Source organism: Spirosoma flavus (assembly GCF_054778555.1).
Genome location: NZ_BAAGZL010000002.1, coordinates 1787816 through 1845486 on the forward strand (window position 1 = coordinate 1787816; position 57671 = coordinate 1845486).

39 protein-coding genes (1 of these 39 cut by a window edge) are annotated in these 57671 nt (G+C 49.5%); 7 read left to right on the forward strand and 32 right to left on the reverse strand.

The features are described 5' to 3' along the window. The 6 genes from ACYVF1_RS16165 to ACYVF1_RS16190 all read right to left on the reverse strand — a co-directional run. Window positions 1-2207, reverse strand: the 5' portion of a protein-coding gene (locus ACYVF1_RS16165; protein ID WP_461080535.1) for an ATP-binding protein. It extends 1804 nt beyond the left edge of the window; the window shows 2207 of its 4011 coding nt (coding positions 1-2207); the start codon lies at window positions 2205-2207; its stop codon lies beyond the left edge, outside the window. 421 nt (window positions 2208-2628) lie between these two features. Continuing rightward, a complete protein-coding gene (locus tag ACYVF1_RS16170; protein WP_461080537.1) occupies window positions 2629-3738 on the reverse strand; it encodes a serine hydrolase domain-containing protein in 1110 nt (369 codons plus the stop codon). Between the two features lie 30 nt (window positions 3739-3768). Further along, a complete protein-coding gene (locus ACYVF1_RS16175; protein ID WP_461080539.1) occupies window positions 3769-4017 on the reverse strand; it encodes a helix-turn-helix domain-containing protein in 249 nt (82 codons plus the stop codon). Between the two features lie 3 nt (window positions 4018-4020). Beyond that, on the reverse strand, window positions 4021-4677 hold the full coding sequence (locus ACYVF1_RS16180; protein ID WP_461080541.1) for a DUF2975 domain-containing protein: 657 nt from the start codon (window positions 4675-4677) through the stop codon (window positions 4021-4023). 129 nt (window positions 4678-4806) lie between these two features. Next, a complete protein-coding gene (locus ACYVF1_RS16185; protein WP_461080543.1) occupies window positions 4807-9384 on the reverse strand; it encodes a beta strand repeat-containing protein in 4578 nt (1525 codons plus the stop codon). A 127-nt stretch (window positions 9385-9511) separates the two neighbouring features. Beyond that, the gene (locus tag ACYVF1_RS16190; RefSeq protein WP_461080545.1) at window positions 9512-11704 is read right to left on the reverse strand and encodes a right-handed parallel beta-helix repeat-containing protein; all 2193 of its coding nucleotides are present in this window, start codon (window positions 11702-11704) and stop codon (window positions 9512-9514) included. Window positions 11705-11850: 146 nt separating this feature from the next. Here ACYVF1_RS16190 and ACYVF1_RS16195 point away from each other — a divergent pair, with 146 nt between their 5' ends. Next, window positions 11851-15039, forward strand: a complete 3189-nt coding sequence (locus ACYVF1_RS16195) for an ATP-binding protein (RefSeq protein WP_461080547.1) — start codon at window positions 11851-11853, stop codon at window positions 15037-15039. A gap of 207 nt (window positions 15040-15246) precedes the next feature. Beyond that, window positions 15247-15807, forward strand: a complete 561-nt coding sequence (locus ACYVF1_RS16200) for a cupin domain-containing protein (protein ID WP_461080549.1) — start codon at window positions 15247-15249, stop codon at window positions 15805-15807. A gap of 160 nt (window positions 15808-15967) precedes the next feature. Here the strand turns inward: ACYVF1_RS16200 and ACYVF1_RS16205 are convergent, their stop codons facing one another. The 21 genes from ACYVF1_RS16205 to ACYVF1_RS16305 all read right to left on the reverse strand — a co-directional run bounded on the left by ACYVF1_RS16205 (window position 15968) and on the right by ACYVF1_RS16305 (window position 41637). Continuing rightward, entirely contained in the window at window positions 15968-17665 is a 1698-nt protein-coding gene (locus tag ACYVF1_RS16205) for an IPT/TIG domain-containing protein (RefSeq protein WP_461080551.1), read from the reverse strand. Between the two features lie 39 nt (window positions 17666-17704). Then, complete coding sequence (locus tag ACYVF1_RS16210) at window positions 17705-19273, reverse strand: hypothetical protein (RefSeq protein ID WP_461080553.1); 1569 nt, start codon at window positions 19271-19273, stop codon at window positions 17705-17707. An 11-nt stretch (window positions 19274-19284) separates the two neighbouring features. Then, window positions 19285-20517, reverse strand: a complete 1233-nt coding sequence (locus tag ACYVF1_RS16215; RefSeq protein ID WP_461080555.1) for a glycosyltransferase family 4 protein — start codon at window positions 20515-20517, stop codon at window positions 19285-19287. A 107-nt stretch (window positions 20518-20624) separates the two neighbouring features. Continuing rightward, window positions 20625-21893, reverse strand: a complete 1269-nt coding sequence (locus ACYVF1_RS16220) for a glycosyltransferase family 4 protein (RefSeq protein ID WP_461080557.1) — start codon at window positions 21891-21893, stop codon at window positions 20625-20627. Between the two features lie 99 nt (window positions 21894-21992). After that, a complete protein-coding gene (locus ACYVF1_RS16225) occupies window positions 21993-23129 on the reverse strand; it encodes a glycosyltransferase family 61 protein (protein ID WP_461080559.1) in 1137 nt (378 codons plus the stop codon). A 124-nt stretch (window positions 23130-23253) separates the two neighbouring features. Beyond that, window positions 23254-24534 (reverse strand): glycosyltransferase family 4 protein, encoded by a 1281-nt coding sequence (locus tag ACYVF1_RS16230; protein WP_461080560.1) that lies wholly within the window; start codon window positions 24532-24534, stop codon window positions 23254-23256. A gap of 3 nt (window positions 24535-24537) precedes the next feature. Then, window positions 24538-25422 (reverse strand): glycosyltransferase family 2 protein, encoded by an 885-nt coding sequence (locus ACYVF1_RS16235; RefSeq protein WP_461080562.1) that lies wholly within the window; start codon window positions 25420-25422, stop codon window positions 24538-24540. Beyond that, window positions 25419-26678: an O-antigen ligase family protein gene (locus ACYVF1_RS16240; RefSeq protein ID WP_461080565.1), complete on the reverse strand. Its 1260-nt coding sequence runs from the start codon at window positions 26676-26678 to the stop codon at window positions 25419-25421. Before ACYVF1_RS16240 ends, ACYVF1_RS16235 begins: the two co-directional genes overlap by 4 nt. 31 nt (window positions 26679-26709) lie before the next feature. Beyond that, window positions 26710-27867, reverse strand: a complete 1158-nt coding sequence (locus tag ACYVF1_RS16245; protein ID WP_461080567.1) for a glycosyltransferase family 4 protein — start codon at window positions 27865-27867, stop codon at window positions 26710-26712. A 54-nt stretch (window positions 27868-27921) separates the two neighbouring features. Next, window positions 27922-29115: a glycosyltransferase family 4 protein gene (locus ACYVF1_RS16250; protein WP_461080569.1), complete on the reverse strand. Its 1194-nt coding sequence runs from the start codon at window positions 29113-29115 to the stop codon at window positions 27922-27924. Between the two features lie 32 nt (window positions 29116-29147). Next, complete coding sequence (locus tag ACYVF1_RS16255; protein WP_461080570.1) at window positions 29148-30056, reverse strand: glycosyltransferase family 2 protein; 909 nt, start codon at window positions 30054-30056, stop codon at window positions 29148-29150. Between the two features lie 9 nt (window positions 30057-30065). Beyond that, window positions 30066-31505 carry a flippase gene (locus ACYVF1_RS16260; protein WP_461080572.1) on the reverse strand — a complete coding sequence of 480 codons (1440 nt, stop codon included), beginning with the start codon at window positions 31503-31505 and terminating at the stop codon, window positions 30066-30068. Between the two features lie 133 nt (window positions 31506-31638). Next, the gene (locus tag ACYVF1_RS16265) at window positions 31639-31983 is read right to left on the reverse strand and encodes a cupin domain-containing protein (RefSeq protein WP_461080574.1); all 345 of its coding nucleotides are present in this window, start codon (window positions 31981-31983) and stop codon (window positions 31639-31641) included. After that, a complete protein-coding gene (locus tag ACYVF1_RS16270; RefSeq protein ID WP_461080576.1) occupies window positions 31983-32966 on the reverse strand; it encodes an NAD-dependent epimerase/dehydratase family protein in 984 nt (327 codons plus the stop codon). Before ACYVF1_RS16270 ends, ACYVF1_RS16265 begins: the two co-directional genes overlap by 1 nt. Window positions 32967-32975: 9 nt before the next feature. Beyond that, window positions 32976-33728 (reverse strand): WecB/TagA/CpsF family glycosyltransferase, encoded by a 753-nt coding sequence (locus tag ACYVF1_RS16275; RefSeq protein ID WP_461080578.1) that lies wholly within the window; start codon window positions 33726-33728, stop codon window positions 32976-32978. 22 nt (window positions 33729-33750) lie between these two features. Beyond that, window positions 33751-34335, reverse strand: coding sequence for a sugar transferase (locus ACYVF1_RS16280; protein ID WP_461080580.1), 585 nt, complete (start codon window positions 34333-34335; stop codon window positions 33751-33753). A 173-nt stretch (window positions 34336-34508) separates the two neighbouring features. After that, window positions 34509-36809: a GumC family protein gene (locus ACYVF1_RS16285; protein ID WP_461080582.1), complete on the reverse strand. Its 2301-nt coding sequence runs from the start codon at window positions 36807-36809 to the stop codon at window positions 34509-34511. Between the two features lie 41 nt (window positions 36810-36850). Next, entirely contained in the window at window positions 36851-37663 is an 813-nt protein-coding gene (locus ACYVF1_RS16290; RefSeq protein WP_461080584.1) for a polysaccharide biosynthesis/export family protein, read from the reverse strand. Between the two features lie 623 nt (window positions 37664-38286). Next, window positions 38287-39744 carry a right-handed parallel beta-helix repeat-containing protein gene (locus ACYVF1_RS16295; RefSeq protein ID WP_461080586.1) on the reverse strand — a complete coding sequence of 486 codons (1458 nt, stop codon included), beginning with the start codon at window positions 39742-39744 and terminating at the stop codon, window positions 38287-38289. Between the two features lie 326 nt (window positions 39745-40070). Further along, a complete protein-coding gene (locus tag ACYVF1_RS16300; protein WP_461080588.1) occupies window positions 40071-40970 on the reverse strand; it encodes a glycosyltransferase in 900 nt (299 codons plus the stop codon). Window positions 40971-41292: 322 nt separating this feature from the next. After that, window positions 41293-41637, reverse strand: coding sequence for a LytR/AlgR family response regulator transcription factor (locus ACYVF1_RS16305; RefSeq protein ID WP_461080590.1), 345 nt, complete (start codon window positions 41635-41637; stop codon window positions 41293-41295). A gap of 202 nt (window positions 41638-41839) precedes the next feature. On the opposite strand from ACYVF1_RS16305, the gene ACYVF1_RS16310 reads away from it, so the two are divergent. The 4 genes from ACYVF1_RS16310 to ACYVF1_RS16325 all read left to right on the forward strand — a co-directional run bounded on the left by ACYVF1_RS16310 (window position 41840) and on the right by ACYVF1_RS16325 (window position 48688). Further along, entirely contained in the window at window positions 41840-42967 is a 1128-nt protein-coding gene (locus ACYVF1_RS16310) for a hypothetical protein (RefSeq protein WP_461080592.1), read from the forward strand. A 28-nt stretch (window positions 42968-42995) separates the two neighbouring features. Further along, a complete protein-coding gene (locus ACYVF1_RS16315) occupies window positions 42996-44462 on the forward strand; it encodes a tetratricopeptide repeat protein (protein ID WP_461080594.1) in 1467 nt (488 codons plus the stop codon). A gap of 126 nt (window positions 44463-44588) precedes the next feature. Then, window positions 44589-45056, forward strand: coding sequence for a response regulator (locus ACYVF1_RS16320; protein WP_461080596.1), 468 nt, complete (start codon window positions 44589-44591; stop codon window positions 45054-45056). Between the two features lie 275 nt (window positions 45057-45331). Next, on the forward strand, window positions 45332-48688 hold the full coding sequence (locus ACYVF1_RS16325; protein ID WP_461080598.1) for a right-handed parallel beta-helix repeat-containing protein: 3357 nt from the start codon (window positions 45332-45334) through the stop codon (window positions 48686-48688). Window positions 48689-49007: 319 nt separating this feature from the next. Here ACYVF1_RS16325 and ACYVF1_RS16330 read toward each other — a convergent pair whose 3' ends face one another. Beyond that, complete coding sequence (locus tag ACYVF1_RS16330) at window positions 49008-49673, reverse strand: outer membrane beta-barrel protein (protein WP_461080600.1); 666 nt, start codon at window positions 49671-49673, stop codon at window positions 49008-49010. Between the two features lie 360 nt (window positions 49674-50033). After that, entirely contained in the window at window positions 50034-53726 is a 3693-nt protein-coding gene (locus ACYVF1_RS16335; protein WP_461080602.1) for a right-handed parallel beta-helix repeat-containing protein, read from the reverse strand. Between the two features lie 416 nt (window positions 53727-54142). On the opposite strand from ACYVF1_RS16335, the gene ACYVF1_RS16340 reads away from it, so the two are divergent. After that, complete coding sequence (locus ACYVF1_RS16340) at window positions 54143-54325, forward strand: hypothetical protein (protein WP_461080604.1); 183 nt, start codon at window positions 54143-54145, stop codon at window positions 54323-54325. A gap of 259 nt (window positions 54326-54584) precedes the next feature. On the opposite strand, the gene ACYVF1_RS16345 is transcribed toward ACYVF1_RS16340, so the two are convergent. The 3 genes from ACYVF1_RS16345 to ACYVF1_RS16355 form a co-directional block, all read right to left on the reverse strand. Beyond that, a complete protein-coding gene (locus tag ACYVF1_RS16345; protein ID WP_461080606.1) occupies window positions 54585-55484 on the reverse strand; it encodes a cation diffusion facilitator family transporter in 900 nt (299 codons plus the stop codon). Window positions 55485-55971: 487 nt separating this feature from the next. Then, window positions 55972-56451 (reverse strand): hypothetical protein, encoded by a 480-nt coding sequence (locus tag ACYVF1_RS16350; protein WP_461080608.1) that lies wholly within the window; start codon window positions 56449-56451, stop codon window positions 55972-55974. A gap of 199 nt (window positions 56452-56650) precedes the next feature. Next, window positions 56651-57559, reverse strand: a complete 909-nt coding sequence (locus ACYVF1_RS16355) for an NAD(P)/FAD-dependent oxidoreductase (RefSeq protein WP_461080610.1) — start codon at window positions 57557-57559, stop codon at window positions 56651-56653. Window positions 57560-57671 lie beyond the last annotated feature (112 nt).

Below are 57671 nucleotides of genomic sequence, written 5' to 3' on the forward strand. Positions count from 1 at the left end.
TGAATCTGTAGTCGGTACGTTCCCGGCGGCAATGCTGTAAAGATAGCTTCCGGTCGTTGTGTGACTACCCAGCCCGGCGATAACCCACTTAACTGGTAGCGGTATAATGCCTGTCCCAGCCGGTTATATTGCATGGCCGCAAAACGTACCGTGATGAAGTTTTGATTATACGGCAGCGTAAGCGAACGTAGCGAATCTGGTGGATTTACGATCAATAAGGAATCCAGCAGCGATCGATTATTAACCAGAATATCTGACAACTGCACCACCGGCTGGAACGTATCAGGGCGGATGGTACGTGGGTTAAAACCAACCGGTCCCGTGATGCTTCCCAGTATGATACGTCCGTCGGGCATCGATACCGCGTGGAAGCGGTTAAATTCGTCGGCGCCCAGGCCATCTTCCTGCCTGTAGATTCGGATTTGTCCCGTACGTTGGTCGAGCTGACCTAACCCCTGATTGGTCGCTATCCAGACTGACCCCCAACGATCTGGAATGGCCGCATACACTACGTTGTTGGGCAATCCTTGGTGGGTAGTTATACGCCTGCTACGTCCGTTACGTTTGTCGAACTGACACAACCCGCTCCCGAAGGTTCCGATCCAAAGCTGGTTGGCATCAAGCGGATCGGCATTTAGCCAGTAAAGATTATCGCTACTGAGCGAGGTGGAATCCAGAGGTTGGCGCTGGTAATGTCGGATCTGACCGTTACGTCGGTCAATCCGGTAAAGCCCCGTGCTGGCGGTAGCGATCCAGAGGGCCTGTCGGTCAACGACCGCCTGAAGCATGGCCGAATGAATGGAGGATGAGAAAGCATGGGCAAAACGTACCCATCGCTTCAGACCGGTATCATAGTAGCCCGTCCAGTCGGGATGAACCAGCCACACTTTTCCGTCGGGATCGGTGGATAGTAAGGTGGGGCGTTCCAGTTGATAATCACGCAGAAGAACCGGTCCGGCAACGGAAGTAATTTTCCGGGCGACGGGGTCGAGTCGGTATAGTGGCGTGCCTCCGACAGCAAACCAAAGCTGCCCGCTGGCGTCAATTGTTGACCGAAAATTATAAGCCGATACGTTGGTAGGTAACGCGGCTACCTGGGCGGCAGGTACACCTGCGTAATCGGTCAGCCAGTCATGGATAAATGAGTGCTGGTAGGGATCATTTCGGAAGGAAGCTGCCCGTAGGTTTATCTTATGCACGCCCGCCAGATCGGTCCCCATCCACAGTACATCCGACTGGTCGACGAATAAAGACACATATTTCGTGGCTCGGTTGGGGATGGTTATCGCCTGTAAACCCTGCGCGTCTGTGTATCGAAACAACTGCTGCCCCAGATTAAGGTATTCAACGCCCTGGTGATCAGCGGCAATTTGATTAGGCCACGACGCCTGTTTGTTCAGCTGCGTGAGTGGGTACGTCCGGGTTTGGCCCGTCTGCGGATTCCAGCGTATCAGCCGCCAATCAGTGCATAACCACAGCTCACCATTGGGCCGCCTGTAGAGTCGACGAATAGGGTCAGTTATAGTCTCATTATCAGCTAATAAAGTTCTGAATTGAGCCGGATAGCCAACGTGACTAAACCCGTTCTTCACTGGATCGAAGAGGTCTAGTCCGTGCGCCGTCGCGATCCAAAGTTGGCCCCGACCATCTTCCTGAATAGCCGTTATGACGTTGCTGCCCGGCGATGCAGGCTGATCAATCTGGTGTGGGTGACGGACAAAACGCCGACTATCCATCTCATAATGAGCGAGGCCACCCCGGCGGAAAGTAAGCCAGAGCCGACGATGCGAATCCGGATAAATGCTTAGCAGGGTATCGCGTCCAAACGTTTGTCGATAGGCGGGCTGGCGAGAAAGATTAAGAAAGGTTTCATGAACCGGGTCGAATCCATCAAGGCCAAACTGATCGTTCTGAATCCAGATATAGCCATCAGGCGCCATAGTCAGGTTGGTCAGTCCAGGCGAGGAAAGGGCGGGTCGGCCATCAGCAGTCGGTTGAAAAACCCGAAACGAATAGCCATCGTAGCGGGCCAGTCCGTCGCGGGTAGCCATCCAGATAAAACCGCGTTTGTCCTGTACAATGGCGGGCACAAACGCCTGAGGCAATCCCTGCCGGGCAGAAATCAATTCCGGCTTGGGTAAGGGAATAGTCTGCGCTTTGGTCGGCTCGGTCTTTATGACTGCCAATATCAGGTGCAGGAGCCCCATAAATACAGCAAACCACTCATTACCAGTCCAATACCTCCCTTCCCTATGCATTCCCCCAACCTAATTCTTGTCCGTTGGTAAATATACGATTATGTTACAAAGAAGGATTGATAATTCATATGCTATACCTAATCTATGATTCCAAAAAGGAAGCGAGTTAAAACCAAAATGCTTCCCTTGGGCATCAGGAGTGAACCCTTCCAAACGCCCACTTGTGCCTCCTCGGGCCCGAACTGCGGCCAAATACGCAAACAAATTTGACCTGACCTTTGGTTTAAAGGCCATTGTTCAGCGTGAAAAGACCTTATTGAAACCTGCCTGGCCGCCAGGTGACCGGCGCTATCTAATTCCCAAACCATGATTGCGTCTTTTTCTCGGAATATCTCCAGCAGCCTTCTAGCTAGTAAATCCCAATATCATTCTACGGCTTAGCGTTGTACGGACGAACTCCAAAACAGGCAAATAATGGATCGGCACAATTCAGCCCTAAGGCCACCACGCGCTGGCCAATTCGTAAGCCCCGATTGGCGATATTAGCTAGATAGACAACCGCCTTCTTTTGGTCTGGGGAGCCGATCACATACCCACTCGCCGATGGGCTTTTGGCCCATTGACAGAAGAGATCTCCAAAGGCGGTGTGTTGAACGGCAATCCCCAGCCCCCAGGAGACTTGACCTGGCTGACAAATATCGGTCTGGACCTGTGACGTCAGTAAGCGGGCAGGCGAGTTTTCAGTTGACTCTACCGGCATCATGGCGGCAATCACAAAGCGAGCATAATCCGCAGCAGTCGTTCGTAACGTATGGGCCACATTGGCAGCTTCAACCTCATCGGACACTAATCTTCCGGCTCCATCATAGGAACGGACATAGGAAAGCGAGTCAGCGGGTTGATACACGTAGCTGGAATGGGTCATTCTCAAGGGTTTAAAGACCGTTTGCTGCATGAAGTGTTCAATAGGCTGCCCGACCAGGTATTCGACCACCGTTTGCAGCAGATAATAGCCTTCGCCTGAATAGCTGTAGCGGCTGCCGGGCGGAAACAGCGTGATTATGGGTTTCCCGTCGGCACGCCAATTAGGCAAACCGCTGGTATGATTTAACACCATACGGGCCGTAATCAAGGCGATCCGATCATCAGCCATAGGGCCTTTCAAGAACTGAGTTTGTAAGTAGTCCGTTGGTACGTACTTCACTAAGGGGGTATCCAACGCTATTTTGCCTTGAGCGCTCAATTGTAAGACGGCATAAGCGAAAACAGGCTTGCCTAAAGATGCGGCTCGAAAAATAGTGGCCGTTGAAACAGGTTGTTTGGTGAGGCTATCTTTTATGCCAAAGCTCTCCTGCCAACTAATCTGTCCATTTTCTATCAGGGCAATGGACAAGGCCGGAATAGCCGCGCTGTCCAGAATGGCCGGCAGAGCAGTCTGTAAAAGGTGGCGATGCGATTGAGCCAACAGCGGTAAGCCCATCAGTGTCAGCGCAGCGGCCAGTACACGTAACAGCCATCGGTTAATACGAGTATGAGCCATAAGGTATCTAGGAGAAAGAATTGGCAGGAATCAGTGCAAGGTGTGTTCTGCGAGCGACTTTGATGGGGTGGAACTGTCGGATTCAAAATCAAGAATATCGCCCGGTTTACAGTCCAGGGCCTGACAAATGGCTTCCAGCGTGCTAAAACGAATCGCCTTGGCTTTGCCTGTCTTCAAAATCGAGAGGTTGGCCAGCGTGAGGTCTACCTTTTGGGCCAGTTCCGAAAGCGACATCTTGCGTTTGGCCATCATCACATCCAGGTTAACAATAATGGGCATGAGTCAGACCGTTAGTTCGTTTTCAAGTTGGAGTTCGATGCCCCGTCGGTAGACCTGGGCTAAGGCTAATAAAATCAAACCCAGCAACCAGGGGCCATCCAACTGGATATCTACGCTCAGCGAAGCTTGACTGGCCAGTCGGATTTGCTTGAAATAGGGCTTTGTCTGCTGCCACAGCGCCAGTTTCAGCAGTGCTTCAATGATCGTTTGTCCTAAAAACAGGAACCCCATGATTGTAATGCGTTGGGCAATAGCCGCCTGAAAAGGGGATTGAATCTGAACCGAACGAAAAATTTGCCGAAGTAAAAAGAACATCCAGGCTGCGGTTACCAAGCCGACCAATCCGAGCAGACTCATCAATAGACCAGGTATGGACCGAATTGGCACCTGGAGTTGCCCTGTTTGTTTTTGAGGGGTCAATAACAACTGAGGCTGGCCAGTAGTGGCAATGGTTTTATCGCTGGCGGGCGCCCAGGCTACTGGAACAGATACATAGTTGGGCTGCTCCTGATTGAGTGGAAATGGACCGGTTTGTGCCTGTAAGAGCTTGAGACAGCTCATGGCTGCGAATACAATCAGAGCTGCTAATACCAAATAGTAGAACAGAGTAACCAGCCGCTCGACGGTGGGAAATACCCAATAAGATGATCTTGTCTCCATGTGCATCGAAATTATGTTGATGGCACAAAGGAAAGACTATTTATCGAAAAACAATAAATATTAACCGAATATCGGTTAATATTTATTGAATTAACAAAAGTACAGAACTATCGCCTTACGTAGTTTATCCTACGGCGTAAGAATCAGCCGTGCTCCAGTTGTCCAGTTTAGCCTTCCTCCTGTTCCGTACCTTAGCTTTTTTGCCTGCGCTACGTATCCAGTGGGCAAGTTCACTACGTGATTGATGGTTGCTTCTGTACCGGCGGTTGGTACGTTGCCGCACACCCATACCGTTCCGTCGTTCCATTGCCCTGACTTTACGGTATAATAGTTCAACGGTCCACCGACCGTTAGGCTCGCCGTGCTGGTAATCGTCTGCCCGTTCCGGCTAAGAGTGAGCGTGAAGCTCTGGATACCTGAACCGCTGGCAGTTAAGGACTGGCTGAAAGAAGACGTAGTGGCCGTGCCGTTTACGGAGTTACTGCCGTTAGTTAAGGTGAAGCTGTAATCGCCTGCTACGTTGCCTAGGGTGGCGGTGAATGTTACCAGACTACCGGAACAGATCGGATTAGGCGCTGCCCCGAAGCCTGCGATAGTGAGCGGGACTTCGTTTACTGTTAACACATAGGCCGGGCTTTGTTGGATGCATCCTGAGTTATCAGCGGCCTGTACGGTAATACTGAAGCTGCCAGCCTGAACGAGTGTTCCGCTGAGTAAACCGCTCGTGCCCAGACTCAGTCCAGCCGGTAGGCTGCCGCTGGCCAGCGAGAAACTGTAAGGGGCAGTCCCGCCCGCCACGCCAAAGTTTTGGCTGAAGCCCTGTCCCACTGTAGCGGAGGTGACGGAGGGGTTGGTAATGGTAAAGGACGTAGGGGTACCCTGAAATTCGTAGGCTCCCATATCGAGTCGGCCGAAAAAGCGTGGGTTACCCGCCAGATCGGTGATACCGACGTTAGCCGTTGTTGTAGTGGGATAGGCCGCATTAATAGCCGGAGAACACGAATTCAGTGCTACGTTACTGGCCGACGCAAAGGGCGAAACGATTGAAATGAGGTTATTTTCCCCCTCGTAGCCTGTTGCGCCTACTTCAAACAAACAATAGTTGGCAGTTATGGAGCTATTTTCGTTACCAATAGCATTTCCTGCTCCATTGTCAAATAGCACACAGTTGAGCAGCGTAGACCAGCTGTCAACGGCGTAAAGCGCTGCCCCCTGATTAGCTACACTGCCCCGAATTGAACAGTTAATCAGTGTAGGTGCGCTATTGTTGAAGCTGAAGACAGCCCCTCCTCGCTGTGTAGCTGTGTTATTCAGGAAAGCACAGTTCGTTAGCGCAGGATTGCTGCTGCTGGAGTTGTAGACGGCTCCACCACTCTCACTGGCCGCATTATTCACAAAGGCACAGTTCATCAGAACAGGTCTGCTACTATAGTCGTTATCCATTCCACCCCCATAAACAGCTTTATTAAAGCTAAAGAGACAGTTAACGAACTTTGGGCTATTACTTGATACGTTAAACACTCCACCGCCAATGCCGTCGGCAAAGACACCATTGGCCCCGTCTGCGTTACCACCCGTAATGACCAAGCCATCCAGCATCGCTGTATTATTCAGGTTTAGCCCCGAAGCATTATAGATAACGTGGTAGCTGTTGTCACTACTATTACCTATCTGGCCAATGTCGCCACTGAGCGTGGTGCTTGATGGTTGTTGCAGGTTGCTTGCTGGCCGCTGATTCAGATTGGTTTCCGTACCCTGAAAGCCCCCATAGATAGTCACTCCGTTGCGCATTGAAAAGCTCAGACTGCGGTTGGTATTCGCATTACCCCCAGGCTTGTAGAGGCCCCTTGTAACCCAAACCTGCGCTCCACATCCAGCTGCCATATTGATGGCAGTTTGCAAAGCGGCTCCCTCCATGGCATTGTTCCAATTGCTACCATCCTTTGCTCCGGCTCCCGCTTCACTTACATACACGACACTCCGGCAATTAGCACTCAGTGAATAGGTCGTCTGAGCAATACAGCCTGTATTATCACGGGACTGGATGAGGGCCGTGAAGCTCCCCTGGCTGCTCGGCGTACCGCTCAGTACACCAGTAGTGGCCAGGTTTAGGCCAGGAGGAAGATTGCCACTCAGAAGTGTGAACTCATACGGTGACACACCGCTTCCGGACACACTGAAGCTTTGACTAAACGGTTGCCCTACCAACGCTGTTGTAACGGTGGGATTTGACACCGTAAAGCCCGGACTTGGACTGCGTTGTAATTCGTAGGCTCCCATGTCGAGTCGCCCGTTGCTGAAGAAGCGGGGATTATCCGCCAGATCGGTGGTCCCTACTGTGGTCTGGGTTGTGGCTGGATTAGCGGCATTGATGGCCAGCGCGCAGGGATTGAGCATCGCACTGCCCTGAGAGATAAACGGCGAACCTGTCGTTGTTAGGTTATTAGTTCCTGAATAGCTTGTCACGCCCGTTTCAAACAGACAGTAGTTAGCCGATAAGGAGCTATTCTCGTTGGCAATTGCATTCGCCCCGCCATTGCCAAACAAGACACAGTTCGTTAGCGAAGGATTACTATTGCCAGTGTTATAAAATGCACCTGCACTGAACCGGCTGGTATTGCCCTGAAACGAGCAGTTTGTCAATATAGGCGAACTCCTAAAATTAGTTATAGCTGCCCCAGCCCGTGATGTATTGTTCAGAAAAACGCAGTTGATAAATTCGGAATTACATTCATAACTGTTAAACACCGCGGCTCCCTGATTACCTCTGTTTTGGGTAAAGATGCAGTTGCGCAGCCGTGGACTATTCCTGAATTCGTTATACAAGCCGGCGCCAAGAATATCGGTACCACTACCCCCGGCCCTACCCGCTTCTGAGTTGCCCCCAGTAATGACCACCCCATCCAGTATGGCCGTGTTATTTATGGCTGAACTACTGGAGTTGCTTACAACATGAAAGCTATTATCAGCGTCATTTCCTACCTGGCCAATATCGCCACTAAGCGTAGTGCTGGTGGGCTGGGTCAGGGTCACACCTGGTCGCTGGCTCAGGGCTGTTTCCGTACCCTGAAAGCCACCGTAGATAGTCACTCCATTGCGCATTGAGAAACTCAACTTCGGATCGGTATTGGTGTTACCGCCTGGTCTGTAGATACCCTTGGCCACCCACACCTGCGCTCCGCAGCCGGCCGCTATGTCAATGGCCTGCTGTAAGAATCGACCCTCTATGGCGTTACTCCAGTTGCTGCCATCTTTTGTACCTGCCCCCACTTCACTCACATACAGTACGGTCCGGCAATTGACGGTTATCGAATAGGTAGCCTGAGCCACACAGCCCGAATTGTCGGTTGCCTGAATAACCGCCGTAAAGCTCCCCTGATTACTCAATCTGCCACTCAGCACCCCATCCCCTACCGACAAGCTTATACCCGGTGGCAGACTCCCACTGACTACTGCAAACGTGAAAGGAGTCGTTCCGCCTGATATAGTGATTCCCTGATTCACAAGCTGTCCAACGGCCCCCGCACTGGAGCCTGGGATTGAGATTGCGAAATTGGGATTGCTCTGAAACTCATAAGCCCCCATGTCGAGTCGCCCGTTGTTAAAGAAGCGGGGATTGCCCGCCAGGTCGGTGGTGCCCACTGTAGTCTGGGTTGTGGCCGGATCAGCCGCATTGATGGCCAATGCGCAGGGGTTGAGCATTGCACTACTCTGGGCAATAAAGGGCGAATTAGAGGTCGTTATGTTATTGCTCCCTAAATACCCTGTTACCCCTGGCTCAAACAAACAGTAGTTAGCCGACACAGAGCTACTCTGGTTACTAAAGGTATTGCCTCCGCCATTGCCAAACAGTACACAATTTCTCAAACTGGGACTGCTACTATTGGTATTATAGAATACCCCCCCGTTGAAACGGGCTGTATTTCCTTGAAACGAACAGTTGAGTATAAGCGGTAAGCTTGTATAGTTAGCGATGGCTCCTCCATTTGTTGCGGCATTATTCAGAAAAACGCAGTTAATAAGTTCAGGGTTAGATTGTAAAGTGCTATAGACGGCTGCCCCCATGTTCGCCCTGTTCTGAGTAAATATGCAGTTTCTAACCCGTGGACTATTTTCTGACTGGTTATACATGCCAGCACCAAGAATGTCGGTACCGCTACCAGTATTACCATCTGCTTCCGCATTGCCCCCAGTAATGACTACCCCATCCAGCACGGCTGTCGTATTCAGTTTCGTCAGGCTTGAATTATCAATGATATGATAGCTGTTATCCGCATCGACGCCTACCTGGCCAATATCGCCACTAAGCGTAGTGCTGGTGGGCTGGGTCAGAGTTACACCCGGTCGCTGGCTCAGGGCTGTTTCCGTACCCTGAAAGCCACCGTAGATAGTCACTCCATTGCGCATTGAGAAACTCAATCCCCGATCAGTATTGGTGTTACCGCCTGGCCTGTAGATACCCTTGGCCACCCACACCTGCGCACCAGAAGAAGCAGCATTTATAGCTCCCTGTAAGTTGGAGGTAGCCGTGGCCCAGCTAGTAGCCGTTGCCGGATTGTTGTTCGTACCCGTCGCTGATACGTAAAGCCGGGTCTGGGCCTGTGCCAATTGACTCCAGAACAGTAAGCCCGCGCAAAGCAGCAGACCGTAGTTAATACGTAGTAATAAAATCGTCTTGTGTTGGAAAAGAGAAGGTAAAAAGATCATAGTGTACCCGAATTAGTTTTGGGCAAACGTAGTCAATGAGCTGGGGCAAAGTCTACCAGAATTATCCCAACACTGCCTACTTCGCTTGGTTTTAGTGATGTTTATGTAGTCTACTACGTAATGACTGTTATGGGGCGAAAATGAGACGTGCACCAGTAGCCAGGCTAAGTTTACCGCCAGTTCCGTAACGTAGTATTTTTGTCTGTGCTACGTAGCTAGTGGGTAAGGTCACTACGTGGTTGAGGGTGGCCTCCGCTCCGGCGGTTGGTACGTTGCCGCATCCCCACACTGTTACGTCATTCCAAGAACCCGCCTTCACGGTATAATACTGTAGCGGTCCGTTAACGGTTAACGTCGTGGTGGCCGTCGTGATTTGGCCGTTGCTGTTGAGGGTCAACGTAAAACTTTGCGTACCTGAACCGCTGGCTATCAGGGATTGACTGAAGGAGGACGTAGCGGCCGTGCCACTGATGGGGCTATTGCCGTTGGTAAGAGTGAACGCGTAACTGCCCGTTACGTTGCCGATCGTTGCCGAAAAGGTTGCCAGGCTACCGGAGCAGATGGGGTTAGGACTCCCAGCAAAGCCACTAATCGTAAGAGGAAAAACGGCTTCACTCACGGTTAATACGTAGGTTCCGCCCAGGCTGCTACAACCCGTGTTGTCTATAGCCCGTACGGTGATGCTGAAACTGCCAGCTTGGGTAGACGTACCGCTCAACAAGCCGGTTGTAGCCAGCGTCAGGCCAGTTGGCAGGCTACCGCTGGCAATGGAGAAGCTGTACGGAGACGTACCACCCGATGCGCCAAAACTTTGGCTAAAACTCTGCCCGACCGTAGCGGTGGCGATGGATGGATTGGTAACGACGATAGCACTGGGTGCACTCTGATACTCATAAGCGCCTATATCTATCGTTCCCAAAAAACGTGCATTTCCGGCCAGATCGGTGTTGCCAACTGTGGCATTTGTTGTGGCCGGATTACCGGCATTGATGGCTTGCGAACACGAATTAAGTGCTGCACTACTGGTCGACACAAAAGGCGAAACGCTGGTATTTAAGTTGTTGGAACCCGTATAGCCCGTCACACCCTGCTCAAACAAGCAATAAGTTGCCGTTAGTGTTGTGGCATCGTTAAAGATCGTATTGCTGCCTCCATTACCGTAAAAGGCACAGTTCTGCATAGAAAGAATAGCGGCAATATTATTGTGTATGGCTCCCCCAGCCGCTGACGAATTTCCTAAAAAGGAGCAATTAGTCATCGTAAAGCGGTTTCTGTTCGAGTTATAGACACCTCCCCCCCTGATAGTTGCCGTGTTCTGAATAAAAGCACAATTGGTCAGCGTCATAGTATTGCCACTATAGGCCTCAATTCCTCCTCCATAACCGGCTGAATTATTGCTAAATAAGCAATTGACCAATATAGTGTTGCTCCCTCCAGAGCTGTTCATTCCTCCACCATCCGCAGTAGCGGTATTATTCAGAAAGGAACAATTAGTCAGTGTGGGTCTGCTATTTTGTACATTAATCATTCCCCCTCCATCGCCAGCTGATGTATTGTTTAGAAATGAACAGTTGGTCAGCACAGGACTAGATAAGTCATAATTGTACATCCCCCCACCAGAGTTGGCCGTATTGCTCATAAAAACACAGTTGGTCAGGACAGGACTGCTGCTCTGGTCGTTTTCCATCCCACCACCGCCACTGGCTCTGTTTCTGACGAACAGGCAATTGATCAATCGGGGGCTGCAACTCCGTTCATTATACATTCCTCCTCCATCTGTACTAAGCGCATTAGGGGCATCAGCGTTTCCTCCCGTAATAACAACCCCATCCAGCACCGCTGTATTATTTACAGCTCTGATGAGTTGGTGGTAGAATACATGGTAGCTATTATCGGCCGTGTTGCCCACCTGCCCAATGTCGCCACTGAGCGTAGTGCTGGAGGGTTGACCAGTAAAAGGATTTACCGCTGGACGCTGGTTTAAGGCGGTTTCGGCTCCCTGAAAACCTCCATAAACCGTCACGCTGTTGCAAAGTGAAAAGCTGAGAGCCCGGTTTGTATTGGCGTTGCCACCTGGCCGGTACGTACCCCGCGCTACCCACACTTCACCTCCGCTGGTTCGTAAAGCATCAATAGCTCCCTGTAAGTTGGAGGTGGCGTTTGCCCAACTGGTAGCCGTAGACGGACTGCTGTTTCCACCGCCTGTGGTTACGTAGAGTCGGGTCTGCGCTTGTGTTGGTACGACAAATGTTAATTGAGAGAGCAGTAAAATCAGGCTGAGTAAGTCTATGCGCAGACGTAGCAGTAGTAATGTTTTCATACGCGATTGATAAGTGAGTAGAAAGGCAAACCTAAGCAGCGAACGTGGCCAGAGTCTACCAGAATTGTTCCATTTTGGCCAGAATCATACCAAAACAGTGGTCAATTCACTTTTTTTAGTACCTTCGGGATGGTCATGTCAGCCTCATGATACTTTTCCTTCGATTATTTCTTCTCAGCCTTCTGCTCGTTAGCAACCTGTTGACGGAGCCGCCCCTGATAGCCCAGCAATTGATGCTGCCCCCAGCAGAACGGACGCTTAAACAACCGCCCGGCGTCAATCTGTTCAGTGCGTTCCTGGCTCAGGATATGCGGGGTAATCTGTGGCTCAGCTCGCCTAATGGTCTTGTTCGCTACGATGGACGACAGTTGAGCGTATATCATACGAAGGATCACCCGCAGGATGACTATTTTAACCGGGTAGCCCCCGATAGCCGGGGTCGGGTTTGGTTACGCTACTCGTACGGAAACGATGAAAGTAAGCTGGCCTATTTCGATCCGAAAACTCAGCAGATACAGTTCGTTCCCGACACTACGCGGCTGGTGCGGGAGTTTCTGGCCAAAGATGGCATTCGAACGCTGTTTGTCGACCGGCAGGACCACCTTTGGATCGGCCGGACAAAGACAGGCCTGCTGCACGTCGACCCTCAAACGCTCTCCGTTGAGCCAGTTGCTCTCGACCAAACGGAAGTGAACAGCATTGATCAAAGTCCCGACGGCACACTTTGGGCGGGCACTTCCACAGGGCTGTACTCGATCGATCCGTCCAGTCACCAGGTTCGTCGCTATCTTGACAAAAATGACCTCCTTCGTATTCATGCAGATAATCCCATCACCGCCTTGGCCGTCCGATCAACCGGAGAGCTTCTGCTGGGATTGTACAATAAATTGGTTGTCTTTAACCCGACTTCGGGATTGATACGGCAAATTGACTTGCCATTGCCTATCCCAACCAGTCTGTTGTGGACCTATAAGATTATCTTCGACCGTGAGCAGAACGCCTATTTCTCCGTTGGTACTCTGGTCTTCCGACTAAACCGCCAAAACCAACTGCAACGGCTGGAATTTGCCTATCCAGCCGAAAAAGTTATTGGAATCTGGATCAGCCAGGGGCAGCCGCTGGGCAACAACCGGCTTTGGGTCAATGCGGGTCATCAGCTCTATGCGTATGATCTGAGCCGGTTGCGGCAAGTGCCTCCGCTAAATATTCTCGACGTATCGATAAACGGTATCCGCTTAGTAGAAAACCAGATACCCCGCGAAGAGCGTTATCAGCGTGATACGTTAGGACAGGCTTCTCTTTACTTGAAAGAGGGCGATTTCATGACGATACGTTTTTTACCTCAGGTCGAAGTCGCCACGTCAACCTACCGCTATAAACTCGATGGCCACGACGCGCAGTGGGCTGTTTACAACGATACATACGGCCAGGCTACGTACCGGCTTGGGGCCGGTACGTATTCATTTATGCTCAATCGGGCCAAACCTACGGGTGGCTGGGAGCCTCAGCTGGCCCGCGTCCAGATTCAGGTAGCTCCCCACTTCTGGCGAACCGGCTGGTTTCTAAGCCTGATGATTATAGTTCTGGGGAGTACGGGCTTTTGGACAATTCGAAGCTGGAACCGCCGACGTGTGCTCCGGCAGGAACTGGCTCGCCGGGAGTTCGAAGCCGAAACCCTCCGACAGATGGACGTAATGAAGAGTGATTTCTTCGCCAACATCACCCATGAGTTTCGGACGCCCTTAACCATCATCCTCAACGCAACCGAGCAGCTTGTTGATACGTCTCTGGATAAGAAGCAACAACAACAGACCAATACCATTCAGCGGCACGCCAACCAACTTCTCCGGCTCATCACCGAAGCCCTCGACATATCGCGTCTGGATGCGGGAAAATTGAACGGCCATCCTCAACTTGGGGATCCGGCAGGATTTATCCGACAGGTTGTTGCGCAGTTTGACGGATTAGCTGAGCAAAGGGGCATAACCCTGACCTGGGAGGGCGATACCAGCACGGAAGAACTGCTATATAGCTTTGACGATGATAAATGGGAAAAGATTGCTTATAACCTGCTGTCGAATGCGCTCAAATTTACCCCTGAAGGTGGCCAGGTAAACGTATCGGGACGGATCGAAGACCCCGACCGTTTCGTGCTGCGCGTGGCCGATACGGGCATTGGCATCCCGGCGCATCGGCTTGCTCATGTTTTTGATCGGTTTTATCAGGTCGATTCCGGGTCAACCCGTGCTCAGCCTGGAACGGGCATTGGGCTGGCTTTAGTGAAAGAATTGACGAACTGGCTGGGAGGTCGTGTACATGTCGAGAGTGAAGAGGGCAAAGGAAGCGTCTTCACCGTCGAGTTTCCCATAGCGGCCCCATACGCACGTCAACCGGACAAAGCTGATATAATATCTGATTTAGACGGCAACAATTCACCTATTCAGCCAGCGCCATCCGGCCAACCGGAGACAAAATCACCTCATAGTCAAAATATTAAACTAAAAACTGCAACCAGAAATCGTCAATCAGCAGCCAAGGGGGATACGGACACGAACAGTGAAAAACCATTGGTGCTACTGGTGGAAGATAATAACGACCTTCGTGTGCAGATGGAAACCTACCTGTCCAGTCATTACCGGATTGTCACGGCCCGTAGCGGTCGGGAAGGAGTAGATCTGGCGATAAAGGAGGTACCAGATCTGATTATCAGCGATGTCATGATGCCCGTCCAGACCGGGCCCGAAATGGATGGTTTTGAGCTTACCCGAACCCTTAAAGCCGACGATCGAACCAGTCATATCCCGATTGTGCTACTTACAGCCCGTGCCTCGTCCGAGAGTCGACTGGCGGGTTTACAGGCCGGGGCCGACAATTACCTGAGCAAGCCATTCAGCTTATCCGAACTGACCCTTCGACTCAACAATGCGCTCCGTACCCGTCAGCAATGGCAGCAGCGATTTACCAATCAGACGGCTCCCGCAACGGTGGATTATTCTACCCATGGAGAGGCTGACCGGGAGGAACGATTCCTAAATAGCCTGCGCCAGTACATCCTATCCAACCTGAACGAAACTGACCAGATGGATGTCGACGGGCTGGCTGAACGAGCCCGAATGAGCCGCACCCAACTACACCGCAAACTGACCGCACTTACATCGCTCAGCCCTAATCGGTTTATTCACCGCGTCCGACTCGAACGGGCCGCTGAGCTTTTACGGTCTGGCGAGTTTAATGTAGCGCAGGTAGCCTATGAAGTTGGGTACAGTTCGCAATCGTATTTTGCCAAGTTATTTCAGGAGCATTTTGGCTATGCTCCCTCAAAAATCAAGTCGTAGCCTGCACGCTTTTAAGTTAACCGCTGATCTATATCGAGGACCATTTACCCCTCTCCAACCCCAATTTTAATCGGAGACAGGGCCTTATGACCGTTCAATAAAAGCTTCGTTTGCTGATTGATTCCGGCCTGTAACTTTAGTTTTAAGGCCACTTAAAAAATGATTGGCGCTTAATAGATAAAGAATAAGCCATTAACTGAATCAAGGATGAAACGAAGAGATTTTATTCAAACGACTTTAGCCGGGGCTCCTCTTGTAACTATTAACCACGAGCAAACCTTTGCTGACCGGGCCTCGAAAGGCTTTAAAATTCAGAAGGGAGAAGGCCGGTATCATGGCCATATTCAACTCAAAGGCGTGAATGTCAACATCCTCGACGTGAAAGTATCGGGTAAAGATACAAACGGGGATTTAGCGGTCTTTGAACAAACTTCTCTGTCGCCTAAGCGAGGCACACCTCTGCATATCCATCCTAATCAGGATGAGATTTTTCACGTACAGGAAGGTCAATACGCTTTCATGGTCGGAAAAGATCGGTTTGAACTGCAGGCAGGCGACAGCATTTTTTTACCTCGAAAAGTGCCGCACGCCTGGACTCAGGTCTCCGAAAAAGGACGCATGACGGTCATTCTTCAGCCAGCGGGTAAGCTGGAAGAGTTTTTTGTGACCATGGCTGGCTTGAAGCAGGATCCTTCTCCGGAAGAAATAACTAAAATTTTTGCCGATCATGACATGCAGGTAGTTGGCCCTCCTCTGAAAGTAGACTGACCTGGAACAACCCGCTTGAAACTGAATAAGCTATATGGTCACCTCTAGCTTATGATTCCCTAAATTAAGCCCCCCCTACCATTCTGATCATTGCTACGTTGATACTGGCACTTCGAGGCCAGCATCAACGTAGCAAATACAAAGCAGCATAGCTCCTGCATCAGCGATCATAATCCACGCTCTGCGGATTCGTATTTGTCCAGCCGGAGAGCCAGTTATCGGTCCCAAAAGCGCCCCGGTACGTAACCGTGGTAAAGAACGTATCGGTTAATCGCCCGCCCGTAGCGGCTCCTGTCAACACGGGCGAACCGGTTTGTGGTAAGAAATTCGGAGCGATAAGGGTAAACGTCGAGGCATTTAACAACAGCGATGCCAGATCCGACGTAGCGATAACCTGATTGCTACGTTGGGCACCCGTGAAATAGGTAGTTGCCTGATCCGTCGGAATCACACCGGCGCCCACTACCGGCGTCAGTACGTTCGCCAGCACGATACCTCGCAAATCGATAGTTCCGCTTGTCAGTCCGGCAGCCGTTCCCGCCGATTCCAGCCGAACACCTTCTGGATACCCATAAATCAGCGAGTTATAAATGGCGATGGCGCTGTTCCGGCGCAGGTACATGCCCGATTGATACGCTCCTGTTCCATTGGCCGTCTTTGTCGTGTTAGGCGTCGTATTGAACGCAAAATTGCTCATGTTGGCAAAGACGGGCGTGTTTTTAGGAAGACCATTAACTATCGTAACAGCCGGTACGTCGGCCGTTTCGGTGGGCGTGTAGTTTTCTACTTCAAACCCATTGGAACCCGATTGATCTGCTACGTTCGGATCGCGCAGGGCCACACCAAACTGAACATTACCGACGTATCCCCAATCCACCGACCAGTCGTCGTCGGCAGCCTGAAGCGCAAACAGATTTTTCAGGTTCGCCGAACCGCCAAACCACGAAAAGGCATCACTGCCGCTGTACGAAACCTGGATATGGTCGAGCGTTGTACCCGCCCCTACGCCATAGAGCGACAAACCACTGAGCCGGGTTGCCGGAGTGGTTGGCTGAATGGCACCCGCAAATTCAATACGTACGTATTTGAGAATACCCGAGTTGTCGACCGGTTCACCGTAGGTTTCTACCGTACCCCGCACCCCATTCGGATTTGGCGTCGTACCGGGCCGATTAACAGGTGCTTTCCCGATTAAAACAATACCGCCCCAGTCGCCATAACTACGTTGACCGATTGGTTTTGCCGATGTAAATATGATGGGCTGCGTAGCGGTTCCCTGCGCATTTATTTTGCCGCGCCGTTCCACAATTAAGGCCCCCGCGTGGCCCGTACCGGTGGGGTCTCTCTCCGGCCCTGCCCCTTTTATGATGGTGCCCGGCTCAATAGTCAGCGTGAAATCGGTTGGAATATAAACCATTCCCCGCAACAGATAGATGGTATCTTTTTTCCAGGTCAGATTGGCAAACGTAGTACCAGAAACCTCCTTCACGGGTTTGGCAGATGGAATGGCAACCGTAAACGACGACGGACTTTGCGCCGTCTGTCCACCAGCCGTTACGGAGATTGGCCCATTGGCAACACCAGCAGGCACCACAACGACGATCCGGTTTTCCGAAGCCGAAACCACGGTTGCCACAACCCCGCCAATAGTGATGGTGTTACTGCCCGGAGTTGTACTAAAATTAGTCCCGTTGATGGCGATGGTACTACCAACCGGGGCCGTAGCCGGGTCGATGCTGGTGATACTGGTCATCGGTTGAGGATCGGGCTCTTCAGTGCTTTTTTTACAGGCGAAAATCAGCACAAACACCCCCGTCAACAACGCTACCTGAATAAGCAACTTTCTGATCGTTTCCATACGTAGTACTTTGTTAAACTGTTTATTATCAATCAATAATTATTGAAAAGCGCACTCCAGTATCCGGTGCCCCTTAATGGCTATCGGCAGTTGCCGGATGATACGTACCTGCCCCTGTTCAATAAAATGCTCGATTTGATAGCTGTTATCCTCGTCGATCATGTAGAAGTGCGGCACTACGTTCCGGTTGAAGTGTGGTGTAGTCAGAATCTGCGGTACGTTGTATTTTTCATGCACCGATTTCAGGATTTTGTGTTCTACCGTCGCGGTCAGGTTGTTACCTTCCTGGGCAGCGGTTTCCCAATCGAGCAGGTAATGCACGTTCGCTTTTTTATCGTGAAACCAGATCGGCAGAAAGTAATCGGCGGTTTCGACAAACACGGGATAGCGTTTATCCAGCCGGGATAAGTAATCCGTAACCCCACTCGGGAAAATGACAACTTTCCGGTTTTGGTAAAAAAGAAATCCACCCAGTAGCCCTACGTACACCGGCAGTAGACGAGGCAAAAAAGCGGGCAGACGTACCGAAATTCGCCAGCGTTTCGGCAGAATATAAATCGCATAAACAAGCTGGTAAATCAGCAGCAAATGACTCGGCCACAGATATCGGCTGATGAAAACCGACGTATGCACCAGCGAAACAATCAGCGAGATTCCTAACGTAGCGAGGTAAATAAAACCGGCCAATACGTAGAAGGTGAAGGCTTTATCGGCTTTAAAATCCTCAAATTTATCCCGCAAACGGGGTCGTACTACGTATACAAACAGCCCCACAACAAGCGCAAAACGAAGAATGGGCAACAAGGAGAATTTACGCTCAAGACTTGATGATATAGCCGGAGCCAGTTCGCCAACCGTGTAAAAGAACGTAGCGAACGTCGGCAGCGGAATCCACGAGTGGGGTTTACCAGCGTCGGTCTGAATCACAAAACTCGGATACCAGACCAGCAGCCAGATCAACCCAATTAGCCCATGCGCCCCAATCAGCAACAGGTAGTTCCGCTGCCGCGACAATAGGAAAATAAGCAGACTGAACGCGCCGGATGCTGCTACGTAAAACAGACCAAAATTATGCGTGAACACCAGCAGAATTCCGGTAATCACGAACGTAGCAAGCCATTGGACCTTCCTGGGGGAGGTTATCAGCTGGTGTAAACTGATAAAATACCCGACGCTAATCAGCAGAAAAAGTGCATAAGCCCGTATCTGAGTCGACAGCATCAGGTTCAGATACGTTAAACCAATCATCGCCGAAAACAGGTAGAAGTTAAGTACAGGCTTGCCCAACAGGCTGGTTACGTACCGATAAAACAGGGCGACGGCCATTGCGAACAGGCAGATAGAAACAGCTCGGAGAAACTGAGGATTCAGGCTGATGAAATGTCCAACGTACCAGTACACATTGACGAACAAAGGCGGATTTGCATCCATACCGCTCACTACCGCATCGTTTGCATGCGTAAGGGACGGATCAGAAACGAGCAGATAACTGAGTACTTCATCCATCCACAGCCAATGTTCCTTAAAAAACAATGACGCAATGAGGCTGACCGCCAGCATCAACGCCAACGTAGCACTCAGTAGCATTATCGTTTTCGATTGTTTCATGGGCACTATTTTTAGCCGAGTAGCAGCGAGTATTTAGCTGTAAATCCTTTTTGCGAAGTCGTTCGCCGGCTCGCCCAACAGCGTTGATATAATTCGAGGTACTGATCGGCAACCTGCCCAATCGGAAAGCGCGTTTCTACATTTCGGGTGGCGTTGGCCGATAAGCGTTCGTACAACATCGGGTCGGTCAGCAACGTATTGAGGGCGTCCGTCATGGCGTCAACCTGACTCACGTCGACCAATAAACCTCCATCGCCAACCAGCCAGGGAACCGCGCCACTATCTTTCCCGGCCACAACCGGAATCCCAAAACTCATGGCTTCGGCCAGCACCATGCCAAACGATTCTTCGAGCGATGGGTGAAGAAACAGGGTGCTTTGGGCTACTTTTTTCAATACTTCAACATGATCAGTTGGCCCAAAAAGCACGACGTTGGTAATCTGGTTCGCGCGACAAAACGCATCGGCATCATGTCTGAACGCCGTTCCGAAGGCCCATAATACAGCGGCCGGATGCTGCTTTTGTAAAGCTTTAAAGGCCAGCAACGCATTCTGGCAATTTTTACGCTCATCCCAACCATTGGCTACCATGCTGATAATGGGCACTTTAGGGATAGATGAACCATACTGCTGGATCGATTTCAAGACGGGATTTGGAACAACCTCCACGGACTGCGCCACCCACTTCTGAACCGAGTCGGCCATGTAGGGCGATACGGCCGTAAACCAGCGTCCCCGGTTGAATACGTAGCGGGCCATGAGCAGCATGAAAAGTCGCTCCAGCGTTCGGACATAGCGAAAAATGATCTGTGCATTATCGTGAACCGTAATCAGCGATTCGGGCTTGTAGGCCAGTGCCGCCAGGGCAAATTCGTACGTCCAGTGCGCGTGTACTACGTCCGGCTGGTAATGACGTAGTACGTCTACGATCTGTTTCCGTTCGAATTGATAGAAGTCCAGCATGCGCCCTAAGCGTTTGCCATTCGGACGAAACGTACGCGCCCGGCTAGGAACCACTACGTAGGTAAGTTTCCCTCTTTCGTAAACAAATGGTTTATCATCATCGCCCATTTGCGGGTCAGTTGTAACGGCCAGTACGTTATAGCCACGTGCTACGTATTCACGAACCAGATTGCTGATCAAAGGCGCTCCAGGCCGTCCGCGTGGATACGTACCAACCAGCTTCCTGGCGGCTTCGGGCAGCAAATCCTGCGTAGCAATAGAACCTAAAACAGCAATGAACATAACGGAGTAATGAATAATGAGAAATGCTTACCAAGAAATGTATGAAGTAGGGTATATGATGTCGCCGGCAAACGGGACCTCATTCAGCCTACGTTACAGCTCATACATCACTCCGTAATCTGACTGAGCGCCACGGCCAGACTGACGCTTTTTTCGACAACTGGGCTGTAGTATTTCCGAATGATATGACCCACCTTCGACGGCCAATTTTGCTGGCGGGCAAACTGAAACGCGTTAAGTCCCATTTCCAGACGTTGTTCCTCGTTCTGGTACATCCATTCGATGGCTCGGGCTAGTCCAGCCGCTACCGTTTCCGGCTCCGAAACCGGAACGCGAATGCCCGTTTGTAAGCTAACCATATCGGCCTGACCATGTAAATCGAGCGTGATAACGGGCAGCGAATACGCCATAGCTTCCAGAAGCTGAGCAGGTTGCGTGTCGCGGAGGCTGGTAAACAGAAACACGTCTGCGTTTCGGTAGTAGTTCGTTACCTGATCGAAACTCACTTTTCCGGCCCAGGTAACCCGATTCTCCAATTTATACGTAGCGATATACTCGGGTACGTATTTGCCCATCTTGCCGTCGCCCACAATGGTCAGATGAACAGGCAACTGAGCGTCTACTTTACTTAAGCCATGCAGCGATAACTCCAGCGCTTTGCGGGGCATAAGCCGGCCCACCCACACCAGTTCCATCGTGTTTCGTGGCGACCGACTGATTGGCGAGCTAGGCATAAAATGCTGCCCTACCCCACCCGATTCTTTTTCAACGTTGTTTACCCGACCCAGTCGATTCACCATTTGGCGGGTGTCTTCATTACGTACCAGTACGTATTTTGCCCGGCGTACCGACTCATAACAGCCGGGGTTGAAACGTAGCATCAACTCACTGATCGCCGACCGTAGTTGTTCTTTCCACCAGTACTGTTTGAAATAGCGACGCATGCTCGACGGAGCCTCCTGCCCCCCGCCTACCGGGCCATAAATGAACGGGCGATTGAGTTTATACAGGAAACTGCCGAGCTGCAGGCTGGTATAACTGACATGGTGTACTAGGTCGAAGGTATGATTCTCAGCTAATTGCCGGGCTTGCTGCCAGGCCGCCCACTGCCAGTAGATGTAATGAAAATACATGCCGATCATGCCCCAATTGTAAGCCCGGTCGACCCAGCGCGGCACGGTGACGAACACAAATTTCAGATTCGGGAGAGGTGTTGACCGTAGTTTTTGCTCGATACTACTCTTTCCCAGCTCACGCGTCAGGCACCAGACCTGATACCCCTGCTGACTAACCAACGACGAGTAATACCAGCCGTTTCCTTCTTCCGAACCTCGATCCGGAATGCACGCGTAGGCAGAAATCAAGACTTTTTTCATAAGTGAGTATGTTATTAGGGATGTTATTGGGCGTTGCTGCCTGCCGGGTCAATTGTACGCTGGAACTATCCATAAATACTTGGCAGACAGTAGGTATAATCAGGTAATACTGGTTTCGAGACGTTGCGCTACTTGCTTTTCCAGAAGATCGACATCGACGCGTATGTCGTCATTGACGTGACGATGATTGCTTCCCCTGACCGCACCTGAACAATGGGCAGTATAGCGAAGACCGAGGATGTGCGCTACGTGTCGGAAATAATCCGGTACGTAGTCGGGCGCGAAAAATTCGAGTAGTTGAGTGCCGGGCTGGCACCACAGTACGTTGGCAAACGAAGCCCCGTGCGGACCAATAATGAACGACGCCTGCCGATACAGCGCATATTGCTCCTCAATGCTACGTGATTTATCCTCAATGAAGACAAAGCCGTACTGCTCCAGCATACGTACCAGCGCATCTTCGTTCAGCACGCGCCGACGACCCGAACGGCTGATATAGATACGTTCCGACGTAGCAAACCCAGCCATTATCGAATGAGATGAAACGTGTTTCTGAATGGCTGCTACGTCGGCGATATTCGGGTAGAACCAGCTGTCGTTATTGCCAAGAATACACGTCTTGAAATGGACGTTAGTAGTTCGACTATCGATTATCTGGCTCTCTTTCAACCCGATACGTATCAGCAGTTCCCGCTCGAACGGGGTATGCATTAAAGGATAAGAGACTATTGCGTTCGCAAAGGTTTCAGCAGGAAGCGTTTCTTTCATCCGGCACAGTTTTGCTGCAACGAAAAACAGGTAGTCATAATAGCCACCCCAGTAGTGCGACCAGGGAGCCAGTAACGTATCGGTTTCGAGAACTGCCCGTTTATCCGATTTGAGCAAATCCTTGAACAAGGCTGAGCCGCCAAAATCAGTATCGAGCACACGATTATTTGCCACCACACTTCCGTTACGTAGCTGGCGCATGTTACGTTGATTTGCACATTGCCAGACAAGCGTATTAGCTGATGTTACGTCTGTTTTTCCGAAAATCGGTCTGGAAGCATCGGTGAAATCATTGACTTCCGGCAACGTAACGAGTTCGCCTTTCTTGAAAGCAATCTCCGACGGACGCAGATACGTTTCTGTCTGATCTTTCGTCAGCAGTTCGAGCCCGAACGGTCTGGCCAGCAACGTAGCCTGACTTTTTAAAGCACTCCGAAGCGTGTTGGTCAGCTGATGTATGATTGCCATAGTTGATTGCTTTTCGGTAAACAAATTGTGTCTAGTCAAGGCCCCGACAGGCTCCGGCTGTCGGATTCGCGACAACCGTAATTAAGTAGTTACGACCGACAGCCGGAGCCTGTCGGGGCCTTGATTACGTGCTCGGCTCCTTCACCAAATCGGGTTCAGTCACTGGCTCTGCCGGAAGAATGTCGGCGTAAACTTCATTGATTAACCGATTGATTTTCAAATTCCAGGACTGCATACGTGCCGACCGATACGCTGCTTGCCCCATAACGAGCCGTTCGGTTGGATGCGCGTACAGCCATTCGATGGTTCTGGCCAGATCGGCCTTTACCTGATCCGGCGTTTGAACGGCAACCTTAAAGCCGGTACGTTCCTGAACCAGCTCAGCCTGGCCGTGCAAATCCAACGTAACGACGGGCAGCGAATACGCCATAGCTTCCAGCACCTGCATAGGGCAGGAATCGCGTAGGCTCGTGAAAAAGAACACGTCCGATTGAGCGTAGTACGTCTTCATTTCCTGATAGGACACATGCCCGACCCAATTCACCCGATTCTTAACACCGTATTGTTCCAGATATCGTGGCACTTCGCTCGCCATTTCACCCTTTCCACCCACAATGGTCAGGGTGATGGGCAAGTCTGGATTGACCTGACTGAAGGCTTCAATGGTCAGTTCCAGTGCCTTACGAGGCATCAGGCGCCCTACCCAAAGCAGCTTTAGCGACGATTTATCGGGCGTACGAACAATGGAACGGGGAGGGATAAAAGACGGACTAAGTCCCGCATCGAGCATTCGGTCAATCGGACGTTTGGGCCGTAACTGGCGAGCTAGCCGATACGTATCTTCGTTGGTGACGATGATTCGCGTAGCCTTTTGAACCGACTGATGATAACCCGGATTGAGGTATTGCAAGGCCACGCCCACCCAGTCGCGCATCCATTCGCGGGTCCAGTACGTACCAAAGTATTTTTTAAACGCTTTCGGTGCGCGCTGCCCCCCGCCGACGGGCCCAAAAATGAACGGTTTCCGCAGTTTATATAAAAAACTGCCGAGCTGAATACTGCCATACGTAACGTGATGCACCAGATCAAACGCCTGCAACTGATCGAGCCGCCCGCCTAATCGATACGCCTGCCACTGCCAGTAGAGGTAGTGGAAGTACATACCAAACAGTCCTTTATGGTAAAATTTTTCAACCCAGTCGGGCAGAACAACGTAGTGCATGGTCAGATTAGGGTAAGCCCCTCCTGCCAGAATAGGCTCAATGACCCCCTGCCCCTGCTGCCGCGTCAGGCAATGGATGCGGTATCCATTTTCGCTGAGTAACGTAGCGTAGTTCCAGCCATTACCCTCTTCAGAGCCATGATTCGGCAGGCAGGCGTAGGCCGAAAGCAATACTTTTTTCATAGGTCACGAGGTTTTAATGACACCTATTTTCCGCAGCAGAAAACCCGCGCAGATACGCGATACGTCGAAGAAGAAATAGATCAGCTTCGTTTTGGAATGATCGATGGCGAACTGATACCGGATTTTAAGATTGGTCGGCGATTTGAACGACGTAAATCCCCGCCAGAACTCCTTCCAGCCCGCGTTGTGCGTAATCAGTGAGTTGGTCGACTGTACATATTCGTAAACCACACTTGGTACGTTGACAATCAGTCGGTAACCAGCTTTCCGGGCACGTACTGAAAACTCGATATCGGCCATGTAGTGGATGTAATTCTTGGCGTCATACAGGCCAATCGCCTGAAACACCGACATTGGAACCAGCGTACCCCGACCGGGCAATGATTTGGATTCTACGTACGAGGTTTTCCTGGCCAGTTGCGTATAGTTGTACCCATAATCGGCAGCCAGTTGGCGACCACCCGCTGTATACAGTTCGAAAGCTGTACCGGCATATTCCAGTTTGTCGGGGTTGTTGCTGTCGACACTTGGCGAACCGATCAGGCAGGGTCGGTACATTCGATACGCATCCACCATCGTTTGCAGGTAATTCGGATTTACACGCGTATCGTCGTTGAGCGTCAACACGAAATTCTCGTGGCGTTTGTCCTGATGTTCCAGGGCGTAGCGAACTCCCCAGTTGGTCGCTTCGGTCCACCACAAATTGCCGTCGCCACGTAGCACAACAGTGTCGGGAAATTCGTCCCGAATCATCGCGTCGGTACCATCCGAAGAGCCATCGTCAACAACAATTGCCCGGAAATTGCGATACGTCTGGGCGGCTAAACAAGCCAGGCACTGACGGGTAAATTCCCGCCGATTGTGAACGGGGATCACTACGTAAATCATACTGTTTGTGGATTAGGTGAAGGCATTTGACGTGATGAAAACCGATTGACAACCCGCGCCGAATGGTAGCGAATGAGTCGTTTCGTGTCGGGGAAGTGGAGACCGTAGCACATGCCTAATCCCACAAAACCCCAGAAACCAACGGGAAGCTGGTAGGAAATGGCGTAAACCAGTCCGCTGGCGATAAATCCGAACAAAACCAGCTGTTCGTTGGTGAACGTTCGGTTCCGGCGGTAGATGATGTATAAGGTTCCGATGATTAAAAAAAGGTTGATAGCCAGCCCGAAAAAGCCGTAGTTGTAAAGCATGTCGATGTATTGTGAGTGGATGATGGTTCCCTTTTCGGGGAAATCTTCGTTTTCCATAATTTCGCCCCGGTCGTAGCCATCGTAGCGCCAGCCAAACATCGGTCGATCAGGGATTTGCGTTAGGTAATACGCTGATTGCTCCACCCGCCAGCTGCCCGTGTTATCTTCTTTGGGCGATAGGATCCCGCTAATACTGGCCATAAACGAGTCGATCTTGCTTTCGGGCAACAGACTTATTGACGGCACAACCAGCAGCAAAATCACACTGAACGCCAGCATCGTGCGCCCGGCCGGCAGCCCTTTGTCCGACGAGAGTTTTCCCATGCCAATCAGACCAAACACGATGCCCGCAGCAATTACCGCCGTTGAAATGACGGAACGGTGCAGCAAAAAAACGATGAAAGCAAACACAAATAGACACGCACCCAGATGCACCAGCCGATGCTCGCGGAGGTAGAGCACCAGAAAATACAGAAACGGAACTACCAGATATAGGGCTTCTGGAGCCGTGGTCGAGCGGCTGTCGGACGTCAGGCTGTAGCTGAAAATCTGACCGAGGAGAATCTGATTGATAAAGAAAAAACCCAGAATCAGATAAACCACATGGGCTAATTTAAGCTCCCCCGCCCGACTGGCAACGTAGTAAGCAACCAAGGTTAACCCACAGAAAAAGAAGCGTTTAATAACAAAATACGAATAGATGTATTGATTATATTCATACTTCGATTCCAGCACCAGCAGAACAACGCCCAGCAGCAACGGCCAGACCATCATTCTGTAGAAACGAGGAAGCGCCGGGTAGCCGATCACCAGCGCAGGCATACCCAGCAGCGCCGATACGTTGATAACCTTGTCCAGAATTGGATTCAGCGAATTGCCTCCGTACGTCAGCGCGCTAACACCGAACAGGAGTACAAATACCAGAAATCGAAACAGCCAGACTTTCATCGTTTTTCGTGTTACGTGGTTGGCACTTCCGCTACGGATTCGCCAGAACTTCCTTATAAATTTTCTCCGTGTTACCTGTAATTTCCTGCTGATCAAACCGCTGAAGCGAAACGGTACGTGCCTGTTCAGCCAGCGAATCACGTAACAACTGGCTGTCCCAAAGGCGCTCAACGGCCTGGGTCATTTCGGGCACCTGCAACGAGGTCAGAATACCCGTTTTGTACGATTCAACTAAAGACGCCACTCCGCCGACATCGGAGGCAACAACCGGCAAACCAGCGAGCTGCGCTTCACAAACGCTGTTCGGGCTATTGTCGATATAGGACGGATGCAGCAGACAGAAGGCTTCGTGATACGTCTCCCAAAGCTGCGCTGCCGATAACATCCCCCGGTGTTCAATGTCCTCCGAACGTATCGTCCGCAACGACAGTGAAGACGCCAGTTGAAGCAATTCTTCCTTGCTGCCTGGCCCCGTAACAATCAGTCGCACAGGCCGTTTTTTCTGCAATGCATCCGTTACCCGAAGTGCTTCGCGAATACCTTTGATGTAATTATTTCCACCGACAAACAGCAGGGCGTTTGGGTCTGGATGCTTTGACGGAACGATGGGCTGGTAAAACTCCGGACGTATCATTTCCCAGTTATGATGCACCACGGCCTTCGGTTGCAGATGCTGCACAACCGACTTGTCCCAGTGCGTCCGGCAGATGAAATGCTTTACGTTCGACAGGTAGCGTTTCTCGTAATAGCCTGCCACCAGCCACGACAGATGCCGGTATTCAGGCCGTTTGGGCAGATGCCGGTAATATTCCGTCACAAACCCCTGCGCCGACAGCACTTTAGGTATTGAAACTGAATTACCCATGACGTGGTATTGCTGCTCCGACCCGTGGATATGCATCAGATCGTACTGACCCGCTACGTCGCGCAGGTAGTTTTGCACGCGCCTGATACGTCCCGAATACCCACGTAGCAAATCCAGTTTATCGTCTGGAACTTTCAGAAACGTATAGTTAATTCCATCCAGTATAGTCTCCTCATCCTGTTTAATAAAGGGGTTGTAACTAACTATTTTCAAGTTTACGTTGCCCGTCGCCAGCAGGTGTTTGGCTAAGGCGGTTACCCAGGGGACCGGGTGCCCGGCTTTCGACGAGTGCGACGTCGGAGCCAGCCAGAGAACATTCATCATTGTTGTGGTCTTATCGTTTAGTTAAGGGTTAGGGTTTAGTATATAGGTTGGTAATCAGAGGCTTTTCACTGGGCTGACCGCCAGAATTTCCGGCCCGGCAGCAACCTGATACGTCTCCTGCTGCGGAGCTACTATTTCCCGAAACAAAGCCAGGTGCCTATCAATGATGTGGTCGATCTGGAATCGTTTGCTGGCATATTTGTATTGCTGATTGGCCAGCCGCTGCCGGGCTTCGACCAACTGGTAGCGAAGAATGGCATTCGCTACGTCGGCGGCCGTGGCTTTCAGGGGTAAGAGGCCCGCTTTATTCCGGTCGAACTGTTCGGGAATGCCACCCGTCGACAGCGCCAGCACAGGAATTTTAGCGGCAATGGCTTCGGTAATGCTGTAGCCCCAGGATTCGTTGAGCGCCGTATGAACGTAGAGCGAAGCCCGTTCCAGAAACTCTGATACATTCGGTCGATAGCCCATGAACGATACGTATCCCTCCAGATTCTTTTTGTGAACGAGTTCTGTCCATTCACTACGTTTGGGGCCATCGCCCAGGAGCCAGAACTGAAAATGCGTAAATCCCCGGTTACGTAGTGCGTCGGCCGTTTCTATCAGTAATCGTTGATTTTTGCGTTCCTCCAACGTACCGATGTTCACAACGATGAACACGCCTTCAGTTGATCGGGGTGATTTCTCAGGGAACACAACCCCGTTATGTATTACGGTGCTGTGGGCCAATTTGGGGTAAATGGCGGAGGCCGTCTGACGGGTATAGTCCGAGACGGTAATGAACGCATCAGGTTGCTGGAATAGATACTGAAACCAGCGCGTCAGGCGCCGAATTGTCCACGCATTCAGCTTATAACGCTCCTGATATTCTTTAACCGGATCGTCGTTGAAATGGCACGTAACCACCACCCGAACTTTACGGGATAACGCCAGCGCAGCCGCCGTTCCCGACGTAACGTCCTGTGCGTGAATAACATCAACCTGTTGCCAGTCTTCCCGACGTACCGCAGCCCAGATACTTATAAAATTCTCCAGTTCCAGATAAAGCGCAACGCCATTCGGTCCCAGCAGAGCCGCTATCCGACGAAACAGGCCCAGCACTTTCTTCAATAAAGCGGGCGTATTGGCCGGAGTAATAAGCTGCACCGATTCGCCACGATCGGCAAACTGTGTCATCAGCCGATTGTAGTGGGACGTAACGCCCGTTTTAGACGTTTGCGAAACGACCGAAACAAGTAGGATTTTCATACGGTAAAGGCTGGTTAAAACCAATCATGACATTATTTATTCATGAATCGATAGAGTTTTACGGTTAAAATATTTCCAGGTTTTTTACGGAAGTTGTTGAGTAGACTATCAAAAGCAGCTTCACTATAGAGCAGGAAATTATAAAATCGATTGCCCGACCGATTGACGACCTGGCCCATGGTAGCCCGAGCGGACCAGCGCAGGAATACGAAAACCCCGTATTTGTCGCCGTGAATGTTCTGAAACACCCGGCGCTGGTTTCGAACGGCGTAGTATTGTTTCCAGGCACCTGGCCAGGGAATACCGTTTCGGTCGAAGGAAGGCGGGTGATAAAAAATCGAGCGAGGTACAGTAACCACAGGATAGCCCATTTTCTGAACGCGGGTCATGTATTCCACTTCATCGCCCCAGATAAACAGCTTTTTGTCGGGCAGCCCCACATTTTTGACGACTTCTGAGCTGACCAACGTACCGTTGAAAAAGAAAGCAACGCCATACACCAGATCCATCGAAGCCATGTCCGACACCAGCCGGTAGCTTCGGTTTGGGCGGTCGACGTAGAAGGCTAGCTCACTATGGTTTTTGTTGCTAACCGATACGCAGTTTTTAATACAAGGCCCGATGTTGGGCGACTTCAGCAAGGCTTCAAGGGCGTCGGGAGCAGCCAGGCAGTCGTCGTCCATACACCAGAGCCACTGATAACCAGCCTTATAAGCCATGTCGATACCCGTAGCAAATCCACCTGCCCCACCCAGATTTGATTGGGTAACCACCCAAAGTCCATCCTGCTCGGCCAGCCAATTGCTGGTACCATCATTGCTGCCATTATCGATGACGATGATGGCGTCAACCGGCCGGGTTTGCCCCTGGAGGCTGGCGATGCACTTTTTCAAATCAGCGAGCCGGTTGTAGGTGACAACCACCGCAGCTACAGTTTCCATAGTTTGATATTAGTTTAACAGGCTGGCTAATCGGGTTTTACCGAAATGAATAGCTTCCTGTAAATAGACTCGTTGAATGACCTGAATACCCTGATTTCGCAGGTAGAAGTACATGACCAGGGCGATAAAGACTTCGGTAGATAACCAGGCATAAGCGGCTCCAACGTAGCCAAGTCGCTGGATACATACTACGTTAAGCAGTACCCCCACAACAGAACCCACGGCCGTAATACGAAAGAAGGCTTTGTCCATGCGCAGGTTTAGCATGGTGTACAAGCCAAGGAGGTTACTCAGGCCAATCGCAATCGGTAGAAAGGCAACGATACGTAGCACGTGAACGGCGTCGTGAAATTTGTCGCCATAGAACAGGTGAATGAACATAGGCGCCACAATCCATAGGCACGCAGATATGGTCACCATGAGCGCAATCAGCGGAAAAACCGTTGTTCGCACCATACGTATTCCCGCGTCGGCACCCCGCCCGAACGCACTCGCGACAATCGGGAAAAACGCCTGATTGAGCCCCTGCGTAACGAATGAGCGGGCAATACTTTCGAGCCGCGTTCCCGCCGAGAAAATACCGACGCTGTACGCATTCGTCAGTAAGCCAACCAGAAAAACGGCTGAGCCAGCGTAGATTGTAATCGTCGCCGAGGAGAAAAATAACGTACTGTCTTCCCGGTACCGACGTAGCAGTTGCGCAACGGGTGGCCAGGAAAACGTCAGCTTAAACCGGCGTAGCGCAACCCACAGCGCCACCACGCTGATGAGCACCTGCGCTATGCTGATGGACAGATTCTGGTAGATGTAATCGTCGGGCTGGCGGATGAGCAGAAAAACCGACAGCGTAAACAGCCCCTTTACCAGCAGGTTGAAAAGAGCTACTCGGCCTAAATCTTCCATGGCCTGATACAGCCAGATCGGAAACAGTACGGTGCCCAAGCAACTGACAAACGTGCAGATATGCAACAGGGCATGATTTCTGAAATCGGGTGTAAACCAGGTGATTCCAGCGAAAATTAGGCACGCCAGTACCCAAAGCAACAGCTTACCCGCGATGATCTCGCTGAACACCTGATTCACGCGTTCCTTGTCATCCCGATTGGCAGCAATGGTACGTACCGCCGACAGATCGAAACCATAGTTGATCAGCAAAATGAAATACGCTACGTATGCCTGCGAAAAATTCAGCAGTCCCAGGCGTTCCGGACCAATGATACGTACTACATACGGCACTGTCAGCAGTGGCAGCAGCATATTCGCTACCTGCACGCTGAACAGCGACGCTACGTTGATCGCAAAACGCTTTAAAACAGACTTTTGCAAACCGCCTGCACCAGGTGTAACCCCAGGGGGCGAAACTACCAAACGCCCCCTGGTGCGGTTTTCGGGCTGCCCCGTCGTAGGACTACAGCTCGAATCCACGCTGGTCACTTTTTCAATTGACATAATTTCTTGTCTTGTTACGTTGTAGGCTCCGGCCGCTTCGGCGGTCCGATGTCGGATGTAATTACCGAGTTAGTCGCTAGCGCGACTTCGACATCGGACCGCCGAAGCGGCCGGAGCCAGTCGGAGCCTCCACTCAGTCCGTCGCGACGCCGAAATAGATATATTCCAATGGTTCAGCGCTGGTCGTTTGCAGCCGATGCGGTACGCCCGCCGGTATCCGGACAAATACGCCCGAACTGAGTTGTATGGGCTGATTGTCAACCGTATACAGCCCAGTACCTTTTAGGAAGAAGAAACATTCTTCCATGGTCGGATGGGCGTGCATTTCGCAATAGTCCGATTGCTGGAAGCTCCCGTAAGCGACCTGGGTTAGCTGCGTTGGCGTATCACCGTTACGTAGAAACACCTGTTTGGCACCCTGCGCGTGGGCGGTCACTTCCGGGATCAGATTGGCGAGGCTGGCGGTGATACGTTCCATCAGGCTTCTACGGGTACGAGTTCTTTTTTCTGTACCTGTTCTGTAATCCAGTAGTAGGTTTCTTCCACACCGTTACGTAGCGGTCGCGATGGCGCCCAACCCAGTTTTTCCTGAATCAGTCGGTTGTCCGAATTACGACCCCGTACGCCCAATGGCCCTGGTATATTGTTGATGGTCAAATCTTTGCCTGAAATACTGATGACCATTTTCGCGAAATCATTGAGCGAAATCATCTCCTCTGAACCAATGTTAACAGGTCCCGAAAAGTCGGATTGCATCAGCCGACGGATGCCATCTACGCACTCATCCACAATCAGGAAAGAACGGGTTTGCAGGCCATCGCCCCAGATTTCGATGGAACCACCATCTTCGGCCATTGCTACTTTCCGGCAAACGGCTGCGGGCGCTTTTTCACGGCCACCATCCCACGTACCCTGTGGTCCGAAAATGTTGTGAAAACGAGCAATGCGCGCTTCGATGCCGTGGTTTCTCTGATACGTCAGAAATAGCCGCTCCGAGAAGAGTTTTTCCCAACCGTATTCGCTGTCGGGAGCCGCCGGATAGGCCGATTCTTCCGAACATTTCGGATTGTTCGGGTCCATTTGGTTGTACTCTGGATACATGCAGGCAGACGACGAATAGAAAATGCGCCGAACGCCTTTGTTTTTAGCGGCTTCCAAAATGTTCAGGTTACAGAGCACCGAGTTGTGCATGATAGCCGCATCATTCGTTCCGGTAAAGACGAACCCTGCACCACCCATGTCGGCGGCTAGCTGATAGATTTCGTCAAGGTCCGACGTTACTACGTCGTTCGCCACGTCGGGGTCTCTTAAATCGCCAAGGATGAACTCGTCGGCGTTGTTGTTTTCATACTCATTTTCTTTAACATCGACTCCACGAACCCAGTAACCTTCGGATTTAAGCCGATTAATCAGGTGGCCACCAATAAAGCCACCGGCACCACAGACGAGCGCTTTTTTCATATTACGTTGTTATTTAACAGGTGAGAAAAATTCTTTCAGATTGAGAAAAATGAAGAGGGGCACTATTTCCAGATAGCGTTTGTAGAGTCGTTTCGGCTCGGCCATAAGCCGGAAAAACCACTCGAGCGAGAGCTGCTGCATCCAGGCCGGGGCCTGCGCTACGCGGTCGGTATGGAAATCGAAAGCGGCACCGACCGTAACGATAAACTGCACGTTTGTCCACTGGGCCAACCGCCGGGCGAACCGTTCCTGTTTGGGTGTACTAAGCCCAATCCAGACGATACTGGCACCGGACTGGTTGATGGTTTCAGCTAATGACTGGAACTCCTCATCGCTCATCTCCCGGAAAGGCGGGCAGTACGTTCCAACAACCCGTTGATTGCCAAACTTTTGCGCCACTGCCTTTTTCAACTCATTGGCCACGCCTTCCTGACCGCCACATAAAAAATGGTTGATATTCAACTGGGCGCTTTCCTCAAATACACTTTTGAAAAAGTCGGGACCGTAGCACCGCGTCATTTGCTGGGCACCTTTCAGTTTACCAATCCAGACGCCGGGCATACCGTCGGGCAGATTCCAGTAAAACGAATCAAGAACGGCCTTGAATTTAGGATCTTTGAAAGCCGTTACCAGACCGTGTGCACCCGTGGCGCTGACACATCTGTTTTCTGAAATCGAGCTCGTTTCGCATTGCCGAATCATGTTTCGTACGGCGCTTTGAAGGCCGACATCATAAAGGCTGACTTGTAATACTTTCGTCATCGCAGTTCGATTAATGAGTTGATTACCAAGCATTCTTATTTCCACGAATAGCGGCTAAAACGGTCCACCAGCAGATTTTTGCGTCCAGTCGCGTCGATTGCCGACGGATGTAAAAGTGGTCGTAGCGCACCCGAACTTTCATTTTGTGTTCCTGCTCCGTTTCACCCCTTGCCCCTCGCGCCTGCGCCAGTCCCGTAATACCGGGTTTCACTACGTAGCGCTCGCGATAGCCCGGCATTGTTTCCCAATGTTTAGCGTCGAGTGGAAGTGGATGCGGGCGGGGACCTACCACACTCATGTGGCCAGCCAATACATTCAGAAATTGAGGCATTTCGTCAAGATTCGTTTTACGTAGCACCTTGCCAATACGAGTCACGCGCATGTCATTTTGGGTCGCCTGACGGAACGTAGCGTTTGTGTCGTACGTCATCGTTCGGAATTTTAGGCAGGGAAAAACGCGTCCGTTACGTCCTGTGCGCAGTTGGATAAAAAGTGGTGGCCCCGACGATGTCGCTCTGATCAATAGAGCTAGTAGAGGTATGAGCCAAATAAGTATTGATGCCGTTACCAGACCCGCAATGAGCAGATCGAATAATCGTTTTTTCATACCGGCTGGTATCCACCTTCTGGCGTGGGCTTTCGACCGCACGTCATAGTCCAGGTAGAATTCAAAAGTTTTTCCGTTAGTCGATGCCTGCATACGTTTAAAATTTTGCACGCACAATGTTGAGTTAAACCAGCCGGTTAGGCTGGGAATCGGGAGGCAATAAATGGCAGACCTTATCGGTACGAGTAACTATTTTTAATCCGGTCGTTGTAGAGGTATGCTTCGCTGCCACCTACTCCGTTGAGAATAATCCGCAGGTTGCGAAAGCGCTGTTCACGATAAAGCGAATCCAGTAATTTAAGATTATGTTTTGGGGTCAGGCCGTGCCGAACGACGAATAACGTAGCATCTGCATATTCAGCAACAACCTGAGCATCAGTCACAATACCAATCGGTGGCGTATCCAGCAGAATGTACCGAAACTGGTCACGTAGCAATTCGATTAATTGTCCGGTATTCTGGCTGCCTAATAATTCAGAAGGGTTATGGGGCAACGGGCCACTGGGAATGATGAAGAAATTGGGGTGGCCGGGAACGGGTTTGATGATTTCATTCAGGGGCGCTTCTCCATTCAGGTACGAACTGAGTCCTACCGTGTTATCGATATCGAACAACTGATGCAGCCGGGGCATCCGCATGTCCATTTCCAGAATCACCGTTGGTTTGGCCATCATCGCCATGCTCGCACCCAGGTTCAGCGACACAAAGGATTTGCCCTCGCCACTCATGCTCGACGTAAACAACAGCACCTGTTTTTGTTCAACGTCCTGAAAGCCAAAATGAAGATTGGTACGTATCGACCGAATCTGTTCGGCAATGACCGAGCGCTGATGCGGAGCCACTACCAATACGTCGCGGTGACGCTTGTGCATGAGTTCGCCCAGAATCGGAACCTGCGTTACGTTCTCTACGTCGTCCCGGCGCATTACGCGGTTATTCATGGCCCGACGTCCGGCAATCACGCCCGTTGGAATCAGCGTTCCCACCAGTCCGAAGAGGGCGTAGATCACAATGCCTACGGGTTTAACCGGACTGCCACTGCTCTGCGCGGCATCGATGATACGGCTGTCGGCTACGGATGTGGCAAACGTAACGGCCATTTCCTCGCGTTTCTGAAGCAGGTACGTGTACAGGTTATTTTTAATGGTCTGCTGGCGGGTAATGTCCATCAGCGCCCGTTCCTGCTGCGGAATGCTACGTATGGTACGTTCCATCTTCTGGTTCCGGGCAACGTATTCTTCCTTCGAATTCCTCAGCATGGCTTTCATGCTTTTGATATTCTGATTCAGGTTATTTTTAGTAGCCCTGATCTGATTATCAAGCGTTTGAAGCATCGGATTTTCGTCCGAAGTCGTTTGTTTCAGCGCATCGCGACGTAGCTCCAGTTCCGAAAGCTTATTGATTTCGGCCAGCAAAACCGGATCATTCAGGCCCACCGTGGCGGGCGTTGTTCCGCGACTTTCGGCCTGTCCTGATACAAATTCCTGCAACTCGTTCAGGCTTGCCAGCTGAATGTTCACCTGGTTCAACTGAGCATCATTTTGCTGCGTGGTTTGCAGAAACGATTGCGCCTGCGCACTTAAATCCGTAATTCCCCGACTCGCTTTAAAGCTTTCGACGTCTTTCTCAACGCCGGCCAACTCGCCCGAAACCCGGTGCAACCGATTTTCCACGAATTGCAGCGTACTAGCGGCTACCCGATTTTTGTCGGTAATGGCAGCCTGGTTATAGGATTTGATTAACGTATTGAGAATGGCCTCCCCTTTTTGCGGAACGGCATCTTCGAGGGTTAGTCGAACAACAGACGAAGTTTTGCTGGTTGGCTCAACTTTCAGATTGCCGATGTACATACCTACGGCACTCGTCTGCGGCATTACCTGAACCACAATGGGTTGCGTTTTGGCATTAACTGAATGCCGCGTAACGATACGTAGCTGACCATAGGGTGTATTGATACGTTGATTCAGCGGATACGTAGCACCATTATTCAATCGCACCGACTGACTATTAGGAAACGAGAGCGTCAGCAGGTTTTTGTACAGCGCTGGCGTTCCCTCTTCGACCATCACCCAAACCGGCGATTCGAGGTATATTTCGCGTTTACCGAAAGACGTATTGTGATAATAACGCGAATCCAGGTGAAGCATATTGACAACTTCAGTCATTAAAACTGAAGATTTCAGAACTTCGAGTTCATTTTCAACGACCTTCTTCGGCGTGTAAACTTCCAGCTCTTTAAGCGGATTCGTTTGCCCGTTTCCCTTCTTTTCATCCTGCAACAACAAACTGGCCTGAATACGATAAACCGGCTGTTTATAAAGCAGATACACGTATGCACCAGCCAGAGCCAGGCTCACCGACAACACAAACCAGGGCCAGTGTCGCAGGTATGGCAACAGGTAGTTGCGCGGGGAGTGGTCGGACGTATCAACCATCTGATATGGTACGTACGACGAGGTGGAATAATCAGGCATAGCGTTTTTATAAAGTTGAGTAATGTTGGTTGGGCGTTATGTTACCGCCGGGTCACGATGATGGCAATCAGCGATAGAATTCCGGTTACGATTGGCGCTAGTTGATACGTTCGGTCGACACTGGTTACCCGAACTTTACCCGGCTCTACGTACACGACATCGTTCGGATGAAGCGAGTAGTAAGGCGACGTAAAGGCATCGCGCCGGGTCAGATCGAGCCGGGCGAAAACCCGCTGGCCATTTTCTTCCCGAATAACTAATATGTTATCGCGACGCCCATAAATGGTTAAATCGCCGGCAAGTCCCAAGGCTTCCGGTAACGTTACCTGTTCGTTTGGAATGGTAAATAGAGAGGGCCTGGTAACTTCTCCTAGTACCGATATTCTGAAATTAAGATTGCGAACTGTAACGGTTGGCTCTTTAAGGTAAGTCCGAAGTTTGGTACTGATCAGTTCGGCTGCTTTTGAATTGGTCAAATCGACTACAGGTAGTTGACCTATTAATGGCAACTTGATAGTACCGTCGGTATCAACCAGGTAACCTGAGACGCGCGCCAGCGGATTCGTTGGATTTATGAACGTATTGCCTTCAGCTGCAGATGTCGGATTAAAAAACGACGATGCTTCTGCATTAAGGCTGCTTACCTGTACCGACAGTACGTCGCCTTTCTTAATTACAGGGATATAAGGAGCTAGTATGGCTAACGTATCGTCGCGCTGCGTAGCGCCCTGAAAATAAACAAGTTTGCGAGCTGATGTGCAGCTCTCTAATGAAGCCGCCCAGCTTAGAATGGTGATGGTACCAATGATGTGGCAAATCTGATTTTTAAGTAGTTTTTCACTTCGTTTATTCATCCGTTACCTGCCTCTAGAACCTTGAAAAATGACGGCTGATGCATTCGTGTAGACTCACACTTTTTGACACAGCAATCGTTTATTACTACCCTAAATTAGGCAAGCTGTTTGCTGTTTGTATCTCTCAGGTGGAAACCGATAACTGAATTTTATTAAATATATATTGAGTATTTAAGCATTATTGGCCTTTATTACAAACTTGTTGTTTACATATATCACATTGTAGTAACAGTAAAATGTAATAAATTCCATACTCTTTTAGATAATTTCAAATTATTCCTTCTGAGAAATTAACTAGTATAATTTACTTAACGAGACTTAATAGTACTTATACTACACAAGTAGACACAACAGCAAAACACCTTATAGATCGCTTCAAACACAGGCTAGCTGCGTTTATTTACTGGCAACGCCGATAACCGCTATATGGCCGTCTGCTACGCAAACTATTTTGCTTTTCAATGTCTATTCTAATCGGATGAGAGCTCGGCGAATGCCCCCTCAGTGAAATTAGCTTAGTCGTCAGATTTTACGCTCTATAAAACACAAAATCGCCAGTGATAGACTCACTGGCGATTTTGTGTTTTATACTTACTGTTAACTGATTCCCTACTTGGAGACGATCAAGGAATTAGATTTCCGGCTTCGTCGTAGTTCATGGTTGCCTGAAACGTCCCCCCCAGCATTACCTCATAATACTTTCCTCCGCTTCCTTTGATCAGGGTGTTATTCGTAAGAATATTATTGGTGGCTTTGCTTCCATATGCCAGAAACGTAGCCTGATTGCCGGGGCTAGGTTTATTCGAAATGGTATTATTCCGAAACGTATTATTCGGCGAATTGTCGCAGATGATGGCTTTGCTGGATGAACTTTCGATTACGTTCTCGGTGAACGTACCGCCCGCCGTTGAGTGGGTCAGTTCAATCATGCCCGTCATTCGAAAGTTATTTTTACTGAAAACAACGGTTCCACCATTGTATAACTGCATCCCACCCTGAACCAGGCCAACCGTTACGTTGCCCGTAATCTGCATACCGCCGACCACGCTGCCGTTGCCGTTTCCATCGTTGGAACCTTCCAGGAACTTGTCGAATACGCCCTCAAACTTATTGTTCGTGATACGTACGTTTCGGGCGGCACCGGCTACTTCGATGCCAAACAGGCTGCAATTTTTCACGTAGTTATTGTCGATAGTCAGTCCATCGAGCGGGCCGGACAATGACAACCCGAAGTGACATTCGTGGAACGTATTGCCGCTTACCAGAATATTCGTTCCGGCATAGACATTTACATTGTCGTGATTGAAAATCTCGCAACCCATTCGTTTCGCCTGGATTACGTTGTTCTGAACGGTGATTTTATCGGCGGTTTTTCCGGCCTGAATTTTCAATGTCATCCAGTTCGTACTGTCTTTGGCCGCTACGTCCGTACTGCTGCAATTCTGAACCGTGAAGTTACTGACGGAAGGACCGTCTATATAAATTGGCCCGTAAGGCCCTGACTCCTGCGACGTTACGTTCCAGCTTAAGCCATCCAGCACAATATGATCCAGCCGTTCGTCCGGATTTTTCGGGTTGACCAGTGATACGTACGATTTTGACAACGTAATAAGCACTTTACCCGGATTGGCACGTATCGTTATATTACTTTTCAGGTGTGCTTCCGTCAGCTGAGTGTAATTACCATCCGGGATAACTAACTCACTCACAGCCTGGATAGCGGCTTCAAGAATTGGACCGATGTCGGTATTAGCGGACGTATCACCAAACCAGAAAAGATTGGCCGGACCAGAATAATCTCGTTTATATCGATGCCCTTTTGAGGTAACCAACGTAACGCCGGTGTTATCGTTGCTGCTCAAATCAGCTTCATCCAGTTTAAAAACCCCTTCCCGACCTGCATCAGTAATCTGGATACTACTGGGAATTGGGGACGTAGCAAGCGACCGAACGTTTGCGATGGAGAGCGTATCCTGCCGCTGTACGACGGTATCGGGCTCAGGGTCATGTGGTTTGCAAAAAGCCAGGCTGGCAAGTACAATGAAAAGCGTTCCTGACTGGAGCAGAATTGACTGCTTCATAGCGTTGAAAATTAAGTGTAAGGTAAAGTAAAACCCACGGCAGCGGCCGACAATCTCAACCCTGCCCCGGCAGGGCTAATCTTGCAGAGATTTTATAAAGCATTTTTCGTCGCGTAGCGACCCAATGTTTGTAGCCATGTTGCTCGCATTTATCTACTTTCCGTCGCGTAGCGACCAAACAAATAAGTTTGCTCGCTACGCGACGGATTGAGTTTGTGGGCCCTTTTTCTACAAACATTAGGCCGCTACGCGACGAAAGCCAAACCCCTACAAGATTATCCCTAAGATTATCCCTGCTGGGATGGGTTGGGGTAACAAAACAGCCATCAGCGCATACCCGCTAATGTTTTTAAGCGATTGTAGATCCGCGTTGGAACACTGTAATGTTGCAACGTTCGCCAGTGATAATATGGGGTCGGTCGGATGGTTGCTGGCAGATCAAACGTGCGCTGCCGACCAAAATCAAGCTCCGTTTTATAGCGATTGAAAATATCAGTATGCGTAGCGTCTTTCCCAAAACCGATATTTTCAACTTTCGATACGGTCGGATATACCGTTAAACCATCAGCTTTAAATCGATTATAACAAAAGCGTATATCCCAGGCATCGGCGCGGCCTTCCATCTGATCACGTAGCATCCCGACCAGGTCCGAACCCCCGCGCATAAATTCGCGCTGCTGCCATTTATCCTGCTCAAACTCAGGGTAATCAGTCATATTCCAATCGATGGATTGCCAACGGTCGGCCCAGGTGGCCCAGCCCCAGGGGCTATGCCGGGGAATCATATAGGCTTCGAAGGGATAACCCGCCAAAGGCGGAAAAGAAAGCGTGTAGCCGGCCACGGAATATATGCGCTTATCGTTGGCGTACTGCACCAGACTCTGGTTCATAAAATCCAGAAAATTGGGCGACGTTACAATATCATCCTCCACGATGATAGCGGTCGGATTATTGGACAGAACCTTGGATATCCCTCGAATAATAGAATCGGCGCAACCAATATTTTTTTGGGCGTAGTCGCGATAAATATTCTGGAAACCAGTTACCCCATCTAGAATTTCGCGAACCTGAGCGGCTTTCTGTTCATCGGCCGGCCGTCTTGGTGCATCGGCAAAAATATAGAGATCGCTTTGGGGAGCCAGATAGTTAGCCTGTAGAGCCTGAATCGTCTTTTCAAGCTCATCAGGGCGTTTGAAGGCAAATAATAGTACAGGAGCTGGAGTCATATGCTATCCTTATGTATTGGTGAAGTAGGATCACACAATTCATCGAATTCATCATTAAAGGTAGATAGCCCCTATCCAGCAGACAAACCTGGAGCAGCCTACTCAGAAGCGTATGTTTTACACTTAAAATTTTTACAATGTCATGTTTTTTTATTTTTTTAAACTATTTATTTAATAATCTTTAATTATAGTAACAATATTTCTGCACTTTATTGCTGAAAAACAGAATAATTGTAACTATTGCCTCCTCAGAAATTAACTTATTGGAGTGATTGGCAAGAATTTATATTTGTAAAGGAATCGACGCTGCCGAAACTCTCTTTTATTCGGTAGACGGAAAATCCGACTGATTCAATGTGGCCAGACGAGCGGCTGTTTGCTCCAATCGATTACGTGATACAGCCAGCCTTTTACCATTTATTAATTGAACCCAGCCAGATCGACCCCGTTTCTGAACAAACTCCGTAACATACGCTGGATTGATAATGGCTGAACGATGTACACGTATAAAATCAGTATTGTGCTCAAACCACTGGAGCGGTTGCGTAACCGTATCGTGGGGGCCATTCTGATAATGAACGTGTGTGTAGTTTGCATCACCCTCTAACCATACAATTGTACTGATAAGCACAGGATGTGAGTGACCGATTAATTGAATACTTTTCATAGAGCCCATATTGAGTTGGATAAACGCTATATACTCTAAATGAACTGTTCTAGTTTTTCTGTCATCGCCTAACAACTTAATTGTCAGTCATTTTTATGAGGGCCGCTAGCACATTATCTGGTTAATTTCCAAGCTGGTAGACTGAAGTAATCTGTTTTCATTCTATCATTTTGTAGCTAACTTTTTCATTACAGCCCATGCTATGTTGATTTGCCAGCCTATTCAAACGGTTATTTTTACCAGCGATTTTCGGGAGAATGCCTACAGCTTTACCGTCGAATCGGTGTTAGACCAAACGGCTGTTCCGGGGCAGTTGATCATCAGCACATCAGCAGGTTATCTGGTTACAACTTCGGTAAATAATTGTCCGCTACGTGAACAATTAGTGAATTTTACACGCGCAAAAAACGGCAATTGGATTGCCCAAAGTCCAGTAACGATATGGCTCAGTGCTACGTCGCCTGTTGACGGAAACGTAACGATACGTAATTCGACTGGCGAAACGCTCGTCCTGACCCTTTCTACAGCTACTGCGAATCGGTCGCTGGCTTTACCATCACTAACCGTCAGTCAATCCAACCTATCATTTGCCTCTGCTACGTTCGGCAAACCGGCTTTTCGGGTGCTTACAGTTACACAGCAAAATAGCGATAAGGTTGTAACCATTTCAACTGATTCGCCCGAAAATTATCAATTGGCCAGCGACACCAATCCTACGTTCACCTCTGCTCTCACTCTCACTCCTTCGCCCGTTGGTACGCACATACATGTTCGCTATCTGCCTGCCAATGCGGGAACGCACCAGAGTAATGTGATCATTCGGACTGAACATGAAGAACTGAACGTACCGCTGACAGGACGTAGCAGCCGACTGCCGGTACTGATCCGTGCCCAACCGTCAATGTTGCGTACCCGTCGTGTGATAAGTCTGCTGGCAGTGCTTGTTCTGGGGGTTCTAAGTTTTATAAGTTATCCATTCCGCTGCCAGCTTTTCCCAAGATGGTGTACCGACGTAACCACGAGCCGTAACGTAGTACCGCTACGTTCAATTTCGCCCACTGTAAGCGAAGTATTAAAGAAAGATTCACCCCGATCTACACGGGCGAGCGCAAAATTAACTTCTAAAAAAAATCATATTAAAAGACAATCTATTACCATAAAAGAAGATCGGGGTCTACGGGCTTCAAAATTGACTTCTGAACAATCCAGAACGGATGAAAGACCGCTCAATATACTTTCTACCAATGAACAGGCTCGCCGAAACGACGTATCTGTCTCGCCACTGGAAGAGAGCGAACTAGAAAAAGTGCTAAATCAGCCCGGTCAATAATACTTTAAAATAATACATACTCAACTTTATGAAACACACGTTTACCATACTCACCTTCGCCAGTATCGGGCTGTTCGTAAGACCAGTTTTTTGCCAGCCCGCGCAGACTCCCTTGCAAGCCGTTCACTATATCAAGCTAGCCAATACGTTACGCGAAGTCGATAAATCGCAGGAGTCGATCAATCTGCTTCTGCGGGCGATGCCGGGCGTTCAGTCGAAAAACCTGTATTGGGAAGCCGTTACCAATGAGCTGCTGGGGTTGTCTTACAAGGATATTCGGGATACAACTAATTCACTACGTTACCTGGAGCGGGCCCGAACCCAGTATACCAGGCTGAAATACGTAGCGAGTGGCTGGGGCGTCAATGAAATCATTCGGGACATTTCCGGGAAAAATGTGTATGCCGGAATTCAGATTGGCTCGTCGGGCGTGCGGGTGGCGATTTTCAAAACGAAATACGAAAGCGATTTTTACGATAAAGACATAAAAGCTACGTTCGACATTCCGAATAGTCCGTTGTTATACGCCGATGCTTCCAATACGTTCAAGCCAGGGCAGGATGCACTACGTATCGGTTTAGACTCGGTGAAGCGGTATAACATTCCCGACGAACGAATTTTTATCGTGCTCAGCAGCGACGTCGATGGAAATCAGTCCCTGTCGCCACAGCGCCGGAAAGTTTTATTCCAGCAATTGTCGCAGGTTTTGCCGAACTCCACAATACGTATCGATAGTACGCTTACGCCAGCGCGTGAAGCTCAGTTGTTTACGACTGGTACGGTACCACGTAAAGTATGGCCATCGACCTCGGCGCTGAATCTGGGAAACACCCAGACGATGGGCGGCTATTTCGATCAGGACGCCTATCGACGGAATTTCACCCATGCCGACAAAGCGTTTCACGCCCTAAATCTGCCGATTGGCATTAGTACGTTGGTAGATCGGATCGAGCGCCGACGTAGCGGTTTATCGACGGAAGCGTTCAGGCGCGAGGCCCAGCGGGTTGTTAAAACCATTGCCGATTCATTGCTTAAACCGTATCTGACGAGCCAGGCAGCGGGTTTGCGGGAACGACGGACGGTGGCATTAGGGGGCGACGTAGTACTGGCGCTGGTTACCTACCTGCATCCCGACAAGGCCGATATTACCGCCGTACCTATCCTACCAGAAGACGTTGAACGATTCCAGCGCGCAGCCTTAACCGACTATAAAACCCTCATTCACCCCGATTTACAGTCCATCACTAACACTAAAACACGCACTCAGATTGAGAATACAACCAACGACCTAGAAAAGCAATTTACGGAACGTCAGCTCATTGTAGGCTCCTTATGGCTGTCGGCCATCGTCAGTTCCTACAACTCTATTGCGAACCCTAAACGGTTCGTATTTGTCCGCAACGCGAATATTAGTTGGGTAACCGGCAAGTTTCTGGAAACCATCAATTTCGAATACGAGTCGACCATTGCCAAGGGGGCTATGTACACTCGATAACGACTAGTGCTGTGCGGTCAGAAATCAACGGGTTGCCGTAGCCGCTGCCGTTCATCGCTCATTACTGTTTCTTCTGCTTTATCTGACAATTAAACGTAACCCCAGTTACTCAACAGACTCACTACAATGGCTAAAAATACAACGCATCGGCGTCGAAAGTCTCGTCAATTTCCCATTCTTATTATTGAGGATAATGCAGATCAGTGGCTAATTATCCGGTCTGCTTTATTGCAATGTTTTCCTGAGGTCGAACCGATTTGGGTCAACAATGCACCTCATGCCATGAACTATCTGGAGACGAACGCTGCCGACCCGGAAAAACTGCCCAGAATTGTTTTGTCTGATCTGTATCTGCCGCGCAGGGAAGATGGTTTAGCGCTACTGGATTTCATTAGAAACCATACGTTCTACCGCAAACCGCCGGTTGTGATGCTGAGTTCGTCGGAGGATGTCGTGGATATCAACCACGTGTATGCTTTTAGTGTTGCCTCGTACATTATCAAACCGAAGACGTACCATGAATGGCTTACTACGTTCTATGGTTTCCGACGGTATTGGATGGAAATAGTAACCCTGCCTTCACTGGTACACTAGTTGTGACCGCTCGTACGGGTACGCATTCGTGTCGAGCAAACCGATGAATCGTATCAACTCTGGTTTTAATACGTAGTAAGTAGCTGAAAGCCGGCTACTTACTACGTTTCCAGCGCCGATAGTAAGGCCAACGATAGGCGTTCTGCTACTAGTCTCGTTCAACGATTAACTAAAGACCACCACTCCTTTTCGCTGACTCCTGCCATTTACTTTATAGTGAAAAGTGGTAATCTCCGACCGACTCTTATTTAATATACTTCTACTTCTGTCGCACCATGTTATTTGTTTTTGAGCATACGCTCATTCAACGTTTTCGTCGGCGAAAATCGGTACTTTATACCTTTTCGCTGAGTGTTGCCATACTCGTCCAGCTTTCTGCTTTTGGACAGAGTACCTATTACGTATCGAACGCAGGAAGCGACGCCAACACGGGAAAATCAAGGTCTACGCCCTTTCAGAGTTTGACCAAAATTAATACACTCGCCTTACAGCCAGGTGATTCGGTGCTGTTTCGTAAAGGAGATAATTTCCGGGGAACACTAGTCATTCGACGATCAGGTACGGCAAACCTTCCTCTTGTATTTGATGCCTACGGTGAGGGAGAAAATCCCAGAATAACGGGCTCAGTACCGCTTACCAACTGGACTAGTGCTGGCAACCACATCTGGCAGGCATCCTGCGCATCCTGCGGTTCGGCGGTAACGGGATTATATCAGAACGACGTTTCGCTGCCACTTGGCCGTTATCCAAATGCCGATGGCGCTAATAAAGGCAATCTGACCATCAGTCGCCATACCGAAAAATACCAGATTTTCATTCAGGAAACGCTACCCGGCGGTATCAACTGGAAAGGTGCCGAGGTAGTGATGCGGCCAACGGCCTGGATTATTGATCGGGCCGTTGTTGACCAACAGTATGGAAACGCATTGAATTTAATTAATAACTCAACCTATTACCCCGCAGATAACTCAGAAGTTTTTTTTCAGAACCATCCCGGTACATTAGATAGAAACGGTGAGTGGTGCTACAATGCGAGTACCAAAAGCATTTTGATGTACGATGACCATAAAAAGCCAGCCGATCTGTCGATTCAGGCCACGGTTTATGGACGCGGCATCGATCTGGCCAATGTGTCAAACATCAGTATCCGAAATTTATACATTACGCAGACCCTCAATACCAGTTTGTTCGCTCAAAACGTATCGAACCTGACGCTCAGCAATCTGGAAGCGATTAACACCGGCGAGGATGGACTAATTATTCTGGGGTCGGGCACCGATCTTCTGCTGGAAAACAACAAAGTTATTACGGCTTACAACAACGGCGTCTGGATCGATTTTTACAAGAACGTAACGTTCAGGGGTAATACATTAAAGCACATTGGCGACGTTCCGGGCCGGGGTAAAAGCGGAGATGGACAGTACAATGGCGTTACGTCAAAGGCTGATCTGGATGTTTTAATTGAGAATAACCGACTTGATTCCATTGGCTACAACGGCATTACGTTCTGGAATAATACAACAATCCGACACAACGTAATATCCAATTACTGCTACTCAAAAATAGACGGAGGGGGCCTGTACTGCTGGAACGGGAACAAGGCTCCCATGGGAAATATCCATTTGACTTCCAACATCTTATACACAAACCCGCCGGGTAATACGCCTTGGAAAGATTATTCCATCGGTATCTTTCTTGATGACTGCGTTGAGAATGTTGATATAAGCAATAATACCATTTTTGGGAATACACAGTGGGGCGTGTTTCTGCATGGTAACTATAACATCACTTTCACAGATAATACGTTGTTTGATAATACTACCTGTCAACTGGTTGTATATCACAATTCTGGCGCATGTCCTACCCGAAACGACGTAATAACCGGCAACACCGTTGTCAGTAAACTTCCCACTCAGCTCGTCGCCCAGTTTGAATCAAACGCAAAAGATTTAAATCAGTACGGACGTATTGATTCGAATTACTACGCTCGCCCATTTAATGAAGTAGCAACCATTCGGGGCGTAGTGAATTCAGTAACAGGCAGCGACTTTTCATTGGCCGACTGGCAGACGTTCTCCGATGGGCTCGACAGCAATTCAAAAAGCAGTCCTATTACGTATAAAGAATATAAAAATGAGGGGTTTGGCGGTATTACCCGTATCAATAGCAATTTCGACACAACCAGTGATGATTGGTACGTTGTTTATAGCCGATACAACAACGCGATCGTTACCCGAGATAACAATAGTCCACTGGATGGGGGTAGCCTGCGCGTAGGCTTTTCTTCTCTTTCGAGCCAGAGCGATACGTATGCACAAGTTGCGAAACGAATCGGTACACTGAAACGGGACAAAGCGTATGTGCTTCGTTTTGACGCAGTTGCTGCGGCTAACGTTAGTATACTTATTTACCTGAGGCAAGCCGGGTCGCCCTATAAAGAGTATGCCAGGCGATATACGATCGCTATAAGTCCTAACCGGAAAAGCTATGAGCTGCTTTTCACTACGTCCGCTGACGGCATTGATCCCATTGTTATGTTTCAAACGAATGGCCAGGAAACAACGTTTTGGCTCGATAATGTTCGCTTGCAGGAAAATGCATCTATAAGAAACAACCCCGACGATTTTGTCAAATTATTCTATAACCCAACCTTAAAAGACAGTATTGTTAGCTTAACAGATCGCTATCGGGATGTAAAAAATCAGCTTCATACAGACAGTATCACGCTAAAACCGTTTGCATCACTGATTCTGTTTAAAGATACCCTGTCGACACAACCCGCCGACTTGCAGCTCTCTCTTCAAAGTAACAAACGGGTTCTCAATCCTGGCGATTCAGCCACAATTCAGGTACGTGTCAGTAACCAGAGTAACACGACAGCTTCTCTAGCCCGATGGACAGTTCGATTACCCGCTAATAGCCAGTTTGTTAGCGCTGCCCCTATCCTCTTTAGCGATAATGTTTTGTGTGGAACGCTGGACCAGTTAGCGCCCCTGGCGGATACTGTTTTCACGTTTATGGTCAGGCCAACAGCTCCTGGTTTATATAGACTGGCGGCTCAGCTAACGACGGCCACATCGCCCGATCCGGATAGCACCCCAAATTCAGGAACAGCTGATGGCGAAGACGATATGGCCGTAATTGACTTACGCGTTGGCCAATCCGGCACGACCGTATTTGAATCACCTAACCCAACGCAGCGTCCGTTGCTCGCTCCCCTATTGAAGCAACCAACACCCGATTCCGGTAAGGCTGATTTAAATATACGGATGGAAATGTCGAGCCGAGTACCCAGAACAGGCGATCTGATTACCTGCATCATTTATGTTCAGAACAGCGGTAGCAGCACAGCGAACGGGGTTCAATTAGAGAACAGGCTGCCTGATGGTTTTGAATTGGCGGAATTGGGAAACTGGATTGTCAATGGGCGATTTCTTGGCACTACCCTGGCTCCGATACTTGCCGGTACGACGGTGAGCACTATCCTTAAAATCAAGGTAATCAAGCCCGGAACCTGGATAAATAAGGTTCAAATTAGTGCATCAACTAGTAATGACCCCGACTCAGTGCCCGGCAATGGTTATGTCAATGGCGAGGATGATACCGCGCAAGTTGATGTCCGTGTTCTTTAAGAATCTATTTCTGCGAACATTATTAAATTTATGGACTCATTTCTAAAATAGAGTAACAAATGAAAAATCAGCCCTCAAGCCGCCGAAATTTACCGAAATGGTCTGATCTGATTAGAAATAAATCAGACGAGTTAATCGAAATATCCCTGCGCCTTCGGGAGCGCGCGAACAAACAGTTCGAAACATTCAGGCAGTATAGAGAACTGTTTAAATCGAAGTAAACAGAGGAAGTATAGAGTTATAAAGTTATAGGGTTGTAAAGTTACTGTGAATGAGCCAGCTAACTTTACAACCCTATAACTTTATAACCTTACAACGTTTAAAACTTAAAGCCAACACTGGCACTCAGAATGCGCCGTTGTGAATTCGCAAAGCCTGTGTTCTGGGTGATCGCATTGCTGAATCCGTAATGATACGTTAGATCAAGAAATACCGGACCCGCGTCAAAACCGATCTGGCCCAGGGCATTGAACGTACCGGTTTTGAGCTGAAAATTGTTCAGATTACCAAACTGGCTACTGTTTGAACCGATCTGATTAGCGTACTCTACACCAACCTGCACCCGCACCGCCGAAATACCACGGTCAGATTCGGTTAGTTTGTAACCAATATACACCGGTACCTGAATGTATTTGATATTAATCTGATCCTTAATGTCGGCTGCCGATTGACCCGAACCAGCTACGAAGTAATTAGAACTGGAAGCAAAATACTCGGCGCCCAGTTGCCCGTACAGGCGCCCGCCACCCCGAACAAAGAAACCCGCCTGATAGCCAAGACGACCGGTTAAGCTGCTGTTTGTACCATTACTGACCGACTCTCCGTTGAATTTGGTTGTGTTCAGACCCGCGTAAATACTAAACACAAAATTCTTGTAATCATCTTTCCCTCTGGCCGGGCGAGTTGTGGAGTAGGTATCCGTAGTGGTATTATTCGTTGGCGTCGCCGTGGTGTTTGTCGAATAGGTAGCGTTTGAATTGGTCATCGAATCGCTGGTAGTTGATGTTCTACCGGCTGAATTGCTACTGTCAGTTACCGCAGGCGACGTGTACGTAGAGCTCGAATTTGTCGAACTGGAGTTTGTTGTCTGTGCATTTGCAAGGACAAAACTGCAGAGACAGATTACCAGAAGTGAACATTGTTTTTTCATAACGTTTTTGATTGTTGAGTTAAATAAAAATACGTGTAAACTTGGTTACACATAGTCAACAGCCAATTACCATATAGAGTCTGGTTTATGGACATTCTCTACATATGATGTTCGCCAATGGTCCACTTCATCTTCAGAAATCAGAAAACGCGCCTAAATAAAGAGGGCGGCCTTTAAAACCGCCCTCTCTACCTATCAACTACCGCCTTTTATTAATTTCTCAGTCTTCTCAGCTCCGTTGACATACTGGATACGTAGCAGATACTGACCAGCGGGCAATTTCCGCCCAAAAAGCAGCGGCTGCCCCCCGCGAAGATCATTGATCTGCATGTGCTCTCGGCCCATCATGTCGATGACCTGCATGGATTGTACATCCTTGTCGGGCATGAGCGTGAACTCATCGTACGTTGGAACGGGGTAAACAATTCTGAACTCGCTTTGGGGCTTTTGCTCGATAGCCACCACCGAATCAGCAGCCGACCGGGCCCCGGCGGCCTCCTCCCGGAACAGAACCGCCGATGTAAACGGCGTCAGGGTAATCTGACCGCTGTAGACCTGATTCTTGACATCACGATACGTAGCGCCAAGGCTGACGGTGCTGTTCTGAGACGTAGCGTTATACACCAGCCGAATGTAATCGTCGGGATTTTTGGCCACTACGTTTACTTCCTGCATCCGCACGTTATCGAGCCACAACGTTTGGCCGTCTTCATCGACCTGAAAAATGGCAATCGTATTAGCCTGGTCGGCGGTGGCGGTTATAACCACGTCGTAACTCTGCCGCGTGTTGCCGATCAGCAACGTAGTACGCGCCGATTGATCCTGCCAGGGGGCGTCGCGCTGGCGCAGGTAAATTTGAACGCGCTTGTTGGCCGACGAAGCAATGGCGTCGAACTGAAGCCGGTAACTTTTCGTGTTCTGGATAGCGCCAAAATAGTTAGTAGCAATCAGATAAGAGTCGCTTTTGCCCGAGCTCGACCCAAAACTTAACTGCAAACGACCACCATCCAACGGCCCCGAACCCGATTGACTTCCGCCCGTTGTCTGGACAATCTGGCAATTTCCGTAATTACTCCAGGTCGACCAGCCATCGGTGCCACTGTCGAACGTATTGTTCAACCGCTGGGTAGTACCGGCAGCCTCTTCAACCTTTATATTATCGAGCCAGAGTGTCTTGCCATCTTCATCGACCTGAAACAACGTAATGGCATTGGCTTCGTCGGCCTTGGCTGTCACCGTAAAATCATAATGCTGGCGGGTAGTTCCAATCTGCAAAACGGTACGTGTCGTCATATCCCACCACGGTGAATCACGCTGCCGCAGATATACCTGAAGCCGTTTGCTGGCACCCGAGGCAACGGCGTCGAACTGAATCCGGTACGTTCGACCATTATTGATCGCGCCGATGTTGTTCGTCACGATGGCGTAAGAATCACTTTTGCCCGAGCCGTTCGGAAAACTGATTTGTAAGTCGCCCCCATCCAGCTTACCCGAATTGGTTTGAATCACCTGACTGTTCCCATACTGGCTCCAGGTCGACCAGCCTTCGCTGTTCGAGCTGAACGTATTGGCCAATCGGGTAACACCTACTTCCTGCAAGTTTACGTTATCGAACCAAATGGTCTTGCCATCTTCATCGACCTGAAGCAATAAAATAGCGTTGGCGTTATCAGCTGTAGTCGTCAGTGTTACGTCGATATGCTGACGCGTCGCTCCCACCATCACCGTCGTACGTGCCGATAAATCCTGCCACGGGGAGTCGCGTTGCCGTAGGTAAACCTGCACCCGTTTGTTCGTACCCAAGGCGATGGCGTCGAACTGAACCCGGAAGTTTCGGCCACGGGCCACGGCCCCGATGTTGTTGGTAACGATGGCATACGAATCACTTTTGCCGGAACTGTTCGGAAAGCTAACCTGAAGGCTGCCACCGTCGAGCAGACCGGTGCTCGACGTACCACTGCTCGTCTGAATCACCTGCCCATTGCCGTACGAACTCCAGGCCGACCAGCCTTCGGTGTTGCTGTTGAACGTATTGCTGAATCGTGTTGTCCCAGTGCCCGTCACCGTCGTAGATTTATAGACAAAGGGACTCGCTTTTGACGCTAGATCCAGTTGAAAACGGGACTGCCACTCGCTCAGCGACAGGTTATTACCGACAATCGACGTACCACTTTTGCGAACCGCACCAATCGTTGCTACGTCATTAAAAGGACGGGCGTAATAGTTGTTGTTGAACGTACCGTAACTGCCCAGATCATCCTGGTCAGACTCGTAGCGGGCCACGAGCTGATTTACAGGTTTACTGACAAATATATTCTGCTGAATCTGGTTGAACCGGGGTAGGCACATCCCATGATTGGACGATAGAAGCAGTTGCCCTTCGCCGTTGTTGTAGCTGGTATTTCCCGTCAGGTTAATGCCCGACGTAGAGTGCAGGTAAAAGCCGAGGCCGGTACAGTTGAACACGGTATTGCCCTGTAACGTAGCACTTTGCGTACAGTCGTCGAGGTAAATGCCGTTTGCTCCTGAATAGGCATCGGAAGGCGTGCCTTCGGGAGCGCCGATCCCATTGAAGACAATGTTCGACAGGATATTGATGCCGGGCATGGCCACCTTATTACCATTTCGGGTGTAAAGCCCTCCCCCATCGCTTTTTGCCAGACAGAAATTAGAAATGGTGTTACGTTGGATGGTCGTATTAATCCAGAAATCAATGCCAACGTAACCGATACTGTCTACTACGTTATTCTCAATCAACGTATTAGCTGTTGTTTTGGACATCATTCCAACCGACTGCCCATCACCGCTACGTCCCCTGCCCGGCGACAAACCCACGTTCCGAATCGTATTGTTCCGAAACGTCAGATTCTGGTAGCCGCCAATGACACATCCGTTATTATTTACTTTGTAAATCAGGCTATTCTGGATAGTTATATTCGATCCTGAGCCGTCCATCCGAATCGCATCTTCGCCTGCATTGGTGAACTCATCGTCTGATAAGGTCAGGCTGGACGCATTATTCACATACAGATTCGTAACCCTGGCCTGCGTAATGACCACATTTTGAATCGTGATATACGACGCATTTTCAATCCGAACGGCCTCGTCATTTGTGGTTGCCGTAATCAGCTGCCCATTCGGATTTGTCGGGCTGTACAACTGCATGGTTTTGGCGTTGGCGTTATAATACCATTCGCCCGGCTGATCCAACGTAGCGGGGTGCTGCTGGATGAAATACCCAAACCCATCCGACAAGTCATAATTGGATGAATTGCTCAGTGTCAACGTATTACCATTCTGTCCGGTAATCGCAGCTCTGTCAAGAATCCATTTCTGTGGACGTACCACGACTTCACCACCCGTCCAGTTCGTGGATAAGCCCTGCTGGCTGGTCAGCTGCGTTTTCCCCGAATGCGACTGCACCGTCAGGTACCCTTTGTTGGACGTATTGATGTTGGGATAGCGCCCCAGCGGCAGTGGAGAGCCGTTGCTGTAAACACCCGTCACCCGGCTTCCACAACTGGGACACGACGCCTGCCAGAGATTCGTTCCTACGCTGGTCCAGCCAGTTATGGGCATGGAACCCGACAGTATCGGTTTGTTACCGCTTCCGTACGCATCAACGGTAATTGGCGCACCGGAAGAGCCCGACTGTTTAATCAGGAGTGTACCCCGAAACGTATCGCCCCGGCGCAACAAAACCTTGTCGCCACCACGTAGTGACAGACTGTTGATTTTCGAAAGACTGAGAAATGGACTATTGGCTGAACGGCCGTCGTTGGCGTCGTTACCATTACTGGCTACGTAATACGTTGTTTGCCCTAAGGCTGTCAATCCGATTAAGTTTGTTACGAGGAAAAATAGCCTGATTAATGCGGAGAAGCGCATTTGCCTGAAAATTGTTAACATAATTCAAATTTAGGGAGTAACAAGTTAAATTTTTATATGTTATAGTAACATATATTTTGGTACAAAGTTAAGTACAATAAAAAATTTATTAAAAGGTATCTTTTATAAAAAATGTGCAATATTTAAAAAATCTTTAGGCCAATGAACGAGACATCCTTTTCATATGCGTCTCCATTCAATACAGCTTTCAATCCGAATACTTCTGATCTCTGTGGGAAGGGTTCAATTATCCAGCTGATGTAGTGTTTGCGGAAGACTTTGCTGAAATCGATTAATAGGCACGTAATGCGGAGCGATGCGCTTTTTCCACCCAGATGTAGGCGAGTTCCGGGGGCAACCGAGCGCTCTCCCTTTCTAAAAGACTTGAGGAAACTGATAATAAACCGATTGGCGGGTTGTCTGAACCACAACGTATTGCCCCCGGCGCAGAAGTTCTCCTGCGGGGCGTTTCCCAATTCACTACGTACCCACCCGAAAAATTATATATGCAAACCGCCAAAAGCGATATTACAGCATGGGTTATTCAAACCATACCGAGTAGTGGGCGGATTGGGTTCATGCCTGCCAATTTTGACTAATACTGGGGCCAAGTGAGTTGACCGGATGATACTGTCCTTTTGACAAATTCGGTACGTTGGCCAGCTAAAGACAATTTCTCACTGACAGTTGAAACTGCTTACTGGAGTCAGCGACAACAAGGTTAACTGCTGGTCCTCTATAAACCGCAACTTTGGAACGTAACAGGCGGTGGTGCTACGTTTAAAAGTAAGTCAATCCTCCATGGTGAAGGAATAGTGATTTCGTAAAATTTACATCTTCAGTCAATCAGGGAGGCTTTTAAGCAGGTTCGATATGAATTAATACATCATAAACTGCTGGTTTTTCCTCCACAATTGCCCGTTTGACGGCATGAGCGATATCGTGGCCTTGCCTGACGGTTAAATTGCCAGGTACCTGTACGTGTAAGTCAACGAAATACTCAAAACCCGTTTTCCGAACCAGGCATTTTTCAACACGTATTACGTTCGGAACGGTCAGTGCAATGGCTTCAATTTCCGCCTTCCAATCACCCGCAGGCGATTCGTCCATAATTTCACCAAATGAGGGTCGGAAAATGTGGTAGGCATTAAACACAATGAAACCCGATGCCAGTAAAGCAGCCCAATCGTCGGCGCTTTCATACCCCGGCCCGCCAATCAGTGCGATGCTAATGCCTACAAACGCGGTCAACGACGTAATAGCATCGCTTCGGTGGTGCCAGGCGTCCGCTTTAACGGCGCTACTTTCGGTTTCGGCGCCCACTTGTGCAATCCGTCGAAACAGTACTTCTTTAACGATCACAACACCAGCCAGCACGGCCAATGTCCACGCTTTAGGAACTTCGTGCGGTATCTGAATATTTCGAATACTTTCGACAGCAATTAGAATAGCAGCTCCCAGCAAAGCCAGCGAGACGACAATAGCCGCCAATGGTTCGGCTTTTCCATGACCATACGGATGATTTTCGTCGGGTTTTTGAGCCGCTACACGTAGGCCGAGCCACACAAATGTAGACGTAACTACGTCGGTTCCCGATTCGATGGCATCCGCAATCAGGGCATATGAATTTCCCAGCCATCCGGCCGTTCCTTTGATCAGCAACAGCGCTATACTGACGGCGATACCAATTAGCGTCGTTTTCTGTCCCCTCTCAGCCTGAAGTGGCCCGGCCTGATGGGGTTTACTAGGCTGCTCCATATTTTTAGTAATAATTGACTATCAGGCAACTTTCGCCAAATAATTCGAGAAATCCGTTCGTTCAGCGTTGATGGAGTATCCCGTTGGTAAACATTAGCTGATGACGTTACGTATTTGGAAAACTCAGCCTAAGTCCGATGGTTTTATTGAATCTCCGTTGGTACAGAAATAAACTGAAACCGCTACGTTCCGACGCCCACCTCCACTGAATCTGTCACCAGTTCCCGATGTGCTCATTCGCCGACTAGTGATTGTTGGCAGTAAGGTTACGAACAGGAGTTATTACGAAAAGGCTACGGGCGAATACGCGATTTAAAAATGGGCCGCGACGGTGCTCTATACGTACTGACCAATGGTCCTGATGCAGTGATTCGGATTACACCTAACTAAGTGAGGTATCCTTGTATTAGTGTCAGAAACGACAAGATCCTTCCCGCTGGCCAGGGTAACAAAAAATGCCCGCCGATCATTCCTAATTTAGGCTAAGTTACTGACTGGCAAAGTGCTGTCTCCTGAATTTCCGCAGAATAAATGGGGGGAGACCTCTTCCCTGCTCATAAGCAGCTATCACCACCGCTTCCCGTTGGCGATTGAAACGGATCCGCCGAACCAGTCCTATACCAGAAATAGCTAAACCCGGCAAACTAAATTTAAGACTGATCGAAGCAGGACTTTCCTCAAGGGGTTTTCCACTAGTCGATTTTTTGGCGGAGTTTACCAGAGCATAACTGCCCAGACCTATTAAACCGCAGGTGACTCCTAACCCAACACCTGTCCAAATGGCGATCTTAGCGCTTCCACGTTTGGCGAGGAAAAGCCGCCGAATGGCAACCAGGGTATCACCGTCCGAGTTAACCTGAAGTCGAACCGAATCCATCGGCGGGTAAGTTTGGGCATAGGTTGATGCGGGTACGTACTGAATGGTCAACAAAAACAGCAGCGTGAGCCGCCACAACGAAGCAGTCATCCTGAGTATTGAAATTATGGTGGATAAATCAAACTCAAAAGGTAGCCGAAAATGACGGGTTGTAGAGGGCAAATTAGTTACCGGTCAATAAAGGCCACCGAACTGGACTCGCCCCTAGGCGACGTGTAACAGAGACTAACCACCAGACGAGCGTTTTTAAAAAAAGATTCCCGTCAACAAGGCTGGAAAAACCATGTTATTAGAATTGCTCATCAGTCAGTTGCTTATTAACCACAGCCCCTGTTAGATTTCCGCTCGATACTGCCGCTGCGACCGACCGCATCATGGAAGTAGAATCTCCGCAGGCATAAACACCCTCAACCGTTGTTTGCTGAAAAGCAGTCACGTTAATATAGCCATGCTCGGTCAGTTCACATCCCAATGAAACCGGTATATCCGAGTGCTGAACAAACGGAAGAGCTGCATAAGCGCTGGCAAAAGCCAATGTATGGCCACCGTCAAAAATAACTTGTTTGATATGGCCGTTCTGATGCTCTATTTCAGCGATTTTGGATTCGACAATTTTGATCTGGTGTTGGTGCAGTTTGGCTAATTGCTCGGGTTTAAAATCGGCTTTACCTGAGGTTAAAATAGTTAAATTGTTAGTCAGGTTGTTAACTAGTGAGGCCAGGTGATAAGCCCTTTCGCCATTGGCGATAATGGCCGTATTTTGATCGCGAAACTCATATCCATGGCAGTAGGGGCAATGAATAACCGAAATTCCCCAGCATGCTGCCAGGCCTTTAATATCCGGCATAATGTCTTTTATGCCGGATGCGATGATCAGTTTCTTTGCACGGAAAAATCCACTGGATTTGGTCGTAATGATAAACTCATCATCCATTTTTTCTCCGCTCATTGCCAGGTCGCTCAGAAACTCTACTGTATTATAAGCTAACACCTGAGCTTTAGCCTTTTCGGTAATGGTAGCTGGTTTCTCGCCGTCCTGGGTAATGAAATTATGTGACTGTGGTGTTTGCCGGTTACAGGGTTGCCCACTGTCAATGATCAATACCTTTCGCAACGATCGTCCCAGAGCCATGGCTGCCGAAAGTCCAGCGTAGCTTCCTCCGGTAATGATTACCTCAAAGTCTTGATTATCTTTCATATGCATCACATTTTCAAAAATTAGAATTACCCAGTTCAATCCACTTGACGACTTCAGTACAAGTCATTTTATGGAAACGTGTAACAAATCTAAAAACAATCTCACATAAATG

Coding starts and splice junctions, on each gene's coding strand:
- ACYVF1_RS16295 (WP_461080586.1), bottom strand. CDS start 39,744: ATGAAGCAGTCAATTCTGCTCCAGTCAGGAACGCTTTTCATTGTACTT.
- ACYVF1_RS16170 (WP_461080537.1), bottom strand. CDS start 3,738: ATGGCTCATACTCGTATTAACCGATGGCTGTTACGTGTACTGGCCGCT.
- ACYVF1_RS16275 (WP_461080578.1), bottom strand. CDS start 33,728: ATGACGAAAGTATTACAAGTCAGCCTTTATGATGTCGGCCTTCAAAGC.
- ACYVF1_RS16220 (WP_461080557.1), bottom strand. CDS start 21,893: ATGAAAAAAGTCTTGATTTCTGCCTACGCGTGCATTCCGGATCGAGGT.
- ACYVF1_RS16320 (WP_461080596.1), top strand. CDS start 44,589: ATGGCTAAAAATACAACGCATCGGCGTCGAAAGTCTCGTCAATTTCCC.
- ACYVF1_RS16280 (WP_461080580.1), bottom strand. CDS start 34,335: ATGAAAAAACGATTATTCGATCTGCTCATTGCGGGTCTGGTAACGGCA.
- ACYVF1_RS16325 (WP_461080598.1), top strand. CDS start 45,332: ATGTTATTTGTTTTTGAGCATACGCTCATTCAACGTTTTCGTCGGCGA.
- ACYVF1_RS16245 (WP_461080567.1), bottom strand. CDS start 27,867: ATGATGAATGTTCTCTGGCTGGCTCCGACGTCGCACTCGTCGAAAGCC.
- ACYVF1_RS16195 (WP_461080547.1), top strand. CDS start 11,851: ATGATACTTTTCCTTCGATTATTTCTTCTCAGCCTTCTGCTCGTTAGC.
- ACYVF1_RS16205 (WP_461080551.1), bottom strand. CDS start 17,665: ATGGAAACGATCAGAAAGTTGCTTATTCAGGTAGCGTTGTTGACGGGG.
- ACYVF1_RS16185 (WP_461080543.1), bottom strand. CDS start 9,384: ATGATCTTTTTACCTTCTCTTTTCCAACACAAGACGATTTTATTACTA.
- ACYVF1_RS16355 (WP_461080610.1), bottom strand. CDS start 57,559: ATGAAAGATAATCAAGACTTTGAGGTAATCATTACCGGAGGAAGCTAC.
- ACYVF1_RS16315 (WP_461080594.1), top strand. CDS start 42,996: ATGAAACACACGTTTACCATACTCACCTTCGCCAGTATCGGGCTGTTC.
- ACYVF1_RS16200 (WP_461080549.1), top strand. CDS start 15,247: ATGAAACGAAGAGATTTTATTCAAACGACTTTAGCCGGGGCTCCTCTT.
- ACYVF1_RS16285 (WP_461080582.1), bottom strand. CDS start 36,809: ATGCCTGATTATTCCACCTCGTCGTACGTACCATATCAGATGGTTGAT.
- ACYVF1_RS16290 (WP_461080584.1), bottom strand. CDS start 37,663: ATGAATAAACGAAGTGAAAAACTACTTAAAAATCAGATTTGCCACATC.
- ACYVF1_RS16215 (WP_461080555.1), bottom strand. CDS start 20,517: ATGTTCATTGCTGTTTTAGGTTCTATTGCTACGCAGGATTTGCTGCCC.
- ACYVF1_RS16270 (WP_461080576.1), bottom strand. CDS start 32,966: ATGAAAAAAGCGCTCGTCTGTGGTGCCGGTGGCTTTATTGGTGGCCAC.
- ACYVF1_RS16235 (WP_461080562.1), bottom strand. CDS start 25,422: ATGATTTACGTAGTGATCCCCGTTCACAATCGGCGGGAATTTACCCGT.
- ACYVF1_RS16250 (WP_461080569.1), bottom strand. CDS start 29,115: ATGAAAATCCTACTTGTTTCGGTCGTTTCGCAAACGTCTAAAACGGGC.
- ACYVF1_RS16330 (WP_461080600.1), bottom strand. CDS start 49,673: ATGACCAATTCAAACGCTACCTATTCGACAAACACCACGGCGACGCCA.
- ACYVF1_RS16175 (WP_461080539.1), bottom strand. CDS start 4,017: ATGCCCATTATTGTTAACCTGGATGTGATGATGGCCAAACGCAAGATG.
- ACYVF1_RS16180 (WP_461080541.1), bottom strand. CDS start 4,677: ATGGAGACAAGATCATCTTATTGGGTATTTCCCACCGTCGAGCGGCTG.
- ACYVF1_RS16260 (WP_461080572.1), bottom strand. CDS start 31,505: ATGTCAATTGAAAAAGTGACCAGCGTGGATTCGAGCTGTAGTCCTACG.
- ACYVF1_RS16300 (WP_461080588.1), bottom strand. CDS start 40,970: ATGACTCCAGCTCCTGTACTATTATTTGCCTTCAAACGCCCTGATGAG.
- ACYVF1_RS16310 (WP_461080592.1), top strand. CDS start 41,840: ATGTTGATTTGCCAGCCTATTCAAACGGTTATTTTTACCAGCGATTTT.
- ACYVF1_RS16225 (WP_461080559.1), bottom strand. CDS start 23,129: ATGGCAATCATACATCAGCTGACCAACACGCTTCGGAGTGCTTTAAAA.
- ACYVF1_RS16350 (WP_461080608.1), bottom strand. CDS start 56,451: ATGACTGCTTCGTTGTGGCGGCTCACGCTGCTGTTTTTGTTGACCATT.
- ACYVF1_RS16265 (WP_461080574.1), bottom strand. CDS start 31,983: ATGGAACGTATCACCGCCAGCCTCGCCAATCTGATCCCGGAAGTGACC.
- ACYVF1_RS16230 (WP_461080560.1), bottom strand. CDS start 24,534: ATGAAAAAAGTATTGCTTTCGGCCTACGCCTGCCTGCCGAATCATGGC.
- ACYVF1_RS16210 (WP_461080553.1), bottom strand. CDS start 19,273: ATGAAACAATCGAAAACGATAATGCTACTGAGTGCTACGTTGGCGTTG.
- ACYVF1_RS16335 (WP_461080602.1), bottom strand. CDS start 53,726: ATGCGCTTCTCCGCATTAATCAGGCTATTTTTCCTCGTAACAAACTTA.
- ACYVF1_RS16255 (WP_461080570.1), bottom strand. CDS start 30,056: ATGGAAACTGTAGCTGCGGTGGTTGTCACCTACAACCGGCTCGCTGAT.
- ACYVF1_RS16190 (WP_461080545.1), bottom strand. CDS start 11,704: ATGAAAACATTACTACTGCTACGTCTGCGCATAGACTTACTCAGCCTG.
- ACYVF1_RS16240 (WP_461080565.1), bottom strand. CDS start 26,678: ATGAAAGTCTGGCTGTTTCGATTTCTGGTATTTGTACTCCTGTTCGGT.
- ACYVF1_RS16345 (WP_461080606.1), bottom strand. CDS start 55,484: ATGGAGCAGCCTAGTAAACCCCATCAGGCCGGGCCACTTCAGGCTGAG.
- ACYVF1_RS16305 (WP_461080590.1), bottom strand. CDS start 41,637: ATGAAAAGTATTCAATTAATCGGTCACTCACATCCTGTGCTTATCAGT.